We start from the raw sequence: 54,262 nt of genomic DNA, 5'->3' as shown, positions 1-54,262 counted from the left end.
GGATCGCCCGCGAGGCGTCGCCCCACCGCGAGGGGGTGGGGAAGCAGGTACGCCGGCACGTCGAACAGGCTCACGAACCCGGCCCAGAGGACGACGGCGCCGACGAGGGTCACGGCGGGGTACGCCCACTCGGGAAGGCGACCGGCGGTCATCTGTCGGGGTGTGTGTCCTCGGTGCGGTTCTGCCGGAGTACCCGCCTGATGTCGGCGACCTGGTCGGCGAACGCGGGCGTGTCCATCGTCGCCTCCTCGCGGGGTCTCGGGACCGAGACGGACACACGGTCGACGATCCGTCCGGGGTCGTCGGCCATCACGATCACCCTGTCGCCCAGCAGCACCGCCTCCGGGACGCTGTGGGTCACGAACAGCACCGTCCGGTCGGAGTCACGCCAGCTATCGAGCACCGAGGCGGCCATGTCGTAACGCGTGAGTTCGTCGAGTTCGCCGAACGGTTCGTCCATCAGCAGCGTCGACGCACCGAGGTGCATCGCGCGAACGATGGCGACGCGCTGGCACATCCCGCCGGAGAGCTCCCGGGGATAGGCGTCGACGGCGCCGCCCAGTCCCGCGGCGACGAGGCGCTCGCGAGCACGGTCGCGATCGGGGTCCCGACCGGCGAGTTCCCGGAGGAAGGTGACGTTCTCCAACGCCGTCTTCCAGGGGAACAAGGTGTGGGACTGGAAGACGACGCCGAGGTCGCCGGCCGCCTGCGCCGACTCGGGGGGATCGCCGTCGACCCTGACTTCGCCCGCAGTGGGTGACTGGAGCCCGCCGACGCTCCGGAGCAGCGTGGTCTTCCCACACCCCGAGGGCCCGACGACGGTGACGAACTCGCCGGCGTCGACCGACAGGGAGACCGAATCGAGCGCGAGCACGTCGTCGAACCGTACCGTCAGCTCCGTCACGTCGATCACGGCGTCTCCCTGTCGGCGGCTCATTTGTCGGGGTGATGGGCCCACTCCGGAAGGACGTAACGGTCGGTTCAGTTGCCGCCCCGGTCTCTCGGCGCGGTGTCCTTCGACAGTTGCGTGTGGGGCTAATCCAACTCGTAAATCGTTATTCGCGATAGCGAACCTAATGGTCGCAAGGTTCAACTTGTCGCCGCGGGGTGTCGAGTGTATGCCCTCCACAACGCGTCGGGACCTGTTGGCCGCGCTCGGGGTTGGCGCGGCGCTCTCCGGCTGTCTGTCGGTCGGCTCGGCCTCGAACGACCTCGGGACAGTCGACGGGAAGTGGCCGATGGACGGGCGGGACGCCGGCCACGCGCGCCGCGTCGACGCCGGCCCGAGCGAGCCGACCCGTGTCTGGCGGACCGAGTTCGACGACGTTCGCGGGGTCAGGACGCCGTCGCTGGCCGACGGCGACCTGTACGTCCCCGCCGACGCCGTCAGCGGGACGGCGCGCTCCCGATACCGACTGTACGCGCTGTCGGCCGGCGACGGGGAGCTCCGCTGGCAGGTGCCCCTCCGCGTCCAGCCCAACGGCGCCCCCGCCGTGAGCCCGGACCGAATCGTCGTCGGTGCGAAGCGATCGACCGAACGCGGCCGCGTCGTCTGTTTCAACCCGCGATACGGCGAGGAGGAGTGGCTCAACGACGTGGCGGCCCGCCTCACCGCGCCGCCGACGGTCGCCGAGGGCGTCGTGTACGTCGGCGACTGGCGGGGTCGCGTCCACGCGCTCGGCGCGCTGGCGGGGGACGTGCGGTGGACCCGCCGGATCGACGCCGGCGACGGCGGGCGAACCTTCCCGAACGCGGTCGCCGTCCACGACGGCACGCTGTACCTCGGCTCGGCGTCCGGGAACACCGGCGTCGTCGCCCTCGACGCCGACACCGGCGAGGAGCACTGGCGAGTCTCGACCGGTGCCGTGACCGAGGGGCCGGTGGTGACGGAGGACCTCGTGGTCGTTCGAAGCCACGGGATGGTGACCGCGCTCGATACCGACGGTCAGCACCGCTGGACGGTCAACGTGCTCGAACCCGACCCGCGGGCAGTAGCTGTCGGGGACGAGCGCGTGTTCGTCCCGGCGGGCGACCGACTCTACGCGATCGACCGGGACGGCGAGGAGGCGTGGCGTCACGAGGTCGACGACGGCCGGGTCGGGACGCCGACGGTCGCCGGCGACGCGGTGGTGTTCCGCGACGGCGATCGTGGCCTCACTGCACGGGCAGTCACGGACGGCAGAGAGCGGTGGACGGTTTCGACGGACGGGGGCGGGCAACCGATCGTCACGGACGGGGCGCTGTTTCAGTCGAGCAGCAGCGGCGTGATCGCCCGCGGCGAGAACTGAGGGTGTGGGGTCGGGAGGATGCGCGTCAGGCGATGTCCCGCGAGGTGTCGATGTTGACGCTCTCGGCCAGCCGGAGCTTGATCGGTTCGGCCAGCGCCTTGCCGCCGCGGAACTTGGGGACGACGAGACGGTTCTCGATCTCGGCGTTGGTGATGGTCGTCCGCAGGTCGAACACCACGTCGGCGACGTGGGCGGTCACGTCGCGGTTGTCCGGCACGTCGACGCCGTTCAACCCGTGCAGGATCGCGAGCCCGCCGGTGTTCACCATCACCGTCTGGAGCTCGTTGAGGAAGCGCCGGAAGCGAGCGCGGTCGTAGCGCTCTAAGCTGTCGACCACGTCGATGATCAGCGTCGCCCCCTCGGGGAGGGTACCGATCAGGCGGTTCGCCTGGTCCAGCGGCGCGTCGCCGCCCACGTCGCGGACGTTCGGGTCGCCGGTACGGGTGTTGGTCCGCTCGATGCCGTCGATGACGGCCTGATCGGACCGGACGGTCGTCAGGTACAGCGTCGGCCGTGCGGCCGTGAGTTCGTAGAGGAACAGCTCGGACTGGCTGGCGGGCTCCGCGGTGAGCAGCACGATAGAGCCCGCGGGGAGACCGCCCTCGAGCTCCCGGTCGAGGACGTTGATGCCTGTCGAGAGCCGCCGAGCCATGGGGAGCGTTACTCGTTTGGGGGGCAAAAGCGTTCCGTGCGGGTATCAGCCAGGGACCACGTCCGCCCGGTCCCGGAGCGCCGTGGCGGCCCGCTCGTAGCGTTCCCGGACCCGTCGGGCATCGAGCGGCCGGCCGTCGACCCTCGGGACGGCGGCGAGCACCGGACAGCCGAGCAGCTCGGCAGCGTTCGGGGGGCGAACGGCGGTACGGGTCAGCACGGCACCGACGACGGGCGTGTCGACCGCCCGGGCCATCGCTGCCGTCTTGGCGGCGTTCCGGAGCGCCGGGGCACAGGCCGTGCTGACCAGCACCGCCCCATCGGCGGCCCGCAGCGGCGTCGCGGCGTCGATGCCGGCACCTGCGGGGGTGTCGACCAGTACCGTCGATCGGGCAGGGGCACCATCCGCTTCCCAGTCCGCCCGGACCGCTGCCAACCGCTCGGCTGCCGGCGGGAGCTCTCCGTTGGGGACGGGGAGGACGCGACAACCGTGATCGGCGGCCAGTGGCGGGTCGTCCGTGGGGTCCTCGTTCGAGCGCGGAACGCGGGCGAGGGCGTGCAGGTCGGGCATGTCCCTGTCGGCGTCGACGACGAGCGGGCGGTCGGGGAGCGCGGCGGCGAGCCCGAGCGTCGTGGTCGTCTTCCCGACCCCGCCCTTGCCGCCGGCGATCGCGAGCATGGCGCTACTGGTCGCGTGATCCGGCAAGAAATCTCGGGGTCTCGACCGCCGCCGTCGCGTCGCGTGCTAGTCTCGACAGCAGCCGCCGGCTTCGCCGCCGAAGTCGACGACGAGCTCCGAGGAGATAGCGTTGTTCACCGCCTGCAGGCGGGCCTGCAGTTCCTCCTCGGCCTCGAGGTACTCGGCCATCTCCGGCAGCGAGTGGAGCTCGTGTTGGGCCTGCCGGACCTCGTCGACCAGTTCCTGATCGGCCTCGCCGGTCTGGCGGGCCGTGGTGAGCTCGGCGCGGAGCGACTCGAACTCGGAGATGCGCTGCTGGGCCTCCTCGCTCCCCTCGACGGCCCGTTTGGCTTCCTCGAAGCGCTCGTACTCGTCAGTGGCGGCGATCCGCTCCCCCAGTTCGGCGCCGAGGTCCTCGACGGTCTTGGCGACGCTCATACCCCCGGATTGGGGGTGCGCGCGTTTAGGGCTACCGAACGCGGCTGATCGGTGCCGGGGATCGGTTCACCGATCGCGGTGGGTACCCGAACTCGATCGAGCGCGCCCGTCGCCGTCGGACGGTGCCGTTTTGAGTGGGCCGTTTGAACGCCCGTCCATGTCGGTGCTGCTCGCGACCGTCGTCACGGTCGTCGCGACCGCCGTCGTCTGGCTGGGGTCGGATATGCTGGAGGAGGCCAGCAACCAGCTCGCCGGCCACTACGGGCTACCGCCGGTGATACAGGGGTCGGTCGTCGCCGCGATCGGTTCGAGCTTCCCCGAACTCTCCATCGCAGTGCTGTCGGTGGTGATCCACGACACGTTCGACCTGGGCGTCGGCGCCGTCGTCGGCTCGGCGGTGTTCAACGTGCTCGTGATCCCCGGCGTCTCCGCGCTGCTGGCCGAGGACGAGCTGAACGCCAACCGCGACGTGGTGTACAAGGAGGCGCTGTTCTACATGCTCTCCGTCGCCGCGCTCCTGCTTGTGTTCTCGCTGGGTGTCATCTACTACCCCCACGAGAGCGGCCGGCTGGTCGCGGATATCCCCCCGTGGCTCGGGATGCTCCCCATCGCGCTCTACGGGCTCTACGTGTTCATCCAGTACGCGGACACCGTCGAGTACGTCGCCGAACCGCTGACGGAGTCAGTCAACGTGCGACGACAGTGGGGGTCACTCCTGCTCAGCCTCGCGCTCGTGCTCGTCGCCGTCGAGGGGTTCGTCTACGGCGCCGACGTGTTCGCCACGACCCTCGGCGTCCCCGAGGCGGTCTGGGGGCTCACGGTCGTCGCCGCCGCCACCTCGCTCCCGGACACGCTGGTCTCGGTCCGCGCCGCACGGAAGGGCCGGGGGATCACCAGCCTCGGGAACGTGCTCGGGAGCAACGTGTTCGACCTGCTGGTAGCCGTGCCCGCGGGGATCGTGCTCGCCGGCGGCGCCGTGGTGAACTACGGCGTCGCAGTACCGATGATGGCGTTCCTCGTCGTCGCCACGGTGGCGCTGTTCACCATGCTCCGGACGGATCTCCACCTCTCGGATCGCGAGGCCACGGTGCTGCTCGGCGTCTACGCGGTGTTCCTCTCCTGGATGGTGCTCGAGACTGTCGGCGCGGTCGGGTTCGTCCCGGGGCTCTGAGGGGCCGGCGGTCGCGCCGTCGCCGGTGCGCTTTTGGAGTCGTCAGCCCAGTACCCACCAATGCCGCCGGTCTCCGTCGACGCGTTCGCGAGCGAGTTCCGCGGCCTCCCAGCGAGCGAGCGGACCGAGTTCGTCAGCGCGGTCTGGGCCGCCCGCGGCTGGGAGACGACCGTCGAGGCCGGCGTCGTCGTCGCAGAACGGGGCGACGACCGACGGCGGATCCGGGTCGCCGACCCCGGCCGGTTCGGGACCCCGGATCTGGACGGCGTCGACACGATCGTGGCCGCACGCGACCGCGAGGCCGTCCAGGCGGCCGCGGTGGAGGCGGGCGTCGCGTACGTCCCGCCCGCGGATCTGCGCGACCTGCTGCTGTACGGGATCGAGCGCGAGACCGCCGCCGAGATCTACGCGGAGGGGGTCGATCGACCGCTGGAGCGGACTGTCACAGACGAGGCGGACGAGGCGGGCCTCCTCGACACCGTGCTGGCGGCGATCCCCGCCCTCGGCGAGAACCGTCGAGCGATCGTGGCGATCCTGTTGGTCGTACTCGTCGGCGTCGTCGCCGCCGGCCCGCCGCTCACGGGCGGTGACGGCCCGACCCAGTCGCCGATCACGGTGGCCAACGGGACGCCGGAAGGGGCTGACGGGGGCGCCATCGGCGCCGAAAGCCCGACGCCGACGGCGATGCCGGGGCTCAGTCCCGGGGTCACGCGGGCGGGCGTCGTCGACCCGACGGCACTGGCCGAGGCCCACGTCGATGGCGTCCGGAACCGATCGCGGGTCGTAGCGTGGGAGCTCACGTCGCCCTCGGGTAGCTCGACGGGCGCGAACACGGTCCGGAACGCGACGGCGCGGATCGCGAACGCGAGTCACTACGCGCGACGGCGGGCGGTCGTTCGACCGGAGGACAACTGGTCGACCCGGGTCACGGACGAGACCTACGCCGGCGGGAGCGACGTGTTCCGCCGGATCAGCTTCCCGAACGAGACGCGGTACGCACGGTACGACCTCGCGGAGTACCCGGCGACGACGATCGACGCGAACGTCGAAACGTACCTCTACCGCTACTTCGTCGGCGCCGACGAGGCGGTCGTCACGTGTGCGATCGAGTACGACACCGACTGTCCGACGTATCGCGTCGAGATCGACGGCGACGCGCCGGCCCTCCTCGAGAGCGAGGTCGAGGAGTACGAGGCGCTACTGATCGTCTCCAACCGGGGCGTGATCACGACGATCCGGGCGAGCTACACGCTGCCCGACAGCGACGACGACGGCGAGCGCGAGCAGGTCCGGTTCGCGCTCGACTACCAGTTCGAGGCCGTCGACGTGACGCCGCCGGACTGGTTGTCCGCGGCCCGGAACGCGACCGCCACGGAGACGCCGACGACGGAGGACGGGACGGCGACGGAGACCGGTTAGTCGGACTGCTCGACGAACTCGGAGACGGCGTCGAGCTCGTCCGGGCCGATCCCGTGGCCGCCCGTGAAGGTCTCGAAGCTCACGTCGGCGCCGGCCTCGCGCATCCCCTCGGCGGCGGCCTCACACCGGTTCGCCGGGATGATCTGGTCGGCCGCGCCGGCGCCGACGAAGACCGGCTTGCCCGCGATGCCCTCGGGCGAGCGGTCGGCGTGGGACTCCGCGAGGTAGCCGTGGTGGGCGGCGACCCACGCGAACGTGTCGGGCTGTTCGAGGACGAGCGAGAGGCTGGTGATGGCGCCCTGACTGAACCCCAGTAGACCGAGGTCATCCGGATCCAGGTCGTAGGCGTCGACGGCGGCGTCGACGGACTCGGCGACGAGGTCGAGGCTGCGGCGGAACCCCTCGGGGTCGGGCTGGCTCGATTCGAGGCCGCCCGCCGAGAGGTCGAGGTCGTACCAGGTGTAGCCGCCCTGCAGGCGGTCGGGCGCGCGGAAACTGATCACGTGGCGCTCGCCGGGGAGCCGTTGGGCGACCGGCAGGAGGTCCTTCTCGTCGGCGCCGCGGCCGTGGAGGACGAAGACCGCGGCGGCTGTGTCGCTGTCGGGTTCGCGGTGGGCGTGTTCGAGCGGGACGTCGGCCATACCACGGGTTGGCGGGCGGGCGGTTTGAACGTCTCCCTCGCGGCACGGCGGCCGCCGACCGGCCACTAGCCGTGCCGGCGAGCCAGATAGGCGAGGAGGAAAACGGCGGCCAGGCCGCTCACCGGGACGGCGTACGGCGTGGCACCGAGTGTGAGAACGGCCGCGGCGACGGCCAACGCGCCCGCCAGCACCGCGTAGCCGAGCGCGGGGTCGCGCCGTGTGCCGTCGGCCGGTTCGGTTCGGACGACGAGTTCCCCGCGTTCGAGTTGGTCGAGCGTCAGGTCGAGGCGTGTCGGGAGCCGGGCCAGCGCGGGTATCGACTGCTGGGCGTCCGCCGCCGTCTCCCCGACGAGCGCCGCGAGTTCGTTCTCGATGAGTCCCCGTTCGAGCAGGAACTCCCGGACGGCCGCGAGGAAGTCGAACTCGGGATCGAGCTGTCGGCAGACCCCCTCGCCCACGGTCCCGACCCGGACCAGCAGCATCACGTCCGGCGGGATCCGGAACGGGAACTCACGGAGCGACCCCATCAGTTCGGTGATGATGGTGCGCCACGTCACGTCCGCGCGACCGGAGAGGTTCTCGACGACGAGTTCGAGCACGCGCCGGACCTCGGCGCGGTCGACGCTCGACTCGAGCACGTCGAGCGCGATCAACGCGTCGACGAGGCCGTCGAGGTCGCGCCGGACCAGCGCGCGGTAGAGGTCGACGACGTCCTCCTGAACGGCTCGTGGGAGCTGTTCACTCATCCCGAAGTCGAAGAGGAGCAGGCGCCCGCCATCGGTGACCGCGAGGTTCCCGGGGTGCGGGTCCGCGTGGAACACGCCGTCGACCAGTCCCATCTCGAGGTAGACCTCCGTGATCCACCTCGCCATCTCGTGTGCGTCGACGTCGACGCCCTCGAACGCGTCGTCGTCGGTTACCTTCCGGCCGGTCAGGTACTCCATCGCCAGCACGCGTTCCGACGAGAGTTCCGGGTAGCTGGCAGGGACGACGACCCGGTCGTCGTCGGCGACGTTCTCGCGGATCTCGTCCATGATCTCCCGCTCGCGGTCGAAGTCGAGTTCGTCGAGGACGATCTCCTCGAAGTCGTCGGCGACGTTCCGGACCGAGTACCGCTGGCGTTCGTCGAGGAACGGGGTGACGAGCGGGAGGAGGCCGCGGATCACGCGGAGGTCGCGCTCGATCATCGGCTTGAGCCCCGGGCGGCGGACCTTGAGGGCGATCCGCTCACCGTCGTACGCGGCCGTGTAGACGAACGCGAGCGACCCGCCCGCGACGCGTTCGAGCGTCGAGAGGTCGAGCTCGTCGCCGAGTTCCGCCTCCAGAACCGTCCGCGGGTCCCCGCCGGCGTCCTCGGGGATCTCGTCCTGGAGCGTGCCGAACACGTCGGTGTAGGTCGGCGGAACGATGTCGGGACGCGTGGAGAGCACCTGTCCGACCTTGATGAACGCGGGCCCGAGTTCGAGCATCGTGTCCCGGACGCGTTCGGCCCGCTCACGGTGCACGGCCTCGCCCACACGTCGACGCCGCCCGAACAACAGGAACCGACGCCGGTCGCGCAGGAAGGCGATCGCGAACGGAAGGAACCGGACGACGACTAACAGGTACCGCCGGACGAGCCCGGCCATCTCAGCGGACCCGCCGTCCACGGGTGCGCTCCGTCTGACTGACCATGCGCCGGGGTTCGGGGACGCACCGTATATAGGCTGGTGGGCGAACGCCGATTCTCCCGGTCCCCACGGCGATCCGACAGCGCGACTGCCGGACCACCGGGTTGATAAGCGCCCCAACACAGCCAAGAGGTATGGACGAAGAGGTCCCGGACCAGTACGACCCGCAGGCGGTGGAGGACACCGTCTCGGCGTACTGGGACGATCACGACGCCTACGAGCGGACCAAGGAGGCACACGCCGACGACCCGCCGTTCTTCTTCGTCGACGGGCCGCCGTACACCTCCGGGCAGATGCACCTCGGCACCGCGTGGAACAAGACCCTGAAGGACTCGGTGATCCGGCGCAAGCGGATGGAGGGCCACAACGTCACCGACCGGCCAGGCTACGACATGCACGGCCTGCCCATCGAGACGAAGGTCGAGCAGGAACTCGGCTTCGAGTCCAAACAGGACATCGAGGACTACGGGATGGAGAAGTTCATCGAGGAGTGCAAGCGGTTCGCCGTCGAGAACCGCGAGAACATGGACGAGGACTTCCAGTCCATCGGCGTCTGGATGGACTGGGAGAACCCCTACCAGACCGTCTCGCCGGAGTACATGGAGTCTGCCTGGTGGGCGTTCTCGCAGGCCCACGACAACGACCTGGTCGAGCAGGGCAAGCGCTCGATCACGCAGTGTCCCCGGTGTGAGACGGCCATCGCGAAGAACGAGGTCGAGTACCACCAGGTCGAGGACCCGTCGATCTACGTGGAGTTCCCGCTCGCGGTTCGCGAGGGGAGCCTCGTCGCGTGGACGACGACGCCGTGGACCGTCCCCGCGAACACGTTCATCGCCGTCGACGAGGCCGCGACGTACGCGAAGGTTCGGGCCGAACGGAACGGCGAGGAGGACGTGCTCTACCTCGCGACCGACTGCGTCGAGTCGGTGATGGAGAAGGGCGGCTACGACGAGTACGGGATCGAGGCGGAACTCTCCGGCGAGGAGCTGATCGGCTGGCAGTACGACCACCCGCTCGCCGAGGAGGTGCCGGATCACCCATCCTTCGTCGGCGCCGGCGAGGTGTACCACGCCGACTACGTCGAGACCGACCGAACCGGGCTGGTCCACTCCGCACCCGGCCACGGGCAGGAGGACTTCGAGCGCGGCGACGAGCTCGGGCTGGACATCTTCTGTCCGGTCGGGAGCGACGGCGTGTACGACGAGCGCGCCGGCGAGTACGCCGGCCAGTTCGTCCGCGACGCCAACGACGACATCATCGACGACCTCCGCGAGAACGGCCACCTGCTCGCCCACGAGAGCTACACCCACGACTACGGGCAGTGCTGGCGGTGTGACACGGACATCATCTTCCTCGCGACCGAGCAGTGGTTCATCACGGTCACCGACGTGAAGGAGGACCTGCTCGAGAACATGGAGGACAGCGAGTGGCACCCGCCCGAAGCGCGGGACAACCGCTTCCGGAACTTCATCGAGGACTCGCCGGACTGGAACGTGTCCCGGCAGCGATACTGGGGCATCCCGATCCCGATCTGGACGCCCGAGGGCAGCACGGCCGAGGGGACGACCGAGGACGACTGGATCGTCGTCGGCACCCGCGACGAGCTCGCCGAGCGCGCCGATCAGGACGTCGACGCCGACGAACTCGACCTGCATCGGCCCACCGTCGACGACCTCACGATCACCGAGGACGGCACGACCTTCACCCGCGTCCCCGACGTGTTCGACGTGTGGCTGGACTCCTCGGTCGCCTCGTGGGGGACGCTCGACTTCCCCGGCGAGACTGAGGCCCACGACGAGTTCTGGCCCGCCGACGTGATCGTCGAGGCCCACGACCAGACCCGCGGCTGGTTCTGGTCCCAGCTCGGCATGGGCACCGCCGCCGTCGACCGGATCCCCTACGACGAGGTCGTGATGCACGGGTTCGCGCTGGACAGCGACGGCCGGAAGATGTCCAAGAGCCTCGGCAACATCGTCACGCCCCACGAGGCCATCGAGGAGGTCGGCCGCGACCCGCTCCGGGCGTACCTGCTGAGCCACGACCAGCACGGCGCCGACCTGCGCTTCGAGTGGGAGGGGCTCCGCGAGATGCAGTCGACGCTCAACATCCTCTGGAACGTGTTCCGCTTCCCGCTCCCGTACATGGAGCTGGACGACTACGACCCCGGTGAGGCCGACCTGAGCGACGGCGAACTGAGCGTTGTCGACGAATGGGTGCTCTCCCGGCTCCAGACGGTCGAACAGGAGACCGAGGCGGCCTGGGAGGAGTACGCGGTCCACGACGCGCTCAACGTCCTGCTCGACTTCGTGACCGAGGACGTGAGCCGGTTCTACGTGAAGGCGATCCGCGAGCGCATGTGGGAGGAGTCCGACTCCGCGAGCAAGCGCGGCGCCTACGCGACGCTCTCGACGGTGCTGAACGAGGTCGTCCGCCTGCTCGCCCCCTACACGCCGTACCTCGCCGACCGGATGTACCAGACCCTCGACGGCGAGGCCGAGACGGTCCACATGCTCGAGGCGCCGACGCCCGACGACGACCTGCACGATCCCGACCTGGAGCGGAACATGGCCGTGCTCCGCGAGGTCGAGGAGGCCGCCGCGAACGCGCGCCAGCAGGGCGGCCGGAAGCTCCGCTGGCCCGTCCAGGAGGTCGTGATCGAGACCGACGACGAGGACGTTGCCGCGGCGATGCGCGACCTGGAGGAGCTGTTCCTCGAGCGCGTGAACGCCCAGGAACTCACGGTCACCGACAAGTTCGAGGACCTCGTCGAGATCGCGGACCCGCAGATGAGCGTCGTCGGGCCGGCGTTCGGCGGCGACGCACAGGACGTGATGGCCGCGGTCCGGGGCGAACCGCGGGAGGCCGTCGAAGGCGGCGTCGACGTGGACGGCGAGACGGTCGAACTCACCGACGAGATGGTCGAGTACGAGTCCGAACCGCCCGAGGGCGTCTCCGGCGCCGAGTTCGAGGGCGGCAGCGTCTACGTGAACACCGAACTCACCGAGGAGATCGAGCGCGAGGGGTACGCGCGGGACCTGATCCGCCGCGTCCAGGAGACCCGCAAGCGCCTCGAACTCGACGTGGAGGAGGAGATCCGCGTCGCGGTCGACATCGACGACGAGCGCGTCGCCGGGTTCTTCGACGATCGGCGCGACCTCGTGGCCGACGAGGTGCGGGCCGCCGAGTTCGTCGCGGTCGAAAACATCGACGAGGAGAACGGTCTCGTCGAGGAGTGGGGGATCGAGGGCGTCGACGTGACGATCGGCGTCGAGCCGGTCGACGACTGAGCCCCTCACCGACGAACTCGTTTGAACGATGGCGGGACCAGCCCGTCGCGTGACCTGGCCACTGCGGCGCGACGAACACGCAAGTCCGGAGCCCGTCGCGCCGACCTGCCCCCACCGGCCGCTCGCTAACCCGAATCCACCGCTCCCTCGGGCGTCGCCACCAGCAGGAAGTAGCTCCCGCCGTCGACCTCGCGCGCCTCCTCGACGGCGAACCCGGCGTCCTCGACGAGCGACTGCCAGTACGCCAGTGGGTCCGCGTCCGGGTCGTGCGGAACCGGGAGTTCCAGCACCCCGAGCGTCCCCTCCGGCCCGAGCACGCGTCGGGCCTCCGTAAGCGCCGACTCCGCGGTTTCCTTCGGCAGGTCGTGGAGCACTCGGCAGGCGGTCACCACGTCGTGCGTGTCGTCGGCGACCGGGAGCCGCGCCGCGTCGCCCGCGACGACGTCGACGCCCAGTCCCGCTTCCGCGGCGTTCCGTCGGGCGAGTCCCGGCCCGTTCCCGAGGATGACGCGGTCGTCGAACACGTCGAGGCCCGTCAGGCGACAGTCCGCTGGCACCGCTGGCGCGAGGCCGACCAGCGACCGCCCCGTCCCGCAGCCGACGTCCAGCGCGCGCTCCGCGTCGGCGTAGGGCATCGCCTCTCGAGGTGCGCGGTACTTCCAGCGGTCGGGCTGCCACGGCGGCGGCGAGAGCACGCGGTCGAGCGGGCCGTAGCCGCGCTTCGCTCCCGCCGCGGCCAGCGCCAGGCCCACGAGGCGAGCCAGGCGTCCGCCGCGGCGCCACGCCAGCAGCCCGGCGACGACGAGCGCGAGCGCGCCGAACAGGCGCCGGAAGCGTCGACGCCAGTGGTAGACGCCGAAGTAGGAGGCCATGCGTGTTCCAGGGGCGGAACGACCTTCAGCCTCCGGGAGCCGGCAGCCGCGGACCGCGGTCAGCGAACGACGTCGCTGTCCGCCGGCCCCACGGCACCGAACTCCCGGACGAGTTCGTCGAGCCGTTCCGGCTCGTCGGCGCCCGGCAGCGGTTCCGCGGCGGTTCGGCACGGGTCGTCGACGCCGAGGTCCCCACAGACGCGGTCCGCAACGGCCTCAGCCATGCGCCGGTAGGTGGTGAGCTTCCCACCGACGACGCTCACCAGTCCCGGCGCGGCGTCGTGGCCGACGAGCGCGAAATCCCGGGAGATGCCCCTCCCTCCGCGATCGAGCTCGTCGGGCTCGTAGAGCGGGCGGAGCCCCCAGTACGTCCGTTCGATCGCGGCGTCGGCGAGTGCGGGGAGCATCGCCGCGCACTCCTCGACGGTTCGGTCGACCTCCCAGTCGGCCCGCTCGAACTCGTCGGGGTCGTCGACGGCGACGCTCGTGGTCCCGAGCACGACCTGCTCGCCGTGCGGGACCACGATGTCGCCGTCCGCGGGCTCCCGGCAGCGGTTCAGCACGGGACCCAGGTCGGCGTAGTCGACGGCGACCATCACGCCGCGAGTGGGTCGCATCCCCAGCTCCGCGCCGGCCATCGCGGCGACCTCGCCGGCCCACGGGCCCGCGGCGTTAACCACCGCGTCCGCGGCGATCGTGGGGCCGTCGTCGACGCGGACGGTGAGGCGCTTCGACGAACCCGTGCCGGCGTCGATGTCGGCCACCCGCGCGTCGGTGTGGATGCTGGCGCCGTGCTCCCGGGCACTGGCTGCGGTGGCTGCCACGAGGCGCGCAGGGGAGACGACACCGTCCGGGACGGCGAAACCTCGCTCGACGCCCTCGGCGATATCGGGGACGCGCTCCCGGAGTTCCTGGGCGTCGAGCAGCGTCGGCTCCATCCCCACCTCCCGACAGGCGTCGAGCTTCCGCCGGAAGTAGTCCGGGTCGTCATCGGCGAGCCGGACGAACAACCCGCCGGCGTCGTCGATGCTGGCGGGCGCGATCTCTCGGAGGATCCGGTTCTCCTGCAGGCAGTCCGCGGCGCCCTCGGGGTCGGACTCGGCGTAGCGTGCGCCGCTGTGGAGCACGCCGTGGGAACGCCCCGACGTGCCGGCGTTGAGCCCGGCGCCGCGTTCGAGCAGCGTCACGTCGACGCCGCGCATCGCCAGGTCCCGGGCGACGCCGACCCCGGTCGCGCCGCCACCGATCACGGCCACCTCCGTCTTGACGGTCATTGCCGGGGCTGGGGCACGGCCGGACTTGAGCGTTCCCGCTCGGACCGAAAGAGTCGACCCGCCGGCGCGTGGAGGGGGCGTATGCACGTCCACGTCAACGCCGCCGAGAGCGTCGACGGGAAGCTCTCGACCCGCGAACGCGAGCAGGTGGCGATCTCCGGGCCCGCCGACTTCGACCGGATGGACGCGCTCCGGGCCGAGTCCGACGGCGTGCTGGTCGGCGTCGGCACCGTGCTGGCCGACGATCCCTCGCTGACTGTCAAGGACGACGAGCGACGCGACCGACGGGAGCGGGACGGCGAGCCAGCCACCCCCGCCCGGATCGTGGCCGACTCGCGTGCCCGGACGCCGCCGGACGCCGAGATCCTCGGCGACGCGGCCGCGACGTACGTCCTGGTGAGCGAGGACGCCGACGAGGCCGACGTGGCGGCGCTGTCGGCCGCCGGCGCGACCGTCGTGACGGCGGGGTCGGGCCGGGTCGACCTCCCCGCAGCGTTCGAGCGCCTCGAGGACCACGGCGTCGAGCGCCTGCTGGTCGAGGGGGGCGGCGAACTCATCTTCTCGCTGTTCGACGCCGGGCTGGTGGACCGGCTCACGGTCTACGTCGGCCCCGTCGTGATCGGCGGCCGCGACGCGCCGACGCTGGCCGACGGCGAGGGGTTCACGGACCCCGACGCGTTCCCGTCGCTGTCGCTCGAGGACGTGGAGCGACTCGACGACGGTGTCGTGCTGACCTACGACGCGGGGGCGGAGGAGCAGTAGCTACTCGAAGGCGGCGACGAGGTCGTCGTGTGCGTTCCCGTTCGAAGCGATGATCCCGTCGGCGCCGGGGGTCCAGCGGTTCCCCGCCAGGTCGGTGACGGTGCCGCCGGCCTGCCGGACCAGATGGACGCCGCCGACCGTGTCCCACGGCGAGAGCGACATGCTCGAGACGGCGGCGTCGAGTTCGCCCGCAGCCACCGAGGAGAGCGCGAACTGCGAGCTGCCGAACCGGCGGCAGTCGCCGAACTCCTCGGTGATGGTGGAGACGTACTCCGACAGTTTCCGACGGTTGGTCTCCGAGAGGCCGAAGACCGGATTGATCGTGAACGTCTCGGGTCGGCCGCGCTGACTCACGCTGATCGGTTCGCCGTTGCGGGTCGCCCCCTCGTCGCCGGCGGCGAAACAGTCGCCGAGCGCGGGGAACTCGTTGACCGCGGCGACGGCCTCGTCGTCCTCGGCGGCGGTGACCGAACAGCACCAGATCCGGTTGCCCACGACGAAGTTGTTGGTTCCGTCGATCGGGTCGACGATCCACGCCGTCCCCGACTCGGGGAGCGTCTTCCGGGTCTCGATCTCCGGCAACTCCTCCTCGCCGACGATGACCGCCTCGGGGTCGTCCGCGCGGAGTACGTTCGCGACCCGTCGCTGGACCTCCCGGTCGAACTCCGTCACCGAGTCGAGTTCGTTCGCCTTCGTCTCCACCGTGAGCGGACCCCGGAATCCACCGTGTGCGACCTCACCGCCGGTCGTCGCGGCCTCGCGGGCGAGAGAGAGTGATGTCGTCGCGTCCATACCCCCCTCGTGCGGCCCGAGACGCAAGGGTGGTTCGGTCCGGCACGGCCTTCCGCACGGCCGGCGACGTGAAGCGGGTCGCGCGGACGAACGCTTATTAGCTATCGCGGCCCAACTCGGCACGATGGACGTAGACAACCACGCCGAGGAGCTCGCCTCCGCTCTCGGTGTTGACAAAGAGGAGGTCAAAGAGGACCTGGAGAACCTGCTCCAGTACAGCGTTCCGATCGACGAGGCCAAACAGAGCGTCCGCCGGAAGCACGGCGGCGGCGGTGGCGGCGACGCCACCCCCGAATCGCTCGACTTGGCGGATCTGACGACCGAGCACGACAACGTCACCGTGACGGTCCGGGTGCTCACGAAGGGCACTCGCTCGATCCGGTATCAGGGCGAGGACATCACCATCCGGGAGGGTGAGTTCGCCGACGAGACCGGCACGGTCTCCTACACCGCCTGGCAGGAGTTCGGCTTCGAGCCCGGCGACACCGTCACCGTGGGCAACGCCGGCGTGCGCGAGTGGGAGGGCCACCCCGAGCTCAACCTGGGCGACAGCACCAGCGTCGCGCTGGAGAGCGAAGAACTCGAAGTCCCCAACGAGATCGGTGGCGAGCGCGAGCTGATCGAGCTCGAACCCGGCGACCGCGGCCGGACGGTCGAGGTCAGCGTCGTCGAGGTCGAGGAGCGCACCATCGACGGCCGGGACGGCGAGACCGAGATCCTCTCGGGGGTCATCGGCGACGAGACGGGCCGGCTGCCCTTCACCGACTGGGACCCACACCCGGAGATCGAGACCGGCGAGAGCGTCCGGCTCGAGGACGTGTACGTCCGGGAGTACCGCGGCGCCCCCTCGGTGAACGTCTCGGCGTTCTCGACGGTCGAGAGCCTCGACGAACCCGTGACCGTCACCGACACGGCGCCGTCGATGTCGATCGGCGAGGCGGTGACGGCCGGCGGCCTGTTCGACGTGGAACTGTCCGGCAACGTGATCGAGGTCCGGGACGGCTCGGGCCTGATCCAGCGCTGTCCGGAGTGCAACCGCGCGATCCAGAACGGCGAGTGTCGCTCCCACGGCGACGTCGAGGGCGTCGACGACCTCCGGACGAAGGCGATCCTCGACGACGGCACGGGGACGTGTACGGTGATTCTCGGGCGCGAACTCACCGAGGGGATCTACGGCGGCGACCTCGACGACGCCCGCGAGGCCGCCCGCGAGGCGATGGACCGCGAGGTGGTCGCCGAGGAGATCGCGGCGGCGCTGGTCGGCGACGCCTACAGCGCCCGCGGGTCGCTCTCGGTCGACGAGTACGGCGCGAACCTCAACGCCGACGCGTTCGAGCCGGTCGACGAGGACCCCGAAACGGCCGCGCGTGACCTGCTCGCGGAGCTGGGGGTGGGCGCATGAGCGCCGACTCCGGCCCGGGCAACCGCGAGATCGCCCGCCGGCTGTTCGCCGCGGAGTTCGACGACGCCTCGCTCTCCTACTCCGAGAGCGACGAGGAGCGCGCGCCGAACTACGTCGTCACGCCGACGGGCGCGCGCGTGAACCGCCTGTTCGCCGTCGGCGTGCTCACCGAGGTCGAGCAGGTCAACGAGGACAGCCTCCGCGGGCGCGTCGTCGACCCCACGGGCGCGTTCGTGACCTACGCCGGGCAGTACCAGCCGGACGAGCACGCGTTCCTGAACCGTACCGAGCCGCCGACGTTCGTCGCGCTCTCGGGGAAGGCCCGTACCTTCGAGCCGGAGGACTCCGACCGCGTGTTCACTTCCGTCCGTCCGGAGAGCATCAACGAGGTCGAGGCCGACACTCGGGATCGGTGGGTGGTCTCGGCGGCCGAGCGTACGCTCCACCGGGTCGCGATCTTCGCGGAAGCGCTCGACTCGGACCTGCGAGGCGAGGAGCTCCGTGCGGCGCTCGAAACCGCGACCGTCGACGCCTCGTTAGCCGCCGGCATCCCGAAGGCCATCGACCACTACGGCACCGGCACGGTCTACCTCGAAGCGGTTCGCTCGCTCGCAGTCGAGGCGGTCGAACAGGTCGCGGGCGAACGCGATTCTGTCGGGGCGCTGGAGACCGAACCCGGGGCGGAAGGCTCCGCCGAACTGGGCCCGCTCCCCGCGGTGGATATCGACCTCGACGGCGCGGCACAGCAGGTCGAGTCGGCCACTGAGGGGTCGACGCCGGCAGAGGCGGACGACGCGGCGGGATCGACCGAGGACGCCGAGCCGGTCGACGCGGCGTCGACGAGCGGCGAGGCTGACGGTGAGGGGACCACGAGCTCGGGGGCCGGGGAGACGGACGCCGAGCCGGAAACCGACGACACGACGGACGACGAACCGGCGACCGAAACCACGGCTGCCACGGCGGCCGACGAGGCGGCGGCCGACAGTGGCGAGGAGGAACTCGGCGACTTCGACGCCGGCGAGTCGGTCCAGGAGACCGTCGAGAACGAGGCCGAGGACCTCGAGGACTTCGACCCCGAGGAGACCGTCGACGACGAGGAGGCGCTGACCGAGAGCGAGCGCCGGGAGGTCAAAGAGGAGTTCGGCACCGACTTCTCGACCGGCACGGAGGTCGACGAACCCGGCGAGGCCGGCATCAACGTGCCGACCTCCGAGGAGGAGCTCGAGGAGATCGAGTCCGAAATCACCGAGGAGGGCGGGACCACCGAAGAATCCACGGCGGAGGAGTCGGCGGATCTCGATTACGACCTCGAGGACGCCGTCGTGGACGCGATGGCCGAGCTGGACGACGGTGACGGCGCCGACCGCGAGGCGGTGGTCGAGCGCGTCGTCGAGGAGCACGGCGCCGATCCCGACGCCGTCGACGACGCGATCCAGGGCGCGATGATGAGCGGGAAGTGCTACGAGCCCAACGACGGCACGCTCAAGGCGATCTGATGGGCGAGCCAGCGGTCGAACCCGTCCCCGGCGCGCCGGCGGCGACGCTCGAGTTGGGGGACGAGCGCGCGCTGGCGATCGCGGACTACCACGCGGGCATCGAGATCGGCCTGCGCTACGAGCGCGGCGTCGAACTCGACTCGAACGCCGACGAGCGCCGGCGACGACTGCTCGCGCTGCTCGACCGGACCGACGCCGACCGGGTGGTCGTGCTGGGAGACCTGGTCCACCGGATCGCCGAACCCGACGGCGAGGAGGCCGAGGAGGTGCGCGACCTGCTCGACGCGCTCGACTCGCGGGGCGTCCCGCTGACGCTCGCGACGGGGAACCACGACGGGGGTATCGCCGACGTGTTCCCCGACCGGATCGATCAGCTCCCGACCGAGGGGACCCGGGTCGACGACGTGGGACTCGTCCACGGCCACACCTGGCCCGGGGCCGAGGCGCTCTCGGCGTCGACGCTCTGTATGGGCCACGAGCACCCGTCGGTCCGGTTGACCGACGAAGTCGGCGGGAGCCGCGTCGAACGCGCGTGGCTGCGCGGGCCCCTGCGGAGGGAGCCGTTCCGCGAGGCGCTGGGAGAGGCTGCGGACGGACTGACCTGGAACGGGGCGGAGCTGGTGGTCTTCCCCGCGTTCAACGACCGCTCCGGCGGGACGTGGATCAACGTCGAGGGCGAGTCCTTCCTCGCGCCGTTCCTCCCCGACGCACTGATCGACGGCGAGGCGTACCTGACCGACGGGACACGCTTGGGCCCGTATCGGGAGGTCTAGAGCAGTAACCCGACCGTCCCGAGGGCCGCGGCCACGACGGCGGCCCACCAGATCGGCGTTCGGTCCTCGGGACCGCCGGCCAACTCGGGACGGGCAACGCCGAGCAGCGCGACGAACGTCACCAACAGAAAGCCGGCGAGTGCGGCGACGTTGCCCGGCCAGACGCCGACGCGGACGACGGCGATGGCCCACGAGAGGCTCTGTGTCGCGCCGAGCCAGCAGAGGGCGAGCCAGAACGTCCTGCGCGGGGCGAGTGCCACACCGGCTCTCGGGTCCGCGAGCGCCGAAAAGCTGTCGAGGCGGCGCCGTCGGACGAATACTCTGCCGACGGCGGAAGGTTGATACCCCTCACCTGCCTCCGACCCACAATGAGCGACCTGCTCCGCACGCCGGAGCGCCGCACCTGCGAGCGTTGCGGGCGTGTCGAACACTACGAGGACGGGGTCTGGCGAGCCGACGGGGTCGGCGATCTGTACTGCATCCACGAGTGGGACATCGACGGCGCGTTCGTTCCGGTCAAACGGGAGTCCACACCCGCGGCCGAGGAGTGTTGAGGCGGCTGTTCTACTCGGTTTCAGCGTCCCGTACCGCCCGAAGCGCGTCGAGCGTGCCGTCGACGTAGCCGCGGTCGAGCGTATGATCGGCCGCCCGGGTAGCGGTCTCGTCGGCGTTGGCGACGGCGTAGGACTCCCCGACGGTTTCGAACGTGGAGGCGTCGTTCTCGCTGTCGCCGACGGCGACGAACTCGCTCGGGTCGTAGCCCAGCACCTCGGCGACGCCCGCCAGCGCCGCCCCCTTGCTCACCCCTGGGGTGGTGAGGTGGAACGCGTACCCGCTGTCGACGAACTCCAGATCGAACTCGGCGGCCACCTCGCGGAGCAGCGCCTCGTCGGCGGTTCGGCTGACGGCAACCTCGGTCTCGCGCCAGCGGTTGATCGTGTCGACGCCATCCCAGCCGAGCGTACCGCCCCGCTCCTCGAACGCCTCGACGGCGGCGTCGACGCGCTCGGGGTCACCCGCGTAGCGCAGCTCGCCGTCGGCGAGTGCGACGCCGCCGTTCTCGGCGACGACGCGCTCGGGGATGCCCGCGAACTGACAGAGTGCGACCGGGTAGGGGAACGCCTTCCCGGTCGCGATCACCACCGGCGCGTCCCACTCCGCGAGCAGCGGGAACGCCCGCGGCGCGATCGTGTGCTCGGGCGTGGTCAGCGTGCCGTCGATGTCCAGCGCCAGCGGCGGAACCATCGGGTCGGGTTCGGGGGCTGGCGGGGAAAACCGTCCCGGTCGCGCTCAGTTTCCGTTCGCCAACGCGGCCGCGATCCGGTGGGGGCCCCGGAGATCGCCCCGATACCGTCGACACGGCGTTTGGTCGCGCGGGAGAACAACCCTTTTCGCCGTGGCCCCGGAACCCGGAGGTATGGCAGACGAACCCGACGAGACCGACGAGGCCGTCGAGGAGAACGGTGACGAGGAGGAGAAGTCCTTCCGCGAGCGCGTCGAGGAAATCCGCCAGCGGCGCGAGGAGGAGCGCGAGGAGGGCGAGGCGCCCGGCCCGGAGGGGATGGGCGGCGACCCGCCCGGCATGGGTGGCGGCGAGGGCCCCGGCGGCAACCCCTTCGCGCAGATGATGTCCGGCATGATGGGCGGCGGTGGCGGCCCCGGCGGCATGGGCGGCGGCGCGCCAGGGATGGGCGGCGGTCCCGGCGGCATGGGCGCCGAGGGCGCCGAGGAGGGCGGCGACGCCGGCGGCCGGCAGGCCCAGGCCACCGAGGACATGGTGCGGGAAGTGCGCCAGCTCCGTGACGAGGTCCGCGATGCGACCCGCGAACTGCGACGGATCGCCGACGCGCTCGAGGACTGAAACTGCGGCTTCTGCGACCGTTTCGACCGACCGCGGAGCGACGGCGATCGCTACCGATGCGTCGGGAACGAAACCGAGGGACCGTTCGATCAGTCCGCGCTGGTCGGCTGCTGGTGGAACGGCGCGCTCGCGATCCGCTCGCGGAAGGAGGGGAGCGCGTCCCGACCCTTCGAACTCATCGCGCTCACGACCGCGAACACCTCCTTCCGGGACACCTTCACGCCCGACTCGGTCAGCACGTCCTCGGGGTGTTCGCGCACCTCCCGGAGCGTCCCCACCGCGAGCAGGAAGGGGACCGCCCACGCCTCGAGCGTGTTCCCGTCCCGGAGCGGCACGTGCTGGAGGTACGTGCCGGCGTCGTCGAGGTACGAGCGCGCGAGATCGGTCGTTCGACGGACGACCGAGGTGGCGCCCTCCCGCTTCTCGGGATCGAGCACTTCGTCCTGCTCGAGGCCCTCCTCGGCCATCCACTCGGCGGGGAGGTAGACGTTGTTCTCCTCGTTGTAGTCGTCGTAGACGTCCTTCGAGACGTTCACCAGCTGGAGCAGCAGGCCGAACTCCTCGGCGGTCTCGTAGAGGGTCTGCTCGCGCTCGGCGTCGATCTCGCCCCGGGTCACGAGGTTGGTGATGAGGTTCCCGACCGTGCCGGCGGCGTAGTAACAGTACTCCTCGAGTTCGCGCTGGTCGTCGATGCGGAGGCCGCCGTCGTCGGCGTAGCGCTCGACGAAGTCGGCCATCCCGTCGACCATCTCCCGGACCGGCGGGGTGATCGCCTCGCGAACGTCCCGGGGCAGCGCCTCGAACGTGGCGACGATGCGGGGCGCGCTCGCGACGACCGCCCAGTCGGCGTCGCGCTCGCCCTCGGCGGGCAGCCACTCCGTGACCTCCGCGGCGAACTGCTCGGCGTCCGTCTCGTCGGTCGAGTCGAGAACCGCGTCGTAGGTCCGCAGGAGGGCCGCCTGCTCCGCGGGCGGGATGTGGGAGGCGTCCTCGACGGTGTCCGCGACCCGGCAGAGGAGGTAGCCCAGACAGATGTACGAGTCCATCGGCTCCTCGAGCACGTCGACGGTGAGTGCGAACGTGCGTGAGACGTCTTGGACGGCCTCGTGACACCACGCGAGGTCTTCCGGCGGAACGTCGGCGAGGGGGTCGGGTCCGGGCATTCGGTTTGTGGACCCTATGACGAGCGGCGTTAAAAGTCTCTCCCAAGCGGGTCGCTGAAGCCTTTCCGACCGCCCGTTCGGGGTCAGGACGGGGTAGAAAACCCTAAGCCCGCGCCGGAAGGAGTCGAGGGTATGGACTTCGGGCTGAACGCCGAGCAGCGACAGATCCGCGACACCGTCGCCGAGTTCGTCGACGAGGAGGTGGTCCCCCGGGCCCCCGAGATCGACGAGACGGACGACCACCCCGACGACCTCGTCGACCAGATGGCCGACCTCGGGCTGATGGGGATGCCGTTCCCGACGGAGTACGGCGGCGCCGGGCTCGACTACCACAGCTACGCCATCGGGATCGAGGAGATCTCCCGGGGCTCCGGCGGCCTCGGCACCATCGTCGCCGCCCACACCTCGCTCGCGGGCAACATGCTCTACGAGTTCGGCGACGAGTCCCAGAAGGAGGAGTACCTCACGCCGCTCGCGGCCGGCGACGACCTCGGCGCGTTCGCGCTCTCCGAGGCCGGCGCCGGCAGCGACGTGCCGGCGATGACCACCAGCGCCGAGAAGGAGGGCGACGAGTACGTCCTGAACGGCGGCAAGCTCTGGACCTCCAACGGCTCGGTCGCGGACACGGTCACCGTGTTCGCGAAGACCGACCCCGACGCGGGCAACAGGGGGATCTCCTCGTTCGTCGTCCGCCCCGAGGAGGACGACGGGTTCATCGTGGAGAACACCGAGCACAAGCTCGGCGACAAGGGGTGTCAGACGGCCGAGCTCCGGTTCGACGACCTGCGGCTCCAGGAGGACCGGCTGATCGGCGACGAGGGCGACGGGTTCGTGCAGGCGCTCAAGACGCTCAACGGCGGTCGGATCTCCATCGCCGCCCGCGGCGTCGGGATCGCTCGCGCGGCCAAGGAGGCCGCCGCCGACTACGCCACCGACCGCGAGCAGTTCGATCAGCCCATCTCGGAGTTCCAGGCGATCCAGCACAAGATCGCCGACATGGACACGAAGGTACAGGCCGCGAAGCTGCTGATGCACAAGGCCGCGGACCTGAAGATGCGCGACGAGGAGTACATCAAGGAGGCCGCACAGGCCAAGCTCTACGCGAGCGAGGTGAGCCGCGAGGTGGCCAACGAGTCGATCCAGGTCCACGGCGGCTACGGCTACACGAAGGACTTCCCGGTCGAGCGCTACTACCGCGACGCCAAGCTGAACGAGATCTACGAGGGGACCAGCGAGGTGCTGCGGAACACGATCGCCGACCGGATGCTGTAGGGTCCCGACGGCTCGGTTCAGACGAACTCGATCCCTTCGTACAGTAGGTACGCGGTACCCGTCGACCCGACGAGCGTCACGAGCCAACTCGCGAGGGTGCCGGCGTACTTCCGCGTATCGACGCCCGAACCGGCACCGGCGAACCCACAGCCGGCGATGCTGTTGATGATGATGTGGTTGTACGAGATGGGCACGCCGAGCACGTTCGCGATTATCTGCACCATCGGAATCGCCGTCAGGAGCACTGCGAGCGAGGTCCGCTGCCCGAGACTGGCGTACTGCCGGCCGACGGCCTGGAGCATCACCGGGCTCTTCGTCCACGCGCCGACCATGATTCCGACCCCCCCGAACACGATGAGCGGGAGAATGCCGAACCCGAACTCCTGGACTGTGCCGACCAGCGGGCCGACCGCCAGGCCGACCTGACTCCCGCCGCCGATGAAGGAGAACACGATGCCCGCAAACAGCACCGCCCTGTCGGTGATCCTGTCCGCCCGGGGGGAGTTCGGCACGTACCGCCGAATGAGTTGGACCATCCCGTAGGCCAGCGCCACGGCCACGACGCCGGAGACGACCCACGAACTCAGCGTGAGCGACCAGTAGTCGAAGTTCGGACTGTAGTCCGCCGCGAGACCGACGCCGGCGACGCTGCCGAACGTCGAGAACGCGACGGGAATCGAGTGTTCGAGGTAGATCCCCAGTCCGACGTAGAGACCGATGACCACCAGCGCGATCGTCCCCATCTCGAAGGAGATCGGGCCGGAGACGACTTCGGTCCCGACGCCCCGGGTCACGGCGGCCCCCTGGGCGACGGCACCCACGAACCCCACGAGACCGACGAAGAACGCCCCGCGGAGCACGCCGATGGAGTTCGACCCGATGGCGGGCGCCATCGAGACGGAGACGCTGCTGGCACCAGTGACCGCGGCGACGCCGAACGAGATGAGCAGTCCGACCGCGAGCAGTAGCACTGACGGCACGGAGTCAGTTACGGGCCGGACGGTGAGGTTGTAAAAGCCGTCGGATCGGTGTCGCCACAGCGGCGTCACCCGCCGCCCGGGACCCAAGCCCTAACCCCCGCGAACCGCAACCAGGTCGACAGGTGGACCGGCGGTAGAGGCGTCCACCCGGACGGGAGGTGTCCACGATGGCATCCGAAACCGGAGAGTCACCGACTGCACGGATCGTGGGAAGGACTGTGTACGCCCCGGAGGTCGAACCGACGGACGGGTCGGTGTGGCCGCTGTTAGGGGGCACCGACTGACCACGCAGCCGTACGGACTCCGTCGCGGACGGCTCTCGATTTTTCGTCAGCAGTGGAAAAGGCAGTTACTACTCCTGAACGTGCTCGGGCGGCAGTTCGAGCTGCCCCGAAAGGTCCCGCTGGGGGAAGGGGATCTCGATGCCCGCCTCGTCGAAGCGCTGCTTGACGTTCCTGACGTACTCCGAGCGGATCTTCACGAAGTCCGCCCGCGAGGGGTTGTCGATCCAGATGCGCGAGCGCAGGCCGACGTAGGAGTCCGCGAGTTCGGTCAGGCGTACGCTCGGTTCGGGGTCCGAGAGGATGTCGGGGTGGCGCTCGGCCTCGTCGACGATGATCTCGGTCGCCCGCTCCACGTCGTCGTCGTAGCCGATACCGAACGTGAACTGCAGGCGCAGCGTGTCCTTCGCGACGGGGTTCTTGATCACGCCGCTGGTGAGTTGGGAGTTCGGCACGGTGAGCAGTTCGTTGTCGAACGTCCGCACCCGAGTCACCCGGAAGGAGATGTCCTCGACGATGCCGGAGTTGCCGTTCCACTCGATCCAGTCGCCGATGCGGAACGGGCGGTCGGTGTAGATGAACATGCCGGCGACGAAGTTGGCGATCACGTCCTGCAGCGCGAAGCCGATCGCGAGCGTCGCCGCGGCGGCGATCGTGGCGAGCGACTGGAGGAAGTCGCCGAAGCCGGCGAAGCCGAAGGCGACGGTGATCCCCACGAACACGATCAGCACCGAGGTGACCTTTCGGATCGGCCGGCGCGCGTGGGCATCGAGACCGCGGGCCTCCAGCACGCGGCCGAGCACCGGCGTGATCGTCGCCTTCCCGGCGAGGTAGACCGCCGCGAACACGACGGCGAACACCACCGCGGCGCCGACGGCGTTCGCCAGCACCGTCGGGAGGAACTGGTCGAGGAAGGCGGCGACGACTTTGTTCGTGCCGGCGGCCGACCCGCCGGCTGCGGGCGTCGTCTGCAGGATCGGCATCAGTGCAACACCGCCGTGTGCCCGCGCGTCTCGATCACCTCGGCGTCGACGCGGTCCGCCAGATCAGCCGCCAGTTCCGCGGCGTCGTCGGTCCCCCGGGCCGACCGGAGGAACTTGACTTTCACCAGTTCGCGGTCGGCGAGCTGATCGCCGAGCTCGTCGACGACGGCGTCGATACCGCTCTTCCCCACCCAGACGGTTACGTCGAGATCGTGTGCCTGCTTGCGCAACTCCTCGGACATTCTTACCGGAAACAGTCCCCGGGGAAGCTTTGAAGCTTCGGTATCGCCAGCGGCTCAGTCCCGGTAGGGGTAGCGAGCGGTCGCGCCGCAGTCACACCGGCGGATCACGCGCCCGCGCTGGACCCGGACGCGGACGTTCACTCCCGGGCGCTGGTACACGTCGCAGGCGTCGCAGGTCGAGCGCGCGAACGATCGCGGCAGCGAGAGCCGGTGGCGCTCCGCCAGCCGCCGGGCCAACCGGACGTACTCCCGCGAGCGATCGAACTCCCCCTCGTCGGTGGCCGCCGCCGCCAGCTCGGCGAGTCGCTCGATCCGCTCGGCGGCGATGTCGGCGCCCATCGGTCGTCTGGATCCAACGGGGCGCCGGGGTTATCGCTTTCGGGGACCGCCCACGGGCGCCGATGTGTCGCCGACGCGTACAGGCCGGAACGGTGACCGACCGGGCCGGCACCCGCCAGCCGGAACGTTGATTCATCCGACCTGCCAACGACGACGAAACCCGTGCGCGTCCTCGACTACCTCGAACAGGAGGCTCGGATCCGCGGCGGCATCGTCACCGCCACCCGCCAACAGCGCAAGGCGCTCGAGGGGACGGGCGTCGACGTGGTCGATTCGCCGTGGGTCGGCGACGGGCCCGTCGACGCCGCCCGGTCGCGACTGACCGGCGGGCGCGCGTTCCGCGAGTACGACGTTGCCCACTGCAACGTCGTCGGCCCGGGGAGCGTTGCCGTCGCCCGGCACGCAACGCGCAACGACGTCCCGCTCGTCCTCCACGCCCACGTGACCGCCGAGGACTTCGGGGAGTCGTTCCGGTTCTCCGAGCGCCTCGCGCCCGCGCTGCGGCCCTACCTCCGGTGGTTCTACTCGCAGGCGGACCTGGTGCTCTGTCCCAGCGAGTACACGAAGGGGGTGCTCGAAGCGTACCCCGTCTCCGCCCCCATCGAGCCGGTGACCAACGGCGTCGACATCGACTCCCTCGAGGGGTTCGAGTCGCTCCGCGAGGAGACCCGCGAGCGCTTCGACCTCGAGGGGATGGTGGTGTTCTGCGTCGGCGAAGTGTTCGAGCGCAAGGGGCTGACGACGTTCTGTGAGGTGGCCCAGCGGACCGACTACGACTTCGCGTGGTTCGGCCACTACGAGGAGGGCGCCGCCGCCGGCGAGGCGACGCGCTACTGGACGAACGACCCGCCCGAGAACGTCACGTTCACCGGCTGGATGGAGGACAAGCGCGCCGCCTTCGGCGCCGGCGACGTGTACCTGTTCCCGACCAAAGACGAGAACCAGGGGATCGCCGCGCTGGAGGCGATGGCCACCGGGAAGGCGGTCGTTCTCCGGGACATCCCGGTGTTCGAGGAGTTCTTCACCCACGGCGAGGACTGCCTGAAGTGCGAGACCCGCGAGGAGTTCGTCGCCGCCCTCGAGCGACTCGACGGGAACCCCGACCTCCGGGAGCGACTGGGCGAGAACGCCCGGGAGACCGCACGGGAGCACTCACTGGACCGCGTGGGCGACCGGCTGGTCGAGCAGTACGAGCGCCTGCTGGGGGAGAACCATTCCGGAACCCCTTAACGGCACCTCGGCCAACCGCTCGCCCATGGAGTCGGTCGCGGCCTTCACGGACACCTACCTGCCGACGGTCAACGGCGTCACCTACACCGTCCAGAGCTGGCGCGACCGCTGGGAGGCCCGGGGCGGCCGCATGGCGGTCGTCTATCCCGGGTCGCCCGACCGGACGCCCGACCCCGACGAGTACCCCCTCCGATCGCTCCCGCTGCCGATCTACGCGGGCTACCGGCTGGGGCTGCCGCGGATCCCCGACGCCGTCACCGACGTGGATCTCGTCCACGCCCACACGCCGTTCGCCATCGGCCTCGCCGGCCTGCGGCTGGCGCGGAAGCGCGACCTCCCGCTGGTTGCGTCGTTCCACACGCCGACCGAGGAGTACGCCAGCTACCTCTCCTCGTGGGGGCCCCTTCGCGATCGGACCGCGGCGATGAGCCAGCGCTACGAGTCGTGGTTCCTCGACGCCGCCGACGCGGTGATCGTCCCCTCGGCGTCGACCGGCGAGTACGTCAGCGAGACCCTCGGCGTCGAGGATCCCCGGATCGTCCCGAACGGGGTCGACACCGAGCGGTTCCAGCCGGTCGACTCGACGGCGTTCCGTGAGCGTCACGGCCTGCCCGAGGACGGGACGATCGTCGGCTACACCGGCCGCCACGGCCACGAGAAGTCGCTCCCGGCGATCATCGACGCCTGCGACCGTCTCGATCGGGAGGTGACCGTCGTGTTCGGCGGCGACGGTCCCGCACGGGAGGAGTTGGAGGCGGCTGCTCGGGAGCGCGGGCTGGACGCGCGCTTCCTCGGCTTCCTCGACAGGGAGGAGCTGCCGGCATTCTACGCCAGCCTCGACGCCTTCCTGTTCCCCAGTCCGGTCGAGACCCAGGGACTGGTCGCGCTGGAGTCGTTCGCCTGCGGCACGCCGGTTGTCGGCGTCGACAGCGGCGCGCTGAGCGACACGATCGACGACGGCGAGACCGGCTATCACTTCGAGCGCGGCGACGTGGACGGGTTCGCCGACGCGATCGAACGTACGCTCGCCGAGCGTGAGCGCCTCCGGGAGAACTGCCTGGACCGGCGGGCGTCGATCAGCGTCGAGCACGCCGTCGACCGGTTGGCGGAGATCTACGCCGCGGTTCGGGAGTGAGCCGAATCACGTCGCTTAAACCCACGCCGGCGGAACGAACGGGTATGAGCTTCGAGAAGGGCGACGTGGTCGTTCTCAACGACGAGCACAGCGAGTTCGACGGCGAAGAGGGCGAGATCACGCAGGTCATGGAGACCATGTTCGGCGACCCCAACTACACGATCGTCTTCGAGGAGGGCCAGGAGGCGGGCATCCCACAGGACCAGCTCGAACTGGTCGAGGAAGCGGGCGGCGACGACGAAGACGAGGCGTAACGCAGTTCTGACTCGGCGGGCGGCGGTACCGTCGAGGAAGCCTTTTGCGCGCGACCATCGTACGACCAGCCATGCCGAGCGTCCCGTTTCATTACGTCGACCTGCGGACCTTCTGCTACGCCACCGAGGACGAGAAGCGCGTCGAGCAGGCGCTGCGACGGTTCCTGCCCGAGGAGTACGAGATCGAGCGCGAAGTCAACCGGGGGCACCACGGCGACCGGATCGTCGTGTTCTCCGCGCGCGTCGACAACGCCGACGACGTGCGCCACGTGCTCCGGCAGCTCAGCGAACTGTCCGACATCGAGGACGTGATCGACGAACTCGACGAGCGCGTCGACGACAACTGCGCCTTCTTCCTCCGACTGGACAAACAGGACGCGTTCAAGGGCGAGGTCGACCGCGGCGAGGGGATCACCCTGCGGGCGAAGGTCGAAGCCTACCCCGCGAAACAGCCCGCGGCCGTCGAGAACGCGCGCGAGGCGCTGGAGCAGGCTCGCGAACAGGCCGAGAGCTGATCGGCGCTCGACGGGACGGGGCGCTCAGTCGTCGACACGGCCACGGCATCGGACTCCGGGCTCGCCGGACGGAGCCGCCGAGCGGTCACGCGGGCCGGCCGGTTACGTCCACTTGATGCTGCAGCCACGCGACGGGCGGTCGGGTATCTCGACCGCCTCCCCGGCGAGGACGGCGTCGATGGCGTCGCGGATGTAGAACTCCGATGGCTCCTCGTCGGGGTTGAGCGCGTCGTCGAGCCGGCCGTGGTAGGCCAGAACCCACGAATCCCCCTCATTCCGGAACAGGAACGGGTCCGGGGTACAGGTAGCGCCGTACGCCGCGGCGACTTCCTGGCTCTCGTCCCGGAGGTAGGCGTCGTAGGCGATCTCGCCGGAGTCGACGGACGCCCGCATCTTCTCGAAGCTGTCCTCGGGGTACTCCTCGGCGTCGTTCGGGTTGATGCCGACGACCGCGGCGTCGTCGTACTCGGCGGCCAGGTCGTTCAGCAGGTCGAACTTCGCCCGTGCGTAGGGGCAGTGGTTGCAGGTGAACACGAGCAACAGCGCGTCGCTGTCGCCGAAGCTGTCGAGGGAGTACGTCTCGCCGTCGGTCCCCGGCAGGGAGAACGACGGTGCCTCGTCGCCGCGATCCAGTTCGGACTCGGATTCTTTCGCGACCATACCCGCGCTTGGACCCCACACCGGAAGGTCGTTTCGGCGGGCTAGGCGTCCATGTAGCTCCCTTCCAGCGTGTTCCGCATCCCGCGGACGATCTCGAGGTACGCCTCGGTGGAGCGTTTCCCGCCCTTCGCGTCGCGGATCGCCTCGCGCTTCTCGGGGTCGGCGAGCACGTCGACGACCGTCGACCCCGTCACCTTCGCGGGGAGGAGGTACGCCATCTCCTCGTCGACGGCGCCGAACTCGGTGGAGTGGGCCGCGCCCTCGAAGCCGCCGGTCCAGGGGTGGACCGCGGGGACGATCTGGCTCACGTCGCCCATGTCCGTCGACCCGGTGACGTGCTGGTGTTCGCCGTGGACGGCGTCCTCGCCGATCACCTCACGGGCGTTGTCGTCGAACGCCGCGACGAGCGTCCCGTCGGTCCGCAGCGGGAGGTAGCCCGGGAAGTCCTCGATCGTGACGTTCGCGCCGACGGCCATCGCGCCGGACTCCAGCGCGCGATTGGTCGTCCCGTTGGCGTCCTCGATGGCGTCGACGCGCTTGGCCCGGACGTACGACTCCATGCGCACGTCCGCCGGAACGACGTTGACGCCGTCGCCGCCCTTCGTGACGATCGGGTGGACCCGGACGTGCTCCTCGTCGGGGAACGTCTCCCGGTTGGCGTTGACGGCGTTCATCCCGGCCATCGCCGCGTTGAGCGCGTTCACGCCCTCCTCGGGCGCGCCGCCGGCGTGGGACTCCCGACCCTCGTACTGGACCGTCTTCCCGACGAAGCCGTTCGAGGAGAAGTCGCTGGTGACCTCGCGCTCCGGCGTCTCCGAGGCGGCGTGGATCATCGCCGCGCAGTCCACGTCGTCGAAGTAGCCCCGGCGGATGAGCTCCTGCTTCCCCCCGAAGAACTCGATCTTCCCGTCGTCGAGCAGGCCGCGGCGGTACTCCAGGTCGAGGTACTCCTCGGCGGGCACGGCGATGAACTCCACCGCGCCCGGGAGGTCGTCGACGACGCCCGACGCGACGAGGCCGTAGGCCGCGCCGACGAGGTTGGCCAACTGCGCCTCGTGTCCGCAGGCGTGGCAGGCGCCGGTCTCCGGATCCGCGGCGGGGTGGCCGGGGTTGACGAGCGCGTCGAGTTCGCCGAGGAGCGCGAAGACGAACTCGTCGTCCTGTTCCGCACCGCTCCCGCCAGCACGTGCTCGCGCGCCGGTGACTGCGAGCTCGGTCTCCACGTCCAGTCCCAGTCCGCGGAACTCCTCGGCGACTTTCCGGGTCGTCTCGGTCTCCTTGTACCCCAGCTCCGGCTCGGCGTGGACCGATTCGGCCAGCGAGCGGATCGCCTCGTCGTTGTCGTCGATGGCCTCCCGAACCCGTCGCTTGAGCGCCGCCGTGTCAGTCATCGACAGCCCCGACGGGCGGCGGGAAGATGAGTGTGGCGTCCCGGGCAATCCGTCAAGCCACGTTGCGCTCGTGGAGCAGGTCGCCCCGGTCGAACCGGTCGCTCCCGAGGTCCGACACGTCGACCGTCGACGCCCCGCCGTCGAGGAGCAGTTCCGCGACGACCTGCCCGGTCGCGGGCGCGTGCTGGAACCCGTGGCCCGAGAAGCCGACCGCCTGCACGAACCCCGGGATCGACTCCTCAACGATCGGGTGGTGGTCGGGGGTGACCGCGTAGAGGCCGGCCCAGCCGCGTTTCAGTCGCGTCCCGTCGCCGAAGTAGTCGCAGTAGACGCCCGCGCGTTCGACCGTCTCGGCCGCCCAGGCAACGTCGAAGGACTCGGAGAACGAGTCCGGGTCCGGCGTCTCGGGCTCGTCGTCGAAGTAGCCGCCCACGACCGCCGCGCCGTCCCGCTCCGGCCGGAAGTGCGAACTCGTCTCGAGGTCGATGGTGAGGGGGTCGGTCTCGGGGACCGGGCGCTCCGGGTCGACGACGAGCGCCTGGCGGCGCTGTGGCTCGACGGGCACGTCGATCCCCGCCATCGCGGCGAGTTCGGCGGCCCACGGGCCCGCGGCGTTCACCACCGCGTCGGCGGCGAGGTGGCCGTCGCTCGGGGCGCCGTCGCCCGCCACGTCGACGCCGACGGCGCGCCCGTCCTCCAGTCGGACGCCTGTGACCGCGGTCCCGGTTCGGATATCGACCCCCTGCTCGCGGGCCGCGTCCGCGAACCCCTGGAGCGCGAGGTACGGGTCCGCGAAGCCGTCCCGGGGGTTGTACGTCGCGGCCGTGACCGTATCGGGGTCGACGCCCGCACAGTAGTCGGGGACCTGCTCGGGCGCCAGCAGTTCCGTCTCGGCACCGCGCTCGTGCTGGAGGTCGACCTGCCGCTCCAGCCCGGCGGCGGTCTCCTCGGTCCGCGCGAGCATCAGGTAGCCCGTCTGCCGGAACGCGATGTCGACGCCGAAGCGATCCTCGAACGACTCCCAGACCGGTCGACTCGCCAGCGACAGGTCGACGTTGACCGCCGTCGAGAACTGACACCGGATTCCGCCGAGGGCGCGCGCGGTGCTCCCGTTCCCGAGGCTGTCCCGTTCACAGAGGACGACCTCGGCCCCGCGGTCGGCGAGCGCGTACGCGCTCGCGAGGCCGACGATCCCGCCGCCGCCGACGACGACTCGCATACCCTCACTCGGCCGGGGGCGGGCAAAACCGTTGTGCCGGGCGGCGTGGACGGCCGCGGCTGGCCCGCCGGTAGCGAACAGGCGACGCGTGGGTTGCTCGCGAGGGGCGCGTCGCGCTCCCGCCCGGACTCCCTCGCGGTTCCGGTGGCGAGGGGGGTCCCGTCATCGCCCTTGAACCCTCGGCCAAGAAGCTTTCTCCGCGGCGTCGTAGGAGGGCGTATGCGCGTACTCTCCGACGACGACGTCGCGAGCCTGCTCGACCTCCCCGATCTCCTGCCCGAGATCGAACGGGCGTTCCTGAAGCAGGGACGCGGCGAGGTCGAGCGCCCGGAACGACCGCACTTCCCGGTCGGGACCGGACTCGAGGGCGACGAACCGCTGGGGACGGGGCTCACGATGCCGGCGTACGTCCACGGCGACGAGCACTACGCCACGAAGTTGGCGAGCGTCCACGAGGGCAACGCCGACCGCGGCCGGCCGACCGTCCAGGCGCAGATCGCGGTCACCGACGCGCGGACCGGGGTACCGGCGGGGCTGCTGGCGGGAACGCGGATCACCAACGCGCGGACGGGCTGTATCGGCGGGCTGGCGGCGAAGCATCTGGCCGTCGGCGACGGACCGGTCCGGGTCGGCGTCGTCGGCGCCGGCACGCAGGCGCGCTGGCAGACCCGCGCGATCGCGGCCGCACGGGGCGTCGAATCCGCGCGCGTCTACTCCCCCAGCGACTCGCGGGAGGCCTGTGCGGCCGACCTCCGGGCCGAGGGGATCGACGCCGAGGCGGTCGACTCGGCGCGGGCGGCCGTCTCGGACGCCGACGTGGTCGTGACGGCGACCACCGCGACCGAACCAGTTTTTCCCGGCGACGCGCTCGCCCCGGGGACGCTCGTCGTCGCCGTCGGCGCCTACACAGCCGAGATGCGCGAACTCGACGCGGCGACGGTCTCGCGGGCGGCACGGCTGGTCGCCGACGTGCCCGCGGAGGTCGCCGAAACGGGGGATTTCCCGGACCACGGGGCGTCGGCGTTCACGCCGCTCTCCGCGGTGTTCGAAGGCACAGCCGGGAGGGAGTCGGACGCGGAGATCCTGGTCGTCGCGTCGGTCGGTTCGGCGGTGCTCGACGCCACGGCGGCGACGGCGCTGTTCGAGCGGGCGATCGCGGAGAACGTCGGCACCGACGTGGCCCTCTGAGCTACTCCTGCACGCCGCCGAAGGGGTCCTCCTCCGACTCGTCGGCGAAGGGGTCCTCGCTTCGCTCCTCGTCGGCGAACTGGCCGTCGACGTCGTCGAACTCCCGGAACAGCGTCTCGAACTCGTCGCCCGACCCCATCTCGTTGATCGTCGCGTCGAGCTCCTCGCGGAGCGCCTCGAGCCGGTCGGTGAGCTCGCCGTACTCCTCGTTCTCGTCGAGTTCTGACTCGGTCTTCTCGGCCTCGAGCAGCGCCTTCTTCGACGCCAGCGAGAACAGCTCCTGCACCCCCGAGTCGTACGTCCCTCGGCGCTCCAGGTTCTCGACGGTCTCGAGCAGTTCGTCCCGAGCCACCGGCTTGACGAGGTAGTCGTCGAACCCCATCTCGAGCACGTCGAAGTCGGGCTCGACGGCGGTCACCATCGCGACCTGACAGTCGAGCCCGCGGTCCTGCATCGCGTCCAGCACGTCGTCACCGGAGAGCCCCGGCATCCGGCGGTCGAGCAGCACGATATCGACCTCGGCGTCGAGGTTCTCGAGCGCCTCGCGGCCGCCGTAGGCGGTTCGAACGCGGTAGCCGTCGCCGAGCCACGCAGCGTAGAGGTCTGCCAGGTCTGACTCGTCCTCGACCACGAGCACGAGAGGTCGATCGTCACTCATCTGAAGGGGTAGCGGTTGGCTATAGGTAAAAACGAGCGGCCGGCTATATCAAAATACCCCTTCGGGACTCGCGGTCCCCGAATCGAAACCGCGTGCTTACTCGTTGGGGCTGTAGTTGGGCGCCTCGTCCGTGATCATCACGTCGTGGGGGTGACCCTCGGTCTGCCCGGCCGCGGAGACCCGGACGAACTCCGAGCGCTCCTTGAACTCGGGGATGCTCTCGGCGCCGACGTAGCCCATCCCGGACTGCATCCCGCCGACGAGCTGGTGGAGCTCCGAGCCCAGCGTCCCGGTGTAGGGCGTCGCCGCCTCCACGCCCTCGGGGACGAACTCCTCGTCGTTCTCCTCCTTGAGGTAGCGCTCGCCGCCGCCGGACTGCATCGCGCCGACGCTGCCCATCCCGCGGTACTGCTTGTACTTCTTGCCGTTCATCGTGATGACGCGGCCGGGCGCCTCGTCGGTGCCGGCGAAGTAGGAGCCGAGCATCACCGCGTCGGCGCCGGCGGCGATGGCCTTGATCGCGTCGCCGGAGTAGCGGATCCCCCCGTCGGCGATCACGGGCACGTCCGCCCCGCTCGCCACGTCGGCCACCTGCGCGACGGCGGTGATCTGGGGCATCCCCGCGCCGGAAACGACTCGGGTGGTACAGATGCTACCCGGGCCGATCCCGACCTTGACGCCGTCGGCGAAGTCGACGACGGCCTCGGCGGCCTCGCGCGTGCCGACGTTCCCGACGACCACGTCGGCGTCGACGGTCTCGGCGATCGCCTTCGCGGAGTCGATGACGTTGAGGTTGTGGGCGTGGGCACAGTCGATGAACAGCACGTCGGCGCCGGCCTCGTCGGCGACCACCGCGCGCTCGTCGTCGAACGGGCCGACCGCGACCCCGACGCGCAGGCGGCCGTCCTCGTCCCGGGCCGCGTTCTCGTTCTCGCGGCGCGCGAGGATCCCCTGCATCGTCACGAGGCCGACCAGGTGGTCCTCGTCGTCGACGATGGGGACGCGCTCGATCTTGTGGTCGTACATGAGTTCGAGCGCGTCGCGGGCGCTCACGTCCTCCGCCGCGGTGACGACCTCGTCGGTCATCGCCTCGCGCACCTCGTCGCTCTCGCCGACCTCGAGGTACGGGCGGATGTCGGTGCCGGAGATGATCCCCAGCACGGTGTCGTCGTCGTCGACGACCGGCGCGCCCGAGACGCCCTCGCGCTCCATCATCGCGTCCACGTCGTTGACCGTCTGCTCGGGAGAGGCGGTGACGACGTTCTCCCGCCGGATCACGAGCTCGTCGGCGCGTTTGACCTGCGTGATCGACGCCTCCATCTCGGCGGTCGTCATGTTCTGGTGGAGCACGCCGAGCCCGCCCTCGCGGGCCATCCCGATGGCCATCTCGGCCTCGGTGACCGTGTCCATCGCCGCCGAGAGGATGGGGATCTGTAGTTCGACGTTGGTCGAGACGCGCGTGGACACGTCCGCGGCGTCCGGTTCGACACGACTCTCCATCGGCCGCAGGAGCACGTCGTCGAACGTCAGCGCCTCCGGCACTCGTAGCTTCTCTGAGAAGGGTTCCGATCCGTTACTCGCCATGTAGTCGGTGGTGAGGCTCGCCTCAAAAACGTTCCGAGTCGGGGAACCGTGTGGCCACGGTGCCCACACTGTTCGATCGACGGCCACGATCACGGAGTCGATCGAAAGATTCGACACTTCTTCAGTTCAACCGTCCATCCGGCGAGGATTCTTCGACTCGCATCCAGTTTCACCGATGATCCGGTCGTGGTTATGGGGCTCACTCTCACGCAACGTTTATCGGCGTATCGAGGGAAGTAGTGGGTATGGACGTCGACAGTATCGCCGCATCGCGCATCGCCGGCCAGTCGCCCTGCAGCGCCGTCGACCAGCCGAAACCGATGTGGCGAACAGTTCGATGTCTCTTCCCGACGTTTACACGGTTCGACTGCCGTCGCGGCTATCCGGACTCGGGAGAACACCACCGTTTGGCCACGGGTGAGGCCGCGAGCTAGTCGTGAGCGTCTCAGACCACCCGATCGCGTTACGCCTCGAACAGCGCGTCGGCGGCGCCACGAAGCTGTTGGCGACGGTGATGGGGCTCCCGCTCGTCGACGGCATCTTCCCCGCGCTCGTCGTCGCCGGCGCCCTGACCACCGACGCGGGCGGGATGGACCCGTGGGGCGTCCTCCAGACCGGACTGCTCATCTTCGGCGGCTCCGCAACCGTCGCGGTGGTCCTCGCCGAGATGGAGGGGAGTCCGGCCCAGAAGGCCACCTCCGTCCTCCTGATCGGCCTCGGCCTGATCCCGCTGGCCGTCGTCGAGGCGGCGTTCGCCCAGACGATCTACTCGATGTTCGACCCGGACGTGTTCCAGCGGTTCGCCGGGCTGGTGATCCTCGCGATCGCCGCCAAGACCGCGAGCGCCGAGGTCGGCACGTACCTCCCGGGCCCCGGCGCGATCGTCGCGCTGGGCGTCGTCGCCAGCTACCGACCCTCGGGCGCCGAGCTCTCGATGAGTTTCGAACTGTCGACGCTACTGCCCGCCGCGGCCGCCGCCGGCACGGGGATCGCGTTCGCCCTCGGCGTGGCACTCAGCGCGCCCCAGCTGCAAGGCGCGGTCGACATCGACCGCTTCCGGTTCGGGAGCGCCGTCGCGCTGGGGATGCTCGCGGTCGACGTACTCGGGGTGCTCGTGACCGACCAACCGGTCGCGCTCGCAGTGCTCGCGGTGACCGCGCTGCTCTCCTACGACCCGAACTCGGCGGACACCGACACCACGGCGTCGACGACCGACGACGTGCCGCCGACGTACAGCCCCGACGCCGACAGCGAGGACCGCCCGGTCGATCTGCCGGCCGAACTGGCCGCCGCCAGTCGCCCCGGCGGGGCCGACCCCGAATCGGCCGTCGGCGCGGCCGACGGCGGGATGATCGAAACGGAGGACGAGGCGCCCGCGGAGTCGGACGAGCCCGAACGCCCGCCGTACCTCTGAGCCGGCTCAGCGGTTCTTCAGCCACCAGCCGGCGCCGACGCCGAGTAGCACCGCCAGCCCGCCGAGGAAGAACAGCACCCCCGGCGGCAGCGCGAGCGCGTCCTCCGCGGCCCGGACGGTGTCGGACACCGGCGTCGCCGTGGGCTCGGGCGTCGACGTGGTCTGTGCGATCCCCATGCCGCCCTCGGTCTCCGTTTCGACCTGTGTCGCCGTCGTGCCGGCTTGGTGGTCGGCCGTGCCGCCGGCACCCGTCCCGAACGGGAGCGAGAGATCGCCGAGATACGCCTGGACGAGGAGGCTGGTGATCCCCAGCGCCGCGACGGCGCCGATGAGCCGCGAGAGCGCGGCTTTCAGCCCGGTCGTTTCGTCCTCGGTGCCGGCGTAGACGATCAACGGTGCGTCGGCCGGGCCGTACACCGTCATCTCGCGGCCCTTCTCGGAGTAGACCGTGTCGACCGGTTCGATCAGGCCGGCATCCTCGAGGTTGCCGATGTGGTACTGGGCGTTCTGCAGCGAGAGGTCCAGTCTGTCGGCGATCCCCGAGGGGGTGGCCGGGTCGTCGTGGAACTCGCGGAGCATACCCCGAGCGGTTTCCGAGGAGAGCGCGGCGAGGGTCTCGCCCGCCTCGTCGCTGTCGACGCCGAGTACCCGGGGTTCCGGGTCGGGGTCGGCGTCCGGGGTGGAGGGCAGTATGTCGACCATGCAGGCTTCGTTTTTACACGGGTGGTTGAAACTCTGTTCCCTTCCGTTTCGCCGGGCTGTCACGTCTCGCTCAGTCGTACCGTCCGGGTACGACCAGCACCCGGAGGTCGTTCACGTTCGTCCCCGTCGGGCCGGTCACGAGCGCCGCGTCCCGGCCGTCGAGGTGGCCGAGCGAGTCGTTCCGCGCGAGCGCGTCGCGGGCCGCCTCCCGGTCCGGTACGGTATCGGCGTCGATCAGCGCGCCCGCGGCGTCGGTCGCGCCGTCCCGGCCGTCGGTGTCGACGGCGGCGACGACCACATCGTCGCCGACGTGGTCGATACCCGCCCCCAGCGCGAGCGCCGCGGCGAGTGCGAACTCCGTGTTCGGGCCACCGTCGCCGTCGCCCCGTACGTCGACGGTCGTCTCGCCGCCGGAGAGCAGGACCGCGGGCGGCTCGACGGGGTCGCCTGCGGCGGCCGTCTCCTCCGCGACGGCGACGTGGGTCGGCGCCGCCGCGCGCGCCTCGCCGCGCACTCGCGAGGAGAGCGCGCAGGGCTCGAACCCTCGCTCCTCGGCCGCGGCCGCGGCGGCGTCGATGGCCGTCCGGGCGCCCGCGACGACGTGGGTCGGCACGTCGGCGACCGCCGGGTCGCCCGGCCCGGGCGTCTCCGGATGCTCGCCGGCGCCCCCGGCTTCGAGGTGCTCGCGGACCGCCGGCGCGTCGACCTCGTACCGGGAGAGCACCGCGAGCGCGTCGTCGTAGCTGGTCGCGTCCGGCGCCGTCGGGCCGGAGCCGATCACCGACGGCGGGTCGCCCACCACGTCGCTCACCGCGAGGCCGGCGACCGTCGCCGGGGCGGCCGCCGCGGCGAGCCGGCCGCCTTTCACCCGCGAGGCGTGCTTGCGGACGGCGTTGAGTTCCTCGATGTCGGCGCCGGCGTCGAGGAGCGTACGAGTGACTCCGCGGAGGTCGTCGACGTCCAACTCGCCGGCAGGCGCCGCGAGCAGTGCGCTCGCCCCGCCCGTGACGACCGAGAGGGCGAGCGTGGACTCGTCGGCCGCGTCGGCCAGGTCGAGCAGACGGTCGGTCGCGTCGGCGCCCGCCGGCGTCGGGACGGGGTGGCCGCCCGCCTCGACCGAGACGGCGCCGATGGAGCCGCTCACGTCGGGGTGGTCATCGGGGACGACGACGAGACCGTCCGAGATCCGGTCGCCGAGACTGGCCTCGAGCGCGCGGACGACGCCCGGCGCCGCTTTCCCGCCGCCGAGGACGAGCACGCGGTCGAACGCCGAGAGGTCGACGAGCGATCGCTCCCCCGTGGCGATCTCGAGGTCCCCGCTGGTCACGGCGAGCGCGTCGCGGGTCGCGCGCTCGGGGTCGGCGCCGCGGATCCCCGCCGCGAGGCAGTCGAGCGCGACCTCGTGGGCGGATGATCGTGCGTGAATCGCGCGGTTCTGGAACACGGGGGAGAGCGCGACGGCAGGGCCCAAAAACGGTTCGGGAGGGCCGAACCGCGCTTCGTCACGGTAAAGGCCCGGCGGCGCCGAACCGTGCGCAATGAGTGAATCGGAGGGGAGCGTGCAGGTCGTGGGGACCGCGCACGTCTCCGCCGAGAGCGTCCGGGAGGTCGAGGGGACCATCGAGGAGGAACGCCCGGACGTCGTCGCCGTCGAGTTGGACGAGGGGCGCTACAGCCAGATGCGGGGCGGGGAGCCCGAGGACCTCTCCGCGGGCGACCTGCTCGAGGGGAACACCGTCTTCCAGTTCCTCGCGTACTGGATGCTCTCGTACGTGCAGGCGCGGCTGGGCGATCAGTTCGACATCGAGCCCGGCGCGGAGATGCTCGCCGCCGTCGAGACCGCGGAGGACCTGGGCATCGAGGTCGCCCTGGTCGACCGGGACATCCAGGAGACGATCCGTCGGTTCTGGTCGCGGATGGGGCTGTTCGAGAAGCTACAGGTCGTCGGCTCGCTGGCGTTCGGGATCACCGACCCCCGGATCGCCGGCGTGATGTTCGGCCTGCTGGTCGGAGTCGTACTGGGCCCGGTTCTCGGGGTCTTCGGCGGCGCCGTCGGCGTCACGCAGTCGCTGCTGGTCGGCCTCACCGGGAGCGCACTGGTGGGGCTGCTCTCGGCGTACGTGCTCGCGGAGCTCTCGTTCCGCACCCTCGAGGACGACGCGCTGGCGCTCGCGGTCGCCGGCGGCGGCGGGTTCGCCGTCGGCACCCTCGCCGGCGTCGGCCTCGGGCTGACCGACTCGCTGGTCACCGGGTACCTCGGCGGGTTCGTGATCAGCGCCGTGGGGTCGATGACGCTCGGCCTCGCCGCGGGGCTGGTCGTCGGCGTCGCCGTCGCGGGCGCGATGAGCCTGTTCGGCGACGACGGCGAGTCGACCGACGAGGAGATGGAAGAGCTGCTCGACCCGGACGAGCTGACGGACACCGACGTGGTGACCGCGATGATGGAGGAGTTCCGGCAGTTCTCCCCGGGCGGCGCCGAGGCGCTGATCGACGAGCGCGACGCCTTCATCGCGCACAACCTGCTCGACCTGCGCGCCCAGGGGAAGGACGTGGTCGCCATCGTCGGCGCCGGTCACCGCGCGGGGATCGAAGAGTACCTCGCCCACCCCGAGCGACTGCCGCCGCGTGAGTCGCTGACCGGGCAACGGGAGCGCCTCCTGCCGTGGGGGAAGATCGCCGCCGTCGCCATCACCGGCGCCTTCGTCGCCTTCTTCGTGCTGCTGGCGATGGCCGGCGTCGAGGACCGCTTCCTGCTGGAACTGTTCGCGGCGTGGTTCGTCGTCAACGGCGTGTTCGCCGCGGGGCTGGCCCGGCTGGTCGGCGCCCACTGGCCCTCGGCGCTGGTCGGCGGCTCGGTCGCCTGGCTCACCTCGGTCAACCCCCTGCTCGCGCCGGGCTGGTTCGCGGGCTACGTCGAACTCCGGTACACCACCGTGAACGTCGGCGACATCGAGACGCTGAACGCGCTGCTCGACGACCAGGAGACGCCGCTGATGGAGCTGATCGACCGGATGTTCGAGGTGCCGCTGTTCAAGCTCATCATGATCGTCGCGCTGACGAACGTCGGGAGCTTCATCGCTTCCTTCCTGTTCGCGCTGTACGTCCTCCCGCCCTTCTTCGGCGACATCGGCGGCGTCAGTGCCGTTCCACGGCTCCTGATCGAGGGCGCACAGAACAGCGCCCGAACCATCTGGGGGTGGGTCGCGTGAGCGCACCCGACGGCGGGCGGGGCGGCGCGGGCGGCGGCCGCTTCGAGCCCGAGCCCTCGCTACGGTTCTCGGCACAGGAGATCCAGGACCTGCTGATCGCGTGGCTCGCACTCGGGGTCGCGTTCGCGATCTTCTTCGCCGGCGGCGGGCAGCGCGCGATCGCACTCGTGACGGGGAGCCCGACGACGTTCGCGGTCGCGCTGGTCGTCTCGCTGCTGACCGCGGGCGTGGGGTTCCTGCTCCACGAACTCGGGCACAAGGTGATGGCGGTCCGGTACGACAACGTCGCCGCGTTCCGCGCGGAGTACAACATGCTCTTTCTGGCGATCATGAGCGCCTTCCTCGGCTTCATCTTCGCCGCGCCGGGGGCGGTCCACCACCGCGGCCGGCTCACCGCGCGCCAGCACGGGCTGATCGCGCTCGCCGGGCCGGCAGTGAACCTCGCCCTCGCGGCGGTGTTCGTCCCGCTCTGGATCGCCGGCGTCGCCCTCGGCGTCGATCCGCTGGAACTGCTGGGGGGACGCGGGCTCGCGGTGAACCTGTTCCTCGCGGCGTTCAACATGATCCCCATCGGCGCGCTCGACGGGAAGACGATCGTCGGCTGGAGCAAGGCGGTCTGGGCGGCCGTGTTCCTGCCTAGCATCGCGGTGACGGTGTACGTAGTCTTCGTGCTCGGGATCGGCTTCTGACCGGGCCGCCGGGCGCGGCGGAGCGGAGGACTTTTGCGCGACCCTCCCGCCGCTTCAGCCATGACCGAGGAGGAGGGGCTGACCTATTCCGACGCGGGCGTCGACATCGCCGAGAGCGAGGCGGCGACGGCCGCGCTGGTCGGGGCCGCGGGCGCCGCTGGCGAGGGCACCGACAGCGATTACGCCGGCCTGCTGGACATCGGCGACCGCTACCTCGCGCTGGCGACCGACGGCGTCGGGACGAAACTGCTCGTCGCCGAGGCGATGGCGGACTACTCGACGGTGGGCATCGACTGCATCGCGATGAACGCCAACGACCTCGTGGCCGCGGGCGTGCGCCCGGTTGCGTTCGTCGACTACCTCGCGGTCGACGAACCCGACGAGACGTTCGCCGAACAGGTCGGCGAGGGGCTCGCGGCCGGCGCCGACGCCGCGGACCTCGAACTCGTCGGCGGCGAGACGGCGGTGATGCCGGAGGTCGTGAAGGGGCTCGACCTCGCGGGCACCTGCGCGGGGCTGGCGGCGAAAGACGCCGTCTTCCCCGGCAGCGCCGAACCCGGCGACGCGCTGGTGGGCTGGGAGTCCTCCGGCATCCACTCGAACGGACTCACGCTCGCCCGCGAGGCGGTCACCCGCGAGTACCAGTACACTGACCCCTACCCCGGCGAGCGCTACGACGCCGTCGGGGACGCGTTGCTGGAGCCGACCCGCATCTACACCGACCTGCTGGACCCCATGCGCGAGCACGGCGTCCGTGCCGCCGCACACGTCACCGGCGGCGGCTGGACGAACCTCGAACGGCTGGGCGACCACCGCTACGTCGTCGACGACCCCTGGCCCGCACAGCCGGTGTTCGACTTCGTCCAGGATCTGGGCGACGTGAGCGACGAGGAGATGCACCGGACGTTCAACATGGGGACCGGCTTCGTCGCGGCGCTGGACCCGGACGCGGCCGACTCGCTCGTCGGGGAGACCGAGGGGCGCGTGATCGGCCACGTCGAGGAGGGCGAGGGCGTCGCGATCCGCGGGCTGGAGCTGTAGCGGTCCGGGAGGCGAGGAACGCGCTAGGAGACGTGACTCGCGATGTCCGCTTCGGTGATGATCCCCACGGCCTCGCCGCCGTCGGTGACGATCACCGCCTTGTAGTGGTCGAGCAGGTTCCGGATCTCGTCGACGGTCGCGTCGGCGCCGACGGTCGGGAACGACTCGCTCATCACCTCGGCGACGGGGAGGTCACCGACGTTCTCGCCGGCGTGGACCACGTCGGACTGGGAGATCGAGCCCACCGGGACGCCGTTCTGGATCACCGGGAGCTGTGAGTAGGCCTCCTCGTCCATCAGCTCGACCGCGTCGCTGACGGAGTCGTCCGGGCCGACGTTGACGACCTCCTCGTGCATCAGGTCCGTCGCGCGGACGACCTCGCCCTCGGCCTCGTCGAGCGCCTCGACGATGCGCCGGAGCGTCGAGAGCCGCGGGTCCACGTCGTCGTTCTCGACGCGGGCGATCAACGGCTGGGAGACGTCGGCGCGTTCCGCCAGCGCCGACTGGGTCATCCCCACCGTGTTCCGCCGTTCGCGCAGGTCCTCGGGTGTCGGCAGTTCCATGGTCGGGGATAACCGTAGGTAATCACTAAGTGGTTTCGGCCCGCCGCGCACAGCTGCGTGGGGCCGGCGGGCCAGCGGGATGGACGGCGCACCGATCCCGCACGACGTCGAGAACGACTGGGAGACGGCCACGCGACGCGAGCGGGGGGACCCCGACGGAGAGCGTTACGCTTCCTCTTCCTCGCCTTCCTCGGTCTGGACGGTCTGGATGACCTCCAGCGGGACGTCACGGAGCGCGCCGCCGACCTCGCTCTTGGCGATACGGGTGGCGTGCTCCTCGTTCTCGGCGTTGAAGATCTCGATCTCCAGCACCAGTCCGACGAGTGCGGTGCTCGCGGCGATGAACGCGGAGTCGAACGGCTCGCCACAGGCCGGGCAGTCGGTCAGCCCGACCTCGACGTCGACGTACTCCTTGTCGGCCTCGTTGAGTCGGCGGCCCGACTCGGAGACGGCGACGCCGATGGCGTCGTCGATGTCCTCGACGTCTCGCACCAGCCACGCAGCCTCCATCACGACGTGATAGTTGCTCATACTGGTTCCAGTGGCCTGTGCACGTTAACTCCAGCGAAGCGTGCCGACGAGTTCCGGGAACCGCGACCGCCACTCAGGTCCGTCCCCACGTCCACTTCACGTCGAAGAAGTACCGATAGACGCCGCTGACGAGAATCGCGACGGCGTTTGCCAGCAGGTACTGGATCCCCTGCCAGTCGACCAGCGCGTACAACACCGCCAACTGGATCGGGATCGCCGTCCCGCGCACCACGTTCGTCTTCAGGAGCCCGGTGAGATAGTCCGTCCAGCCGGTGTTCCGCATCGACGCGAACGTCCAGGCGTTGTTGAGGACGTACGTCATCACGATCGTGATCTCGATCGCGACGGTCGCCCCCAGGAGGTAGTTCACGTCGCCGGCATCGACGAACAGCCAGAGCAGCAACATCTGGACGCCCGCCGTCGTCGATCCCACGATGACGTACCGCCGGAGCTGGACGGCGATCGGCCCGCCCAGGAGGTTGCGGAGGAACGAGCGGAGCATCTAGCGGTAACCCAGCGCCTCGAGTCGGTGTTCGAGGTCCTCGTCGACCTCGGCCGCGGCGTCGGCGTCCCCGTGGCCGCGGAGCAGGTCCGCGTGGGCGTCGATGATCGGGGCGAACTCCTCGATCACGTCGCGCTGCTCGGCCGTCGGATCGCCGGCCAGGTTCGTCTGCTGGGTCGGGTCGTCGGGGTGGTGGTACAGTTCGGCCGCCTCGGTGCCCGCCGCATCGACGTTCTCGACGTAGGTCCAGTCGCGGTCGCGGACGCTCACCAGCAGGTCGCCGTCGTCGAGCGAGCGCGGGATGGGTTGGCTGGTCACCTCCTCCCCGCGAACCGTCACGGAGACCACGGGCTCGCCCGCCGGGTCCTCGCCGTCGATGACGCTCGGGGCGACGCTCGAGCCGGTCCACGCTGTCGGCGCATCGAGGCCGAGCAGATCGGTCACCGTCGGCGGAACGGCGTCGAGGCCGACCTGTCCCCCCACGCGCCCGCCGTCGGTGCCGGGCACGTCGACGATCAGTGGGACGTTGATCAGTTCGTCGTAGAGTTTGGGGTAGTGCGCGAGGTGGCCGTGCTCCTGGAACTCCTCGCCGTGGTCGCCGGCGACGACGACCGCCGTCTCGTCGTCGACCCCGGCGGTCTCCAGCGAGTCGAGCACGCGCCCGACGCTGGCGTCGACCTGTCGGACCGCCGCCTGGTAGAGCGTGCGGAGGTCCGCGAGCGTCCGTTCGCCGACGTTCCAGCCCAGCCCAGTCCGGGTGTGGGCGTGGATCATCCGGTGGGTGCCGAGCAGGCCGTCGGACACCTCACGGATGTACCGCGGCGCCGGGACGTACGGCGTGTGGGCGTCCATGTAGTGGATCCAGAGGAAGAACGGCTCCTCGGCGTCCTCGATGAAGTCGGTCGCGGCGTGTTCCACGTCGAACATCCGCGAGGTGTCGAGGAACGGGCGCTCGTCGGTGCCGCCGCGGAGCCACGAGCCGAACCGTCGCACGGGCGAGGTGGCCAACTGGAGCCACGCCTCGACCGTCGGGTGGGTGGCGAGGTACTTGCTGTAGATGCTGGACCCGACGCTGGCGACGAACGGTTCGAACTCGTCGAAGCCGTCGTCGTAGCCCCAGTGGGAAGTGAGGAAGCCGTTGGCGGCGTTGAACCCCGCCGTCTCGAACCCGGCCTCCGAGAGCGTCTCGGCCAGCGTCTCGACGCCGTCGACGCCGATGCGACCGTCGTCGGCGAACACGGGGCGTGAGGCCAGGATCGACGGGAACGAGAAGGGTGTCCAGTTGCCGGTCGCGAACGCGCGGTCGAACGTCGTCCCCCGGTCGGCGAGCCCGTCGAGCACGGGCGTGTGGCGGTCGTCGTCGTAGGCGCCCAGCGCGTCGGCACGAAGCGAGTCGACCGTGACCAGCACGACGTTCGAGAGATCGGTGTCAGTCATGGTGGGTCCCCGACTGCGGACGGGTGGTGTCGTCCTCGCTGACAGACGGGGACGACGCGTCGGACGGGTATATACCTACTACGCGGCGCCCCGGGGCTAAAAGTACCACTATCCGGAGGAGCTCCGAGCGCCGCAGTTTTCCCCCGAAGCGCCGAACCGGGGCCATGGACGCGAAGGCGTGGCTCCAGCGCCGGCAGGTCGCCGTCTACGCCGTCGGCGTCGCACTCGCCGTGGGCGTCGGCGTCGGCCGCCCCGCTGTCGCCCCGGCTGTCGAGGAGCTCATCGACCCGGTGTTGGCGCTGCTGCTCTACGTCACGTTCCTCGAGGTGCCCTTCGTCCGGCTCCGGCGCGCGTTCCGGAACCGCCGGTTCATGGCGGGGGCGCTGGGAACGAACTTCCTCGTCGTCCCGGTCGTGGTCTGGCTGCTGACGCGACCGCTGCCGAACCGGCCCGCGCTGTTGGTCGGCGCGTTCATGGTGCTGTTGACGCCCTGTGTCGACTACGTCATCACCTTCACCGACCTCGCCGGCGGCGACGCCGAACAGGTCACGGCGGCGACGCCGGCGCTGCTGCTCGCCCAACTCGTTGCGCTGCCGGCGTACCTCTGGCTGTTCGTGGGGCCGACCGTCGCGTCCGCGATCGAGCCCCGGCCGTTCGTCGAGGCGTTCCTGCTCATCATCGCGCTGCCGCTCGCGCTCGCGTGGCTGACGGAGGCGTGGGCCGAGCGCTCCCGCCGCGGCGCGTCGTGGCAGACGGCGATGGGCTGGCTCCCGGTGCCGATGCTGGCCGTGACGCTGTTCGTCGTCATCGCCTCACAGCTCACGCGCGTGCAGGACTCGATCGGACAGATCGCCGCGGTCGTTCCGGTGTACGTCGCGTTTCTCGTCGTGATGCCGCTCGTCGCGCGGTCCGTGGGCGCGCGGCTGGACCTCCCCGTCGCCGAGCGTCGGGCGCTCGTGTTCACGTCGGTCACGCGGAACTCGCTGGTCGTGTTGCCGCTCGCACTCGCGCTCCCCGCGGCCTACCAGCTCGCCCCGGCCGTCGTCGTCACGCAAACACTGGTCGAGCTCGCAGGGATGGTCACGCTGACGCGGGTGGTCCCGCGCTGGCTGGTCCCGGAACCGGATCGCTAACTGGACCGAGTGGGGACGCGACCGGGCTCGGACCGCCGTTTTCGCGGTCGCCTTTCGTCGACGAACAACACACGCGAGTGGTGAGGCCGCAGCCTAGTTACGAAATTCGTAATGCTACTTCGGAACTCGTAGCTATCCGCCGAGTTTATTACGATTCGCGTATTCCCATGGTGTAATGACGGAGACCGGCAGTGACGACGGAGCGACGATCGCCCCGGAACCAGTCACGGACGGCGGCGCGGCTGCGTCGGACGACGGCGACGCGGGCGCCGACCGGACCATCCTGCTGATCGGTAGCGGCCCGATCCAGATCGGCCAGGCCGCCGAGTTCGACTACTCCGGCGCGCAAGCCTGCCGGGCGCTGCAGGAGGAGGGCGCCGAAGTGGTGCTCGTCAACTCCAACCCGGCGACGATCATGACCGATCCGGAGACCGCCGACCGGGTGTACGTCGAGCCGATCACCCCCGACGCCATCGCGGAGGTCATTCGGAAGGAGAACCCGGACGGCGTCATCGCCGGCCTCGGCGGCCAGACCGGGCTGAACGTCACCGCCGAACTCGCCGAGCAGGGCGTCCTCGAGGAACACGACGTGGAGATCATGGGGACGCCGCTGGACACGATCTACGCGACCGAGGACCGCGACCTGTTCCGCCAGCGCATGGAGGAGCTCGGCCAGCCGGTCCCCAAGTCGACCACGATCAGCCTCGCCGACGACGAGTCGGCGACGGAGATGAGTGAGGCGGCACTCAAGGAGCGCGTCGAGGCCGGCGTCGAAAAGGTCGGCGGCCTCCCCGTGATCGCCCGCACGACCTACACGCTGGGCGGCTCGGGCTCGGGCGTCGTCGGCGAGATGGACGAACTGCTCGAACGCACGCGCAAGGGGCTCAGGCTCTCGCGCAACGACGAGGTGCTGCTCACCGAGTCCATCTCGGGCTGGGTCGAACTGGAGTACGAGGTGATGCGCGACGCGGGCGACTCCTGCATCATCATCTGCAACATGGAGAACCTGGACCCGATGGGGATCCACACCGGCGAGTCGACGGTCGTCACGCCGTCGCAGGTGATCCCCGACGACGGCCACCAGGAGATGCGCGACGCGGCGCTGGAGGTCATCCGCGACCTGGGAATCCAGGGCGGCTGTAACATCCAGTTCGCGTGGCGCGACGACGGCACCCCCGGCGGCGAGTACCGCGTCGTCGAAGTCAACCCGCGCGTCTCGCGCTCCTCGGCGCTGGCGTCGAAGGCGACGGGCTACCCGATCGCCCGCGTGACCGCCAAGGTCGCGCTGGGCAAGCGCCTCCACGAGATCGACAACGAGATCACCGGCGAGACCACCGCCGCCTTCGAGCCGGCGATCGACTACGTGGTCACGAAGGTGCCGCGCTGGCCCATCGACAAGTTCCCCGAGACCGACTTCACGCTCTCGACGGCGATGAAGTCCACCGGCGAGGCGATGTCGATCGGCCGCACGTTCGAGGAGAGCCTGCTCAAGGCGCTCCGGAGCTCCGAGTACGACCCGGCGGTCGACTGGACGAGCGTCGACGACGACGAACTCGCCGAGTCGTACCTCCTCAGACCGAGCCCGGATCGCCCCTACGCGATGCTCGAGGCGTTCGTCCGCGGCTTCTCGGTCGAGGAGGTCGCCGACCTCACCGGAATCGAGGACTGGTACGTCGAGCGCTACCGGCACGTCGCCGAGGCGGCGATCGACGCCGCCGAAGGCGACTACACCGCGGCCGCGGAAGTGGGGTTCACCGACAACGAGATCGCCGCCGTCGCCGGCGGCGAGTTCCCGGACACCCACGCGTCCTGGATCCCGGCCTCCGAACCCGGAACGCAGGAGCCCGCGGCGGCCGACGGCGGCACCACGGACGTGACGCCCCAGCAGGTCGCGAGCGAGACGCCCGACCGCTCGTTCAAGCAGGTCGACACCTGCGCCGGCGAGTTCGCGGCGTCGACGCCGTACTACTACTCCGCGCGCCGCCCGGAGCTGTTCGACGACCCCGGCGCGAGGAGCGAACTCCAGATCGACACCGACGTGGAGAGCGTCGTGGTCGTCGGCGGCGGCCCGATCCGCATCGGGCAGGGCGTCGAGTTCGACTACTGCGCGGTCCACGCGGTCCGCGCGCTGGAGGAACTGGGCATCGACGCCCACGTGGTCAACAACAACCCGGAGACGGTCTCGACGGACTACGACACCTCCGACGGCCTGTTCTTCGAGCCGATCACCGCCGAGGAGGTCGCCGACGCGATCGAGGCCACCGACGCCGACGGCGTGATGGTCCAGTTCGGCGGGCAGACCTCCGTCGACGTCGGTGAACCGCTGGAGACGGAACTCGACCGCCGCGGGCTGGACTGCGAGATCCTCGGCACCGGCGTCGACGCGATGGACCTCGCGGAGGACCGCGACCGCTTCAACCGCCTGCTGGCCGAGCGCGGGATCGAACAGCCCGCCGGCGGCTCGGCGACCAGTGAGGCTGAGGCGCTCGATCTGGCGCACGAGATCGGCTACCCCGTGCTCGTGCGCCCGTCCTACGTGCTCGGCGGACGCGCGATGCAGGTCGTCCACGGCGACGACGAACTCCGCGAGTACGTCGAGGAGGCGGTCCGCGTCTCCCCCGAGAAGCCGGTCCTGATCGACTCGTTCCTCGAGGACGCGGTCGAACTCGACGTCGACGCCGTCGCCGACGGCGAGGACGTGCTGATCGGCGGCGTGATGGAACACGTCGAGAGCGCGGGCGTCCACTCGGGCGACTCCGCCTGCGTGATCCCGCCGCGCTCGCTCGACGACGAGACGCTGACCCGCGTCCGCGAGGTCGTCGAGGAGATCGCCGAGGCGCTCTCGACGGTCGGCCTGCTGAACGTCCAGTTGGCCGTCCAGGAGGACGAGAACGGCGAGGCGAGCGTCTACGTGCTCGAAGCGAACCCCCGCTCCTCGCGCACCGTCCCGTTCGTCTCGAAGGCGACGGGCGTCCCGATCGCCAAACTCGCCGCCCGCGCGATGGCCGGCGAGTCGCTGGCCGAGATCGACGCCGCCGAGCAGATCCCCGAGCAGCCGAGCGTGAAGGAGGTCGTGCTGCCGTTCGACCGCCTGCCGGACTCGGACCCGCGCCTCGGCCCGGAGATGAAGTCCACCGGCGAGGTGATGGGCACCGCCGACAGCTTCGGGGTGGCCTACGGGAAGGCACAGATCGCCGCGGACAACGAGATCCCGGCCTCCGGGACGGTCGCAGTCGACGGCGACTGGCCCGCGGCCGTGATCGACGGCTTCACCGACTACCTCGACGCCGTCGAGCCCGACGACCTCGAGACGGCGCTCAAGGAGGGCAGCGTCGACTTCCTGCTCTCGACGGAGCGTGACAGTCTCAGAACCGCCGTCGACGAGGAGGTCCCCTACCTCTCGACGGAGGCGTCGGCCCGCGCGGCGCTCGCGGCGCTCGATGCGGGCGCGGAGACCGACGGCTCGCTGGCCGGCGTCGACGTGGCCGCGCTGTCGGACCGTCCGACGCGCGAGGAGAACTGGGGCTGAGGGCGACGGACTGACCGGGAGGGGTCGAACGCTACTCCAGTTTGTTCAGCGCGTCGAAGAACTCCGCGTCCGGCCCGGCCAGCCGGATCGGCGTGTCGGCGGTCCGGATCGTCACCGTCGTCGGCGGGTCCGGGCTCCGGGTCACGCGCCCGTCGACGATCACGTGCGCCTCCGGCGTCCCCGTGAGCCGGACCGTGATCTCGCTGTCCAACCCAACCGCCAGCGGCGGCATCCCCGCCTCGGCGCACATCTCGTTGAGGACGACCGCCTCGACATCGGGATGGACCAGCGGCCCGCCCTCAGAGAGGTTGTACGCGGTCGACCCCGTCGGCGTCGCCGCGAGGACGCCGTCGGCCCGACCGGAGGAGAACAGCGACCCGTCGACGCGTATCTCGAGGTCGACACCGCCGGCTGGGCCGCGCTGGGCGCCCTGCAGGACGATCTCGTTGACGGCGGCAGGGCTCACCCAGTCGTCGCCGGCGGCGACCAGCCGGGGAGCCTCGCGGACCGAGAGCTCCCCCGTGCGGAGCGCCTCGGCCTCGTTCAGCACCTTCTCGACCGCGTCCTCGGGCCCGATCGCGTTGAGGAAGCCGACCTCGCCCAGGTTGACGCCGACGATCGGCGTGTCGCCGACGCCGCGGGCCGCGAACAGGAACGTCCCGTCGCCGCCGATGGCGACGACGAGGTCACACGCGTCCATCGCCGAGACCGGACGGCCCGACTGTTCGTGTTCCTCGGCCGTGGCCTCGTCCAGCCACACCTCCACGTCGGCCTCCCGGAGGCGGTCACGGATGTCCGCCGCCAGGAACGACGCCCGCCTGTTGCCCCGCTTCGCGACGATGCCGACCAGCATGGGTCGCGGTTCCAACCCCGCCGGCAAAAGCGCGCGGATCCGCCGCGCCACGGACAACCTTCATTTGCGGGCGCGCCGAGAGTCCGACAATGACTGGACGCCTCGCGGGGGTGGACGCGCCCACATGAGCGACGACGAGGAGGAAGACTGGTTCGAGCGGGCGATGCGTGAGACCGAGGGGACGTCCAACGAGGAGGGGACGACGGAGGAGACCGCCGACGACGCCGACATCGACGACGGGACGCCGACCGACGGCGAGGCGTTGACGGGGGAAGCGGCCGACGAAACCCCGTCGTCGACCCCCTTCAGCGACAGCGGTGAGAGCGGCGCGGGGGACGAGGGGGACCCGTTCGGCGGCGACAGCCCGGACGAAGGGACCGAGTCGGAGTCGGACCCCTTCGGTGGCGTCGCCGGCAGCGGGGAGCGAACGGACCCGTTCGGGGACGCCCCCGGGTTCGGCGAGGGAGGGGGTAGTGGCGAGCAGGGGACCGACGACGCTCCGGGGGGGTTCGGCGGCGGCGGTGAGGGAGAGTTCGGGGGCGGTGAAGGAGGGTTCGGCGACGGTGAGGGAGGGTTCGGCGGCAGCGGCGAGGGGTTCGGCGGCGGACAGGAGTCGTTCGAGGACGCCGAACTCGAGTCGGACATCGACCGCGTCAACGTCGGTATCGAGGGGCTCGACGAGATGATCCTCGGCGGCGTCCCCAAACGGTCGCTGATGGTGGCCATCGGCGCCGCCGGGACCGGGAAGACCACGTTCGGCCTCCAGTTCCTGACCGAGACGCTGCAGGACGAGGGGCGGGCGATCTACATCACGCTGGAGGAGTCCCGCGAGGCGATCCTCTCGACCGCCGAGGAGAAGGGCTGGCCGTTCCGGGAGTGGCGCGACGACGGGCGCCTCGCCATCGTCTCGATGGACCCCATCGAGATGGCGAACTCGCTGTCGTCGATCCGGAACGACATCTCGCGGCTGGTCGAGGAGTTCAGCGCCGACCGGCTCGTGCTCGACTCGGTGTCGCTGCTGGAGATGATGTACGACCACCCCGCCCAGCGCCGCTCGGAGGTGTTCGACTTCGCGCGCTCGCTCAAGCGGGCGGGGGTGACGACGATGCTCACCTCCGAGGCCAGCAGCGACGACGCCTACACCTCGCGGTACGGGATCATCGAGTACCTCGTCGACGCGGTGTTCATCCTCCAGTACGTGCGCCCCTCCGACTTCCGGGAGACCAGACTCGCCGTCGAGATCCAGAAGATCCGGGACGCGAACCACTCCCGCGAGACCAAACCCTACGAGATCACCAACGAGGGGATCTCGGTGTACCGGCAGGCGAACATCTTCTGAACCGAGGCGTCGACGACGGGCAGTCGGCGCCGTGTGAAGTTCCGTCACGGGGCCACCGGGGCGTACCCGTCGGAGTAAAGAACCCCGCGGGCCAGTGATCGGTATGATCTCGGTCCCGCGTAGCCTCCTCCGGCGCCTGTTCAACCGCGAGTTCAGGCCGGCCGACGTTGCTCAGCAGGTCGTCGGCGGCTTCCTGCTCGCGGGGCCGTTCGTCGTGACCGAGGAGGTCTGGGTGCTCGCAGGGTTCATGAACGGCGTCCAGTGGGCGGTGACGGTCGCGATGGTGTTCACAATCGGATGGGGGGCGCTCTATCGCGCCGACAGCGACCGGGACGCCGACGACGAGACGGAGGTCGCGGGCATCCCCTACCGGTTCCTGACGCTGATGCTCGTCTCCTTCGGCTCGGTGCTGGTGCTGGCGTTCAGTTTCGCCGCCCCGGAGGCGTTCGGGGCGGATCTGTCCCAGACGGCGAAGGCGGTGAGTATCGGCGCCGTCTTCGCGGTTGTGGGGGCGGCCACCGCCGACAGCGTGTTTTGACCGTCGGCGGCGCGTGATCAGCAGCGACCGTCGAGTCGCTGCACGGAACTCGATGCCGCAGACGTGTTTTGAGCGTTCACGGCGAGCGTCCGGCTCCGGCCTCCGCTGGAGCGACGAAGCTCGATCCCGGTACACCGTACTCCCGCTGTTTCCACCCCCCACCGACGACGGAGTTAAATCCCCGTCACGACTACTGCCGCCAAGCGTGAGCG

At 70.4% G+C, this 54,262-nt stretch carries 55 protein-coding genes (2 of these 55 running past the window's edge); 26 read left to right on the top strand and 29 right to left on the bottom strand.

The features are described from left to right. Positions 1 to 152 carry the start of an ABC transporter permease gene (locus tag BMZ83_RS01470; RefSeq protein WP_074874881.1) on the bottom strand. The gene continues 601 nt to the left of window position 1, outside the view, so 152 of the gene's 753 nt are visible here — the first part of the coding sequence; its start codon is at positions 150 to 152; its stop codon lies beyond the left edge, outside the window. Then, the gene (locus tag BMZ83_RS01465) at positions 149 to 937 is read right to left on the bottom strand and encodes an ABC transporter ATP-binding protein (RefSeq protein ID WP_174955656.1); all 789 of its coding nucleotides are present in this window, start codon (positions 935 to 937) and stop codon (positions 149 to 151) included. Before BMZ83_RS01465 ends, BMZ83_RS01470 begins: the two co-directional genes overlap by 4 nt. Before the next feature lie 181 nt (positions 938 to 1,118). On the opposite strand from BMZ83_RS01465, the gene BMZ83_RS01460 reads away from it, so the two are divergent. Continuing rightward, the gene (locus BMZ83_RS01460) at positions 1,119 to 2,288 is read left to right on the top strand and encodes an outer membrane protein assembly factor BamB family protein (RefSeq protein ID WP_241729516.1); all 1,170 of its coding nucleotides are present in this window, start codon (positions 1,119 to 1,121) and stop codon (positions 2,286 to 2,288) included. A 25-nt stretch (positions 2,289 to 2,313) separates the two neighbouring features. Here the strand turns inward: BMZ83_RS01460 and BMZ83_RS01455 are convergent, their stop codons facing one another. The 3 genes from BMZ83_RS01455 to BMZ83_RS01445 all read right to left on the bottom strand — a co-directional run bounded on the left by BMZ83_RS01455 (position 2,314) and on the right by BMZ83_RS01445 (position 4,056). After that, positions 2,314 to 2,940 carry an RAD55 family ATPase gene (locus tag BMZ83_RS01455; protein ID WP_074874879.1) on the bottom strand — a complete coding sequence of 209 codons (627 nt, stop codon included), beginning with the start codon at positions 2,938 to 2,940 and terminating at the stop codon, positions 2,314 to 2,316. Between the two features lie 45 nt (positions 2,941 to 2,985). Continuing rightward, a complete protein-coding gene (locus tag BMZ83_RS01450) occupies positions 2,986 to 3,618 on the bottom strand; it encodes a MinD/ParA family ATP-binding protein (protein WP_074874877.1) in 633 nt (210 codons plus the stop codon). A 66-nt stretch (positions 3,619 to 3,684) separates the two neighbouring features. Continuing rightward, positions 3,685 to 4,056: a YlbF family regulator gene (locus BMZ83_RS01445; protein ID WP_074874875.1), complete on the bottom strand. Its 372-nt coding sequence runs from the start codon at positions 4,054 to 4,056 to the stop codon at positions 3,685 to 3,687. A 157-nt stretch (positions 4,057 to 4,213) separates the two neighbouring features. On the opposite strand from BMZ83_RS01445, the gene BMZ83_RS01440 reads away from it, so the two are divergent. Beyond that, entirely contained in the window at positions 4,214 to 5,227 is a 1,014-nt protein-coding gene (locus tag BMZ83_RS01440; RefSeq protein WP_074874873.1) for a sodium:calcium antiporter, read from the top strand. A gap of 60 nt (positions 5,228 to 5,287) precedes the next feature. After that, positions 5,288 to 6,646: a hypothetical protein gene (locus BMZ83_RS01435; RefSeq protein WP_074874871.1), complete on the top strand. Its 1,359-nt coding sequence runs from the start codon at positions 5,288 to 5,290 to the stop codon at positions 6,644 to 6,646. Here the strand turns inward: BMZ83_RS01435 and BMZ83_RS01430 are convergent. Both BMZ83_RS01430 and BMZ83_RS01425 read right to left on the bottom strand, forming a co-directional pair. Next, entirely contained in the window at positions 6,643 to 7,287 is a 645-nt protein-coding gene (locus BMZ83_RS01430) for an alpha/beta hydrolase (RefSeq protein ID WP_074874869.1), read from the bottom strand. The genes BMZ83_RS01435 and BMZ83_RS01430 overlap by 4 nt on opposite strands. A gap of 65 nt (positions 7,288 to 7,352) precedes the next feature. Continuing rightward, a complete protein-coding gene (locus tag BMZ83_RS01425; protein WP_074875339.1) occupies positions 7,353 to 8,915 on the bottom strand; it encodes an ABC1 kinase family protein in 1,563 nt (520 codons plus the stop codon). Positions 8,916 to 9,091: 176 nt separating this feature from the next. Between BMZ83_RS01425 and ileS the strand changes: the two genes are divergently transcribed. After that, positions 9,092 to 12,244, top strand: coding sequence for an isoleucine--tRNA ligase (ileS, locus tag BMZ83_RS01420; RefSeq protein ID WP_074874867.1), 3,153 nt, complete (start codon positions 9,092 to 9,094; stop codon positions 12,242 to 12,244). Positions 12,245 to 12,369: 125 nt separating this feature from the next. Here ileS and BMZ83_RS01415 read toward each other — a convergent pair whose 3' ends face one another. After that, positions 12,370 to 13,116 carry a class I SAM-dependent methyltransferase gene (locus BMZ83_RS01415; protein ID WP_074874865.1) on the bottom strand — a complete coding sequence of 249 codons (747 nt, stop codon included), beginning with the start codon at positions 13,114 to 13,116 and terminating at the stop codon, positions 12,370 to 12,372. A 59-nt stretch (positions 13,117 to 13,175) separates the two neighbouring features. After that, the gene (locus BMZ83_RS01410) at positions 13,176 to 14,390 is read right to left on the bottom strand and encodes an FAD-dependent oxidoreductase (RefSeq protein WP_074874863.1); all 1,215 of its coding nucleotides are present in this window, start codon (positions 14,388 to 14,390) and stop codon (positions 13,176 to 13,178) included. 81 nt (positions 14,391 to 14,471) lie between these two features. Between BMZ83_RS01410 and BMZ83_RS01405 the strand changes: the two genes are divergently transcribed. Beyond that, complete coding sequence (locus tag BMZ83_RS01405) at positions 14,472 to 15,152, top strand: 2,5-diamino-6-(ribosylamino)-4(3H)-pyrimidinone 5'-phosphate reductase (RefSeq protein ID WP_074874861.1); 681 nt, start codon at positions 14,472 to 14,474, stop codon at positions 15,150 to 15,152. Here the strand turns inward: BMZ83_RS01405 and BMZ83_RS01400 are convergent, their stop codons facing one another. Then, entirely contained in the window at positions 15,153 to 15,944 is a 792-nt protein-coding gene (locus tag BMZ83_RS01400; RefSeq protein ID WP_074874859.1) for an inositol monophosphatase family protein, read from the bottom strand. A 124-nt stretch (positions 15,945 to 16,068) separates the two neighbouring features. On the opposite strand from BMZ83_RS01400, the gene BMZ83_RS01395 reads away from it, so the two are divergent. The 3 genes from BMZ83_RS01395 to BMZ83_RS01385 are packed head-to-tail and all read left to right on the top strand — an operon-like array spanning position 16,069 to position 19,615. Continuing rightward, positions 16,069 to 17,346 carry a Single-stranded DNA binding protein gene (locus BMZ83_RS01395; RefSeq protein ID WP_074874857.1) on the top strand — a complete coding sequence of 426 codons (1,278 nt, stop codon included), beginning with the start codon at positions 16,069 to 16,071 and terminating at the stop codon, positions 17,344 to 17,346. Then, positions 17,343 to 18,842, top strand: coding sequence for an RPA family protein (locus BMZ83_RS01390; protein ID WP_074874855.1), 1,500 nt, complete (start codon positions 17,343 to 17,345; stop codon positions 18,840 to 18,842). The genes BMZ83_RS01395 and BMZ83_RS01390 overlap by 4 nt, the downstream gene beginning before the upstream one ends. Beyond that, positions 18,842 to 19,615, top strand: coding sequence for a metallophosphoesterase (locus BMZ83_RS01385; RefSeq protein ID WP_074874853.1), 774 nt, complete (start codon positions 18,842 to 18,844; stop codon positions 19,613 to 19,615). The genes BMZ83_RS01390 and BMZ83_RS01385 overlap by 1 nt, the downstream gene beginning before the upstream one ends. Here the strand turns inward: BMZ83_RS01385 and BMZ83_RS01380 are convergent. Continuing rightward, a complete protein-coding gene (locus tag BMZ83_RS01380) occupies positions 19,612 to 19,875 on the bottom strand; it encodes a hypothetical protein (RefSeq protein WP_074874851.1) in 264 nt (87 codons plus the stop codon). The two genes, BMZ83_RS01385 and BMZ83_RS01380, sit on opposite strands and share 4 nt — an antisense overlap. A gap of 108 nt (positions 19,876 to 19,983) precedes the next feature. On the opposite strand from BMZ83_RS01380, the gene BMZ83_RS01375 reads away from it, so the two are divergent. After that, entirely contained in the window at positions 19,984 to 20,169 is a 186-nt protein-coding gene (locus BMZ83_RS01375; RefSeq protein ID WP_074874849.1) for an HEWD family protein, read from the top strand. A gap of 10 nt (positions 20,170 to 20,179) precedes the next feature. On the opposite strand, the gene BMZ83_RS01370 is transcribed toward BMZ83_RS01375, so the two are convergent. Next, positions 20,180 to 20,860 (bottom strand): HAD-IIB family hydrolase, encoded by a 681-nt coding sequence (locus BMZ83_RS01370; RefSeq protein WP_074874848.1) that lies wholly within the window; start codon positions 20,858 to 20,860, stop codon positions 20,180 to 20,182. A gap of 172 nt (positions 20,861 to 21,032) precedes the next feature. Here BMZ83_RS01370 and BMZ83_RS01365 point away from each other — a divergent pair, with 172 nt between their 5' ends. Further along, positions 21,033 to 21,476 carry a hypothetical protein gene (locus BMZ83_RS01365; protein WP_074874846.1) on the top strand — a complete coding sequence of 148 codons (444 nt, stop codon included), beginning with the start codon at positions 21,033 to 21,035 and terminating at the stop codon, positions 21,474 to 21,476. 89 nt (positions 21,477 to 21,565) lie between these two features. On the opposite strand, the gene BMZ83_RS01360 is transcribed toward BMZ83_RS01365, so the two are convergent. After that, complete coding sequence (locus BMZ83_RS01360; RefSeq protein ID WP_074874844.1) at positions 21,566 to 22,639, bottom strand: phytoene/squalene synthase family protein; 1,074 nt, start codon at positions 22,637 to 22,639, stop codon at positions 21,566 to 21,568. Positions 22,640 to 22,771: 132 nt separating this feature from the next. Here BMZ83_RS01360 and BMZ83_RS01355 point away from each other — a divergent pair, with 132 nt between their 5' ends. Next, on the top strand, positions 22,772 to 23,911 hold the full coding sequence (locus tag BMZ83_RS01355) for an acyl-CoA dehydrogenase family protein (protein ID WP_074874842.1): 1,140 nt from the start codon (positions 22,772 to 22,774) through the stop codon (positions 23,909 to 23,911). Positions 23,912 to 23,928: 17 nt separating this feature from the next. Here the strand turns inward: BMZ83_RS01355 and BMZ83_RS01350 are convergent, their stop codons facing one another. The 4 genes from BMZ83_RS01350 to BMZ83_RS01335 form a co-directional block, all read right to left on the bottom strand. Further along, the gene (locus BMZ83_RS01350; protein ID WP_074874840.1) at positions 23,929 to 24,891 is read right to left on the bottom strand and encodes an inorganic phosphate transporter; all 963 of its coding nucleotides are present in this window, start codon (positions 24,889 to 24,891) and stop codon (positions 23,929 to 23,931) included. 352 nt (positions 24,892 to 25,243) lie between these two features. Further along, complete coding sequence (locus BMZ83_RS01345) at positions 25,244 to 26,155, bottom strand: mechanosensitive ion channel family protein (RefSeq protein ID WP_079990071.1); 912 nt, start codon at positions 26,153 to 26,155, stop codon at positions 25,244 to 25,246. Next, positions 26,155 to 26,397 carry a YhbY family RNA-binding protein gene (locus tag BMZ83_RS01340; RefSeq protein ID WP_074874838.1) on the bottom strand — a complete coding sequence of 81 codons (243 nt, stop codon included), beginning with the start codon at positions 26,395 to 26,397 and terminating at the stop codon, positions 26,155 to 26,157. Before BMZ83_RS01340 ends, BMZ83_RS01345 begins: the two co-directional genes overlap by 1 nt. Positions 26,398 to 26,451: 54 nt before the next feature. Then, positions 26,452 to 26,736, bottom strand: coding sequence for a ribonuclease P protein component 4 (locus BMZ83_RS01335; protein ID WP_074874836.1), 285 nt, complete (start codon positions 26,734 to 26,736; stop codon positions 26,452 to 26,454). A gap of 162 nt (positions 26,737 to 26,898) precedes the next feature. Between BMZ83_RS01335 and BMZ83_RS01330 the strand changes: the two genes are divergently transcribed. From BMZ83_RS01330 to BMZ83_RS01315, 4 genes are all read left to right on the top strand, one after another. Next, entirely contained in the window at positions 26,899 to 27,966 is a 1,068-nt protein-coding gene (locus BMZ83_RS01330) for a glycosyltransferase family 4 protein (RefSeq protein ID WP_074874834.1), read from the top strand. A gap of 25 nt (positions 27,967 to 27,991) precedes the next feature. After that, positions 27,992 to 29,101: a glycosyltransferase gene (locus BMZ83_RS01325; RefSeq protein ID WP_074874832.1), complete on the top strand. Its 1,110-nt coding sequence runs from the start codon at positions 27,992 to 27,994 to the stop codon at positions 29,099 to 29,101. A gap of 44 nt (positions 29,102 to 29,145) precedes the next feature. Next, positions 29,146 to 29,355, top strand: a complete 210-nt coding sequence (locus BMZ83_RS01320; protein ID WP_074874830.1) for a DUF1918 domain-containing protein — start codon at positions 29,146 to 29,148, stop codon at positions 29,353 to 29,355. 71 nt (positions 29,356 to 29,426) lie between these two features. Beyond that, positions 29,427 to 29,870 (top strand): RNA-binding protein, encoded by a 444-nt coding sequence (locus tag BMZ83_RS01315; protein ID WP_074874828.1) that lies wholly within the window; start codon positions 29,427 to 29,429, stop codon positions 29,868 to 29,870. 102 nt (positions 29,871 to 29,972) lie between these two features. Here BMZ83_RS01315 and BMZ83_RS01310 read toward each other — a convergent pair whose 3' ends face one another. From BMZ83_RS01310 to BMZ83_RS01300, 3 genes are read right to left on the bottom strand one after another with little or no spacing between them, the layout of a single operon-like run. After that, positions 29,973 to 30,530: a thioredoxin family protein gene (locus BMZ83_RS01310; protein ID WP_074874826.1), complete on the bottom strand. Its 558-nt coding sequence runs from the start codon at positions 30,528 to 30,530 to the stop codon at positions 29,973 to 29,975. 41 nt (positions 30,531 to 30,571) lie between these two features. Next, complete coding sequence (locus BMZ83_RS01305) at positions 30,572 to 31,921, bottom strand: amidohydrolase (RefSeq protein WP_074874824.1); 1,350 nt, start codon at positions 31,919 to 31,921, stop codon at positions 30,572 to 30,574. A 52-nt stretch (positions 31,922 to 31,973) separates the two neighbouring features. After that, entirely contained in the window at positions 31,974 to 33,140 is a 1,167-nt protein-coding gene (locus BMZ83_RS01300) for an NAD(P)/FAD-dependent oxidoreductase (RefSeq protein WP_074874822.1), read from the bottom strand. 219 nt (positions 33,141 to 33,359) lie between these two features. Here BMZ83_RS01300 and BMZ83_RS01295 point away from each other — a divergent pair, with 219 nt between their 5' ends. Then, entirely contained in the window at positions 33,360 to 34,328 is a 969-nt protein-coding gene (locus BMZ83_RS01295; RefSeq protein WP_074874820.1) for an ornithine cyclodeaminase family protein, read from the top strand. A 1-nt stretch (position 34,329) separates the two neighbouring features. On the opposite strand, the gene BMZ83_RS01290 is transcribed toward BMZ83_RS01295, so the two are convergent. Beyond that, positions 34,330 to 34,986, bottom strand: coding sequence for a HalX domain-containing protein (locus tag BMZ83_RS01290; RefSeq protein ID WP_074874818.1), 657 nt, complete (start codon positions 34,984 to 34,986; stop codon positions 34,330 to 34,332). Between the two features lie 96 nt (positions 34,987 to 35,082). Continuing rightward, complete coding sequence (gene guaB, locus BMZ83_RS01285) at positions 35,083 to 36,570, bottom strand: IMP dehydrogenase (RefSeq protein WP_074874816.1); 1,488 nt, start codon at positions 36,568 to 36,570, stop codon at positions 35,083 to 35,085. 245 nt (positions 36,571 to 36,815) lie between these two features. On the opposite strand from guaB, the gene BMZ83_RS01280 reads away from it, so the two are divergent. Then, on the top strand, positions 36,816 to 37,004 hold the full coding sequence (locus BMZ83_RS01280) for a hypothetical protein (RefSeq protein ID WP_074874814.1): 189 nt from the start codon (positions 36,816 to 36,818) through the stop codon (positions 37,002 to 37,004). Between the two features lie 2 nt (positions 37,005 to 37,006). Further along, positions 37,007 to 37,984, top strand: coding sequence for a DUF5794 domain-containing protein (locus tag BMZ83_RS01275; protein WP_074874812.1), 978 nt, complete (start codon positions 37,007 to 37,009; stop codon positions 37,982 to 37,984). A gap of 6 nt (positions 37,985 to 37,990) precedes the next feature. Here BMZ83_RS01275 and BMZ83_RS01270 read toward each other — a convergent pair whose 3' ends face one another. Together BMZ83_RS01270 and BMZ83_RS01265 are read right to left on the bottom strand one after the other, a co-directional pair. After that, entirely contained in the window at positions 37,991 to 38,686 is a 696-nt protein-coding gene (locus BMZ83_RS01270; RefSeq protein WP_074874810.1) for an ArsR/SmtB family transcription factor, read from the bottom strand. A gap of 70 nt (positions 38,687 to 38,756) precedes the next feature. Then, complete coding sequence (locus BMZ83_RS01265) at positions 38,757 to 40,130, bottom strand: glycerate kinase type-2 family protein (protein ID WP_074874808.1); 1,374 nt, start codon at positions 40,128 to 40,130, stop codon at positions 38,757 to 38,759. A gap of 94 nt (positions 40,131 to 40,224) precedes the next feature. On the opposite strand from BMZ83_RS01265, the gene BMZ83_RS01260 reads away from it, so the two are divergent. The 3 genes from BMZ83_RS01260 (at position 40,225) to purM (ending at position 43,625) form a co-directional block, all read left to right on the top strand. Beyond that, a complete protein-coding gene (locus BMZ83_RS01260) occupies positions 40,225 to 41,895 on the top strand; it encodes a TraB/GumN family protein (RefSeq protein WP_074874805.1) in 1,671 nt (556 codons plus the stop codon). Positions 41,896 to 41,975: 80 nt separating this feature from the next. Further along, a complete protein-coding gene (locus BMZ83_RS01255) occupies positions 41,976 to 42,584 on the top strand; it encodes a zinc metalloprotease (RefSeq protein ID WP_245748681.1) in 609 nt (202 codons plus the stop codon). 60 nt (positions 42,585 to 42,644) lie between these two features. Then, complete coding sequence (purM, locus tag BMZ83_RS01250; RefSeq protein ID WP_074874801.1) at positions 42,645 to 43,625, top strand: phosphoribosylformylglycinamidine cyclo-ligase; 981 nt, start codon at positions 42,645 to 42,647, stop codon at positions 43,623 to 43,625. A gap of 23 nt (positions 43,626 to 43,648) precedes the next feature. Here the strand turns inward: purM and BMZ83_RS01245 are convergent, their stop codons facing one another. From BMZ83_RS01245 to BMZ83_RS01230, 4 genes are all read right to left on the bottom strand, one after another. Beyond that, complete coding sequence (locus BMZ83_RS01245) at positions 43,649 to 44,188, bottom strand: CBS domain-containing protein (RefSeq protein ID WP_074874799.1); 540 nt, start codon at positions 44,186 to 44,188, stop codon at positions 43,649 to 43,651. Between the two features lie 165 nt (positions 44,189 to 44,353). Then, positions 44,354 to 44,719, bottom strand: coding sequence for a DUF555 domain-containing protein (locus BMZ83_RS01240; protein WP_074874797.1), 366 nt, complete (start codon positions 44,717 to 44,719; stop codon positions 44,354 to 44,356). Positions 44,720 to 44,792: 73 nt separating this feature from the next. Continuing rightward, the gene (locus BMZ83_RS01235; protein WP_074874795.1) at positions 44,793 to 45,221 is read right to left on the bottom strand and encodes a GtrA family protein; all 429 of its coding nucleotides are present in this window, start codon (positions 45,219 to 45,221) and stop codon (positions 44,793 to 44,795) included. Then, positions 45,222 to 46,658 carry a sulfatase gene (locus BMZ83_RS01230; protein WP_074874793.1) on the bottom strand — a complete coding sequence of 479 codons (1,437 nt, stop codon included), beginning with the start codon at positions 46,656 to 46,658 and terminating at the stop codon, positions 45,222 to 45,224. It abuts the gene before it with no gap. A 164-nt stretch (positions 46,659 to 46,822) separates the two neighbouring features. Between BMZ83_RS01230 and BMZ83_RS01225 the strand changes: the two genes are divergently transcribed. Further along, positions 46,823 to 47,791: an arsenic resistance protein gene (locus BMZ83_RS01225; protein WP_074874791.1), complete on the top strand. Its 969-nt coding sequence runs from the start codon at positions 46,823 to 46,825 to the stop codon at positions 47,789 to 47,791. Between the two features lie 175 nt (positions 47,792 to 47,966). Continuing rightward, positions 47,967 to 51,320, top strand: a complete 3,354-nt coding sequence (carB, locus tag BMZ83_RS01220) for a carbamoyl-phosphate synthase large subunit (RefSeq protein ID WP_079990070.1) — start codon at positions 47,967 to 47,969, stop codon at positions 51,318 to 51,320. A 31-nt stretch (positions 51,321 to 51,351) separates the two neighbouring features. Here the strand turns inward: carB and BMZ83_RS01215 are convergent, their stop codons facing one another. Then, positions 51,352 to 52,173 carry an NAD(+)/NADH kinase gene (locus BMZ83_RS01215; protein WP_074874789.1) on the bottom strand — a complete coding sequence of 274 codons (822 nt, stop codon included), beginning with the start codon at positions 52,171 to 52,173 and terminating at the stop codon, positions 51,352 to 51,354. A 124-nt stretch (positions 52,174 to 52,297) separates the two neighbouring features. Here BMZ83_RS01215 and BMZ83_RS01210 point away from each other — a divergent pair, with 124 nt between their 5' ends. The 3 genes from BMZ83_RS01210 to BMZ83_RS01200 all read left to right on the top strand — a co-directional run. Next, positions 52,298 to 53,512, top strand: a complete 1,215-nt coding sequence (locus tag BMZ83_RS01210; protein WP_074874786.1) for a KaiC domain-containing protein — start codon at positions 52,298 to 52,300, stop codon at positions 53,510 to 53,512. A 103-nt stretch (positions 53,513 to 53,615) separates the two neighbouring features. After that, positions 53,616 to 54,050 carry a DUF2391 domain-containing protein gene (locus BMZ83_RS01205; protein ID WP_074874784.1) on the top strand — a complete coding sequence of 145 codons (435 nt, stop codon included), beginning with the start codon at positions 53,616 to 53,618 and terminating at the stop codon, positions 54,048 to 54,050. Between the two features lie 205 nt (positions 54,051 to 54,255). Beyond that, positions 54,256 to 54,262, top strand: the 5' end (the start) of a protein-coding gene (locus BMZ83_RS01200; RefSeq protein WP_074874782.1) for a GNAT family N-acetyltransferase. It continues 470 nt past the right edge of the window; only the first 7 of its 477 coding nucleotides appear in the window; its start codon is at positions 54,256 to 54,258; its stop codon lies beyond the right edge, outside the window.

The sequence above is a fragment of the Halolamina pelagica genome (assembly GCF_900115675.1).
Taxonomy (GTDB): Archaea; Halobacteriota; Halobacteria; order Halobacteriales; family Haloferacaceae; genus Halolamina; species Halolamina pelagica.
Note: the sequence above shows the minus strand (reverse complement) of the source record. Positions and strands in the feature narration are given on the sequence as shown.

What these genes read in the sequence shown, in the direction of transcription:
- BMZ83_RS01465 (WP_174955656.1), bottom strand. Translation starts at nt 937, where the DNA reads ATGAGCCGCCGACAGGGAGACGCCGTGATCGACGTGACGGAGCTGACG.
- BMZ83_RS01460 (WP_241729516.1), top strand. Translation starts at nt 1,119, where the DNA reads ATGCCCTCCACAACGCGTCGGGACCTGTTGGCCGCGCTCGGGGTTGGC.
- BMZ83_RS01455 (WP_074874879.1), bottom strand. Translation starts at nt 2,940, where the DNA reads ATGGCTCGGCGGCTCTCGACAGGCATCAACGTCCTCGACCGGGAGCTC.
- BMZ83_RS01450 (WP_074874877.1), bottom strand. Translation starts at nt 3,618, where the DNA reads ATGCTCGCGATCGCCGGCGGCAAGGGCGGGGTCGGGAAGACGACCACG.
- BMZ83_RS01445 (WP_074874875.1), bottom strand. Translation starts at nt 4,056, where the DNA reads ATGAGCGTCGCCAAGACCGTCGAGGACCTCGGCGCCGAACTGGGGGAG.
- BMZ83_RS01440 (WP_074874873.1), top strand. Translation starts at nt 4,214, where the DNA reads ATGTCGGTGCTGCTCGCGACCGTCGTCACGGTCGTCGCGACCGCCGTC.
- BMZ83_RS01435 (WP_074874871.1), top strand. Translation starts at nt 5,288, where the DNA reads ATGCCGCCGGTCTCCGTCGACGCGTTCGCGAGCGAGTTCCGCGGCCTC.
- BMZ83_RS01430 (WP_074874869.1), bottom strand. Translation starts at nt 7,287, where the DNA reads ATGGCCGACGTCCCGCTCGAACACGCCCACCGCGAACCCGACAGCGAC.
- BMZ83_RS01425 (WP_074875339.1), bottom strand. Translation starts at nt 8,915, where the DNA reads ATGGCCGGGCTCGTCCGGCGGTACCTGTTAGTCGTCGTCCGGTTCCTT.
- ileS (WP_074874867.1), top strand. Translation starts at nt 9,092, where the DNA reads ATGGACGAAGAGGTCCCGGACCAGTACGACCCGCAGGCGGTGGAGGAC.
- BMZ83_RS01415 (WP_074874865.1), bottom strand. Translation starts at nt 13,116, where the DNA reads ATGGCCTCCTACTTCGGCGTCTACCACTGGCGTCGACGCTTCCGGCGC.
- BMZ83_RS01410 (WP_074874863.1), bottom strand. Translation starts at nt 14,390, where the DNA reads ATGACCGTCAAGACGGAGGTGGCCGTGATCGGTGGCGGCGCGACCGGG.
- BMZ83_RS01405 (WP_074874861.1), top strand. Translation starts at nt 14,472, where the DNA reads ATGCACGTCCACGTCAACGCCGCCGAGAGCGTCGACGGGAAGCTCTCG.
- BMZ83_RS01400 (WP_074874859.1), bottom strand. Translation starts at nt 15,944, where the DNA reads ATGGACGCGACGACATCACTCTCTCTCGCCCGCGAGGCCGCGACGACC.
- BMZ83_RS01395 (WP_074874857.1), top strand. Translation starts at nt 16,069, where the DNA reads ATGGACGTAGACAACCACGCCGAGGAGCTCGCCTCCGCTCTCGGTGTT.
- BMZ83_RS01390 (WP_074874855.1), top strand. Translation starts at nt 17,343, where the DNA reads ATGAGCGCCGACTCCGGCCCGGGCAACCGCGAGATCGCCCGCCGGCTG.
- BMZ83_RS01385 (WP_074874853.1), top strand. Translation starts at nt 18,842, where the DNA reads ATGGGCGAGCCAGCGGTCGAACCCGTCCCCGGCGCGCCGGCGGCGACG.
- BMZ83_RS01375 (WP_074874849.1), top strand. Translation starts at nt 19,984, where the DNA reads ATGAGCGACCTGCTCCGCACGCCGGAGCGCCGCACCTGCGAGCGTTGC.
- BMZ83_RS01370 (WP_074874848.1), bottom strand. Translation starts at nt 20,860, where the DNA reads ATGGTTCCGCCGCTGGCGCTGGACATCGACGGCACGCTGACCACGCCC.
- BMZ83_RS01365 (WP_074874846.1), top strand. Translation starts at nt 21,033, where the DNA reads ATGGCAGACGAACCCGACGAGACCGACGAGGCCGTCGAGGAGAACGGT.
- BMZ83_RS01360 (WP_074874844.1), bottom strand. Translation starts at nt 22,639, where the DNA reads ATGCCCGGACCCGACCCCCTCGCCGACGTTCCGCCGGAAGACCTCGCG.
- BMZ83_RS01355 (WP_074874842.1), top strand. Translation starts at nt 22,772, where the DNA reads ATGGACTTCGGGCTGAACGCCGAGCAGCGACAGATCCGCGACACCGTC.
- BMZ83_RS01345 (WP_079990071.1), bottom strand. Translation starts at nt 26,155, where the DNA reads ATGCCGATCCTGCAGACGACGCCCGCAGCCGGCGGGTCGGCCGCCGGC.
- BMZ83_RS01340 (WP_074874838.1), bottom strand. Translation starts at nt 26,397, where the DNA reads ATGTCCGAGGAGTTGCGCAAGCAGGCACACGATCTCGACGTAACCGTC.
- BMZ83_RS01335 (WP_074874836.1), bottom strand. Translation starts at nt 26,736, where the DNA reads ATGGGCGCCGACATCGCCGCCGAGCGGATCGAGCGACTCGCCGAGCTG.
- BMZ83_RS01325 (WP_074874832.1), top strand. Translation starts at nt 27,992, where the DNA reads ATGGAGTCGGTCGCGGCCTTCACGGACACCTACCTGCCGACGGTCAAC.
- BMZ83_RS01320 (WP_074874830.1), top strand. Translation starts at nt 29,146, where the DNA reads ATGAGCTTCGAGAAGGGCGACGTGGTCGTTCTCAACGACGAGCACAGC.
- BMZ83_RS01315 (WP_074874828.1), top strand. Translation starts at nt 29,427, where the DNA reads ATGCCGAGCGTCCCGTTTCATTACGTCGACCTGCGGACCTTCTGCTAC.
- BMZ83_RS01310 (WP_074874826.1), bottom strand. Translation starts at nt 30,530, where the DNA reads ATGGTCGCGAAAGAATCCGAGTCCGAACTGGATCGCGGCGACGAGGCA.
- BMZ83_RS01305 (WP_074874824.1), bottom strand. Translation starts at nt 31,921, where the DNA reads ATGACTGACACGGCGGCGCTCAAGCGACGGGTTCGGGAGGCCATCGAC.
- BMZ83_RS01300 (WP_074874822.1), bottom strand. Translation starts at nt 33,140, where the DNA reads ATGCGAGTCGTCGTCGGCGGCGGCGGGATCGTCGGCCTCGCGAGCGCG.
- BMZ83_RS01295 (WP_074874820.1), top strand. Translation starts at nt 33,360, where the DNA reads ATGCGCGTACTCTCCGACGACGACGTCGCGAGCCTGCTCGACCTCCCC.
- BMZ83_RS01290 (WP_074874818.1), bottom strand. Translation starts at nt 34,986, where the DNA reads ATGAGTGACGATCGACCTCTCGTGCTCGTGGTCGAGGACGAGTCAGAC.
- guaB (WP_074874816.1), bottom strand. Translation starts at nt 36,570, where the DNA reads ATGGCGAGTAACGGATCGGAACCCTTCTCAGAGAAGCTACGAGTGCCG.
- BMZ83_RS01280 (WP_074874814.1), top strand. Translation starts at nt 36,816, where the DNA reads ATGGACGTCGACAGTATCGCCGCATCGCGCATCGCCGGCCAGTCGCCC.
- BMZ83_RS01270 (WP_074874810.1), bottom strand. Translation starts at nt 38,686, where the DNA reads ATGGTCGACATACTGCCCTCCACCCCGGACGCCGACCCCGACCCGGAA.
- BMZ83_RS01260 (WP_074874805.1), top strand. Translation starts at nt 40,225, where the DNA reads ATGAGTGAATCGGAGGGGAGCGTGCAGGTCGTGGGGACCGCGCACGTC.
- purM (WP_074874801.1), top strand. Translation starts at nt 42,645, where the DNA reads ATGACCGAGGAGGAGGGGCTGACCTATTCCGACGCGGGCGTCGACATC.
- BMZ83_RS01245 (WP_074874799.1), bottom strand. Translation starts at nt 44,188, where the DNA reads ATGGAACTGCCGACACCCGAGGACCTGCGCGAACGGCGGAACACGGTG.
- BMZ83_RS01240 (WP_074874797.1), bottom strand. Translation starts at nt 44,719, where the DNA reads ATGAGCAACTATCACGTCGTGATGGAGGCTGCGTGGCTGGTGCGAGAC.
- BMZ83_RS01235 (WP_074874795.1), bottom strand. Translation starts at nt 45,221, where the DNA reads ATGCTCCGCTCGTTCCTCCGCAACCTCCTGGGCGGGCCGATCGCCGTC.
- BMZ83_RS01230 (WP_074874793.1), bottom strand. Translation starts at nt 46,658, where the DNA reads ATGACTGACACCGATCTCTCGAACGTCGTGCTGGTCACGGTCGACTCG.
- BMZ83_RS01225 (WP_074874791.1), top strand. Translation starts at nt 46,823, where the DNA reads ATGGACGCGAAGGCGTGGCTCCAGCGCCGGCAGGTCGCCGTCTACGCC.
- carB (WP_079990070.1), top strand. Translation starts at nt 47,967, where the DNA reads ATGACGGAGACCGGCAGTGACGACGGAGCGACGATCGCCCCGGAACCA.
- BMZ83_RS01215 (WP_074874789.1), bottom strand. Translation starts at nt 52,173, where the DNA reads ATGCTGGTCGGCATCGTCGCGAAGCGGGGCAACAGGCGGGCGTCGTTC.
- BMZ83_RS01210 (WP_074874786.1), top strand. Translation starts at nt 52,298, where the DNA reads ATGAGCGACGACGAGGAGGAAGACTGGTTCGAGCGGGCGATGCGTGAG.
- BMZ83_RS01205 (WP_074874784.1), top strand. Translation starts at nt 53,616, where the DNA reads ATGATCTCGGTCCCGCGTAGCCTCCTCCGGCGCCTGTTCAACCGCGAG.